The following is a 57671-nucleotide window of genomic DNA, read 5'->3' on the forward strand; positions in this document are numbered from 1 at the left end:
AAGCGGATGAGCCTTTCTAAAGGCAATGAGTTGCTTCAAAAATTCAATGTCTTCAGTGTAGTGAAGTGAGCGCAGCCAGTCTAGCTTGTTGATATCATCAGGTAGGTTGTAGGTGTTGTCAATCAGATTCTTGGTCCGATAAAATTCCTGCCCACTGTGGAGGAAAGGCACTCCTTGCGCTAATAGAACGATATGCATTGCTAGACGAGAGTTTGCTAAGCGCTGACGGAGGCTGATATTTGGATTTTGAATATCAAAATAATCAAACACCGTTGCGTTGTCATGGCATTCTACATAATTGATCGCCTGATGAGGCGCTAGGAAATGTGGCTCTCCTGTCAGGCCGACATTGGCTGTTAGAACATTTTCTAGCCAGCTAGTCGCATGCTCTTTGTTCAGTCGGCTGCCTTGGGCGATGGTTTGCTTGATGGTATCACGGAAATGATCGCTGAAGAAGCCATATTCAGCTAGTTGCTCAGCGTTGAATTGGTGAGCCAGAAGGTCGCTATCAAGTCCAGTCGGCATTTGCCAGCCCTCACCGTAAAGATAGATGTTTGGATAGATAGTTTTTAGTTCCTGAGCGATTTGCTTCATGGTGGCTATGTCGAGGATGCCCATCAAGTCAAAGCGGAAGCCATCAAATCCGTAGAGGCTAACCCATTGCTGGACGGATTGTTGGATATAATGCCGTACCATAGCTTTTTCACTGGCCACGTCATTTCCGCAGAAGGTACCGTTTGTCCGTATGCCTCGCTCGTCTAGACGATAGAAGTAGCCCGGCACAATCTTTTCAAAAGCATAGTTATCTGCTTCATAGACGTGATTATAGACAACATCCATGATGACGCTCATATCGGCCTTGTGATAAGCCGCAATCGCGTCTTGCAGTTCAAAGATACGGCTATAAGAGTTGTGTGGGTCGCTTGACAAGCTGCCTTCAGGAACATTATACTGGACGGGATCATAGCCCCAATTATAAACGAGTTCAGGATGTTTTTCGTCAACGCTACCAAAGTCATAGACAGGCATAAGCTGAACGTGTGTAATGCCCAAATCCTGCAAGTATTTGAGACCAAAGGTCTGGCCGTGTACGCTTGGAGATTCGGACAGAGAAGCAAATTTACCAGGCTGTGAAAAACCAGCTTCCTTTTGCATAGAGAAATCTCGCACGCTCATTTCATAGATAACGGCTTCTGTTGGTTTTACTTGGCTGGCAGCCCGATGAATAGGTCTGCTAATCTTTTTGCGGTCAATGACATAACTATGACCAGAGTTGGCATCTGAAGAGAGGGCATAGGGGTCATGTACCTCTACCCATTTTCCGTTCACCTTGTGGATATAGTAGTAGGCCTTGCCTTCTAAGTCCCCAAGGATCTGCGTATGCCAGACGCCTCTATCTTGCCTTTGGAGAGGAATAATCTGCTCTTCCAGATGCAGCAAGACTTTTTCTGAAATAGGAGCCCAAAGTTTGAAATCTGTTGCCTGAGGGCTATAGCTAGCTCCCAAATCTCTTTCCTGGTAGCTAAATAATTCATCAAAAATTGGCTTCTGGACAATGTGGCGATATTGGAGAATGGTGTGATTGCGATCCTGATCATAGACTGTGTAGGATTCAGTCAAATCAATCGGATCATTGGCTGAAAGAGTGTAGATAATCTGATGTTCTTGATTCTCAATTTTTTTGATGGTCAAAGGACTGGAGCTATGCTTGTCCTCTAGAGTGAAGTGGATAGAATAAGCGTCAAAGGACTTTTCCAATTCGATAGTGATGCTATTTTCATCATCTAAGTAGGCTTGGAAAATACGATAAACCATGAAATTTCTCCTTAACTAACGAGTAAGAATGCTGTGGGGGATAACTTGGCGATAGCAAGTATGTTTGTCATCCTTATTATCTTTAATGATTTGGAGCAAGGTACGGAAAGATTCCCTCCCCAACTCGAGGGTGTTGATATTAATGTAGGCATCCACGTCGATGCGTGGCTTGATAGAGTCAAAAGTGATAATAGGGAAACGGTAGTCAATGTCTTTGAGATAGTGGAGAGCCCCTTCGGCAACCATACTATCTGATGTCACAAAGGCTTCAATTTCCTGAATAGGCATCTTTTCCATAATCTTATAGCTGCTATCTTCCAAGAGGAAACCGAAAGAAAACTTGACGATATTTTCATCAAGAGGGATGCCTGCTTCTTCCAAGGCTTGTTTGTAGCCGGCAAAGCGGTCTTGGGATACGACAAGCTCTTTATTCCCAGCCAGAAAGGCAATTTTTTTATAACCTTGATCTAGGAAATATTTGGTTGCATCGTAGCCAGCCTTGATATTATCATTATCGACCAAAGAAACAAATGGTGACACTGCTTTCCCTAAAATCAAGAAAGGAAATTGGTTTTTAATCGCAAAGTCAACCAGCGGATCGTTTGGCTTAGAATAGAGAAAAATCAAACCATCGACGCGTTTTCCGAAAATCATTTGTTTGATATTTTCTAAGCGGTGCTCTTCGTCCTGTCCGGTGCTAATCTGAATGGCATAGTCATGTTCAGACGCGATGCGCGAAATCCCCCGCAAGACAGTTGGAAAGAATGGGTTTTGGTAAAAAACATCTGAATCATCGGGCAGCACCAGACCGATGACTTGGGTAGACTGACTGACCAGACTTCTAGCATTGAGATTTGGATGATAGTCCAGCTCCTTCATGGCAGCACGGACCCGTTTTTTTGTTTCATCACTGATGGTTGACTTGTTTTGTACGACGCGTGTCACCGTTGAGGGAGACACACCCGCTAATTTCGCTACTTCTTTAATCGTAACGCGCATAATAACCTCCTAATTTCTAAAATCCTCATCACGAAAATGTGTTTTGTAGAAAATAATCACCAAATAAAGAACAAACAAGATATTTTGGACGGTGATAATCGTAGGCAGACTTTGCCCAAATAAGCCGCAGATAAGACCGATAATCGTTGGTAATCCTAGGCAGTTGAGGATAAAGTGATAGCATTCTTTAAAGGTTTTAAAAGAAAATAGCCGTGATTTCTTGGTCAGGTAGAGCAAGAAGGAAGCACCGAGTGCTAGAAAGGCAAAGTTGATGCTAAAGAGGAAGCCTGCGGAGAGGACTAGGAAGAGGCTGATCACCAAGCGGTTTTGCTGGAACCAGTCTTTAGAAATGGCTTTGGTCAGGGCTTCTTTACTTTTTAGAGCCTTCTGGTCTATGGCTTGGTAGCGGATATTGGCCAGTTCTTTTCCTTCTTTAGTGATTTTGAGATTTTCTTTGTCGAAGTAAAGGGTCAGCTCCTTGCCTAATTTAAGCTCCTCGTGATGGCCGATAATGACAGTCCCAGCGGCATTGCGATGAATTCCTTCAGGATTTTCAGTGATCAGCACATGGTCTTTCATCTGGGCATGATGGTCAAAGTCAATCATCACGTCTTCATCCAGAGTGTCAAAAGCCTTATCAACAAAGGTATCCAGAGCATAGCTCGTCAAAGACGCTGTCTGAATGGCCACAGGAATCAAAGACAGAGAAATCAAAAAGACACTGGTAAAGATGAGCTGGAACCAGCTGAGCATGCGACGATTGGCGAAGGTTTTTCTAAAACCAATCAAGCTCGAAAAATAATTAAAAGGATAAGGTAACATAGCTGCCTCTTTCTAAAATTATAATCAGGTGGTGGCCAATAAAGAACTTATTGGCTGCCATATAACTATAATCGCGTTTTAATCAAAAACAGGGTGGGACAAGATTATCCCTTGTCTCCACCACTTGTTAAACCAGATACAAAATTCTTTTGCAGGAAGAAGAAGAGAATACAGATTGGAAGGGCAGTGAGAATCGCACCGGCAGCAAAGAAGGCAATTTTTTGATTCTTGACATCGCTGACGAAGGTACGAAGACCAACTGCAACCGTATAAAATTCTTTTTCACGAAGAAGGAAGCTGGAGAGGATGTAGTCTCCGAAAGGTCCCATGAAGGCCCAGAGAGCTTGCACGGCAATCATTGGACGAACGAGGGGCAGGACAATCTGCCAGAAACGTCTGAAATGACCAGCGCCATCTAATTTAGCTGACTCGTCTAGAGACATAGGAACGGTATCGAAGTATCCTTTCATCAACCAAGCATTCATTGGGATACCACCACCTACATAAAGGAAGATAAGGAACCAGCTTTGGTTGAGGGCATTGAGCATCAGCGCCATAACGAAGAAGGCGGTCAGAGCGGCAATGGTTGGTACCATTTGAATAATCAAGAAGAAGACCAAACTTTGCTTTCTTGCGATGAAATTGTAACGGCTATAAGCATAGCCTGCAAGTACCACTATACTGGTTTGGACAATCATTGTCAAGACGGCAATGATAATGGTGTTAAAGTACCAAGTACCATATAGAGTCTCTGAGAAGAGACGAGAGAAGTTTTCCAGACTGAAGTTGATGTCTGTGTCTAGCTTGAAGGCCACGACATTCCCCGTCTTGAAAGCAGACATGATCGTGATCAAGAGCGGGTAGAGAATGATAATGGAAAGCACTACAAGGTAGAGATAGGTCAAACTATGGTTGATAAAACGTTTAAATTTAACAGAACTATTCATCTTATACATCCTCCATATCAAATGCGTGTAGTTTCTTGAAGGCAATCATAGAGATAGAGATGACGATGATGGAGATGATGAGGGTAACGGCCGCCGCCATTGAATATTGCGGTGCTGTACCTGTGGTCAAACGATAAATCCAAGAGATAAGGATATCAGTTGAACCGGCTCCTCCACCGACACTACCAGGACCACCTGCATTGAAGAGGTAGATGATTGAGAAGTTATTAAAGTTAAAGGTGTATTGACTGATCAAAGTTGGTGCCGCAACTGCCAAGATCATTGGGAAAGTGATGTTGCGGAATTTCTGCCAAGCATTGGCTCCGTCGATGTAGGCTGCTTCGTAAAGGTCATTTGGAATAGACTGCAAAATACCCAAGGTCAGGACGTAGATATAAGGGAATCCAAGCCAACCTTGCATCATGATAAGGGCAATCTTAGTCCAAGTCGGATCAGTCTTCCACGGAATCAGATGTCCATCTAGGAACGGAAGAACCTTACCGAGAAGTGGGATAACCTGAGTATTGATAGCCCCGATACTATCGTTGAACATATTTGAGAAAGTCAGGATAGTGATAAAGGCTGGGACTGCCCAAGGAAGCAAGAAGATAACACCGAAGATGCGTTTTCCTTTGATGAATGGTTGGTTGGCAATAATAGCAGTGAAAATACCGATTACGATTTGTAAAGTAGAGGCTGCCAGTGCCCAGATGATAGTCCAAGTCAAGACAGAACCAAAGGCCGCACGGAAGGTGCTCAATTGCCAAATGTTAGCAAAGTTAGTAAAGCCAACCCAATCCAAGAGTTTATTTGGTGGCAAGTGTTTGAAATCATAGTTGGTAAAGGCAATCAAGAGTGTTACCAATACAGGGAAAATGATGGCAAAGGTCATCGCTAGATAAGAAGGAATAATCAGCAAGTAAGGGAAGCCATTTTCATAGATTCCGTTTGTCATTTCCTTCAAGGTAGTGTGAACAGGATAATCATTGTTCCACTGCTTGGCAACCGTACGGGCATCCTTCAAGTTAAATCCATAGAAAATTAGGAAAAATGCCACAAGGATGAGGTGGAAGGCGCCGCGGATCAGCATGAAGAGTGAGTTGTCCCCACGGACTTCACCAAGAGTGATGAGATTTTCAATTTCTGGTAGGGCAATAGCTACGAAATAAGCTAAAAATGCAACTGTAACCCCAAGAAAGATGTATCCTTTGGCCTTTTGATCATTATAGATTTGCCCCAACCCTGGAATGAGGGAGCGCAACATGGCTTGTTTGGGATCTTTTTTTGTCATTGTAGTCTCCTTAGATACGAGAAAGATTGAGGAATTGCAGTAAGTACAAGTCCTAATCCGAGCTTTTTCTTAATTAGAAGATAGAATAAATCCTCATTCTATCAAACAAGGGGTAGGGAAAATTCCCACCCCTTTATTTAAACTTGCTTATTTGTTGCCGAATTTTTGATCGATAGTTTCTTTGATCAATTTAACAGCATCTTCAGCTGCAGTTTTAGCATCTTTCTTGCCGCTTACAGCATCGAAGAGCATGTTCTTAGCTGGATCCCAAACAGTACTCATTTCAGAGATGTTTGGCATTGGTTCTGCAGATTTGAACTGTTTAACAACCGCATCTGTCAATTCATCTTTCTTGCTTACAGCGTATTCACGTGCTTCTGTGTTAGCAGGAACTTCGTTTGTTGCATCGTAAAGAGCTTTTTGTTGTGCAGTTGATGCAAGGAAGTTAACGAATTTTTGTGCGCCTTCAACGTTCTTAGAACCAGCAGGGATAACCCAAGCTTTACCACCACCAAAGGCTTTGTATTCTTTGCCGTTTGGAAGGGTAGGGATAGTTGCTACGCCGTAGTTCACTTTAGCTTCTTTAAGAGATGCAGCTTTCCAAGGTCCGTCGATGATTGCAGCAGTTTTTCCACCTTGGAATTGAGTTTGGATCAAGTTAGAAGCGCCTTCTGTATCTTGCATACCTTTAGGCCATTTTTCATACCAAGTTTTAGCGTATTCAATTCCTTTGATAGAACCTTCGTTAGCCAAACCGATATCTTTAGGATCTGTACCGTCTTTACCGAAGACATAAGCACCGTTGCCAGCAAGAAGACCGTAAGCGTAGTAGAAGTTTGTCCAGTCAGCGAGGAATGCAGATGTTTTGCCATCTTCTCCTTCGAAAGCGTACTTGCTATCTTTAGCCAACTCTTCAAGTTCAGCAAATGTTGTAGGAGCTTTTTGGATCAAGTCTTTGTTGTAGTACATTACCAAAGTCTCGATAACAGCAGGAGCACCGTAAGTAGTTCCATCGATTGTTACAAGAGATTTAGTAGTGTCATCAGCTTTTGCATCTTTGCCCAACTCAACTTCTGAAAGCTGTCCGTCAGCACCTAGGCTTCCTACGCGGTCGTATGGTGCCATCATAACATCTGGAGATTTACCAGATTGGTTGTCAAGTGAAAGGTTATCAAGACCTGTAAGAGCATCACCAGTTTTGATAGTAACTTTAGTGCCAGTTTCTTTTTCGTAAGCTTTGGCAACTTCTTCCATGTAGCTCTTGTAGCCTTCGTCTACATAGGCAGTCAATTCGTTGCTTGCAGCAGCATCTTTATTAGAAGATTTGCTTCCACAAGCTGTCAAGATGAAGCCTGCCAATGCAACAGTACCGAGAACAGCAACGCTCTTCAACATTTTGTTTTTCATGATTATTCCTCCTAAAGAATAAAAAATAATGCTATCTAAGAACACGCTTGCATAGCGCAAACGTTTTCTTGAACTAAAAATAATTTTAACACAAAAAGTAAACGCTTGCAAGTCTTTTTAGAAAAATTTTAAAAAAATTTTAAGGAAAGATTGTTAGATTTGAATATAATAAAGGAAAGAAATCAAAAAACTATGGTATAATAAATAAAAAAGTTTTTTAAAAAGCTTGCACTTGAAAAAAAAATAGGTTATAATTCAAGCGACGCAAACGTTTTCTCTAAATAAAGTAGGAAACAAGCATGAAAAAATTTTTGAGGTGTTACATATGAAAGCGAGACAAAGTGGTGTATTGATGCACATTTCCTCTTTGCCAGGCAAGTACGGGATTGGTTCTTTTGGTCAGTCTGCCTATGATTTTGTGGATTTCTTAGTTAGAACGAAGCAACGTTATTGGCAAATTTTGCCGTTGGGAACTACCAGTTATGGTGATTCTCCTTACCAATCTTTCTCAGCCTTTGCAGGAAATACTCACTTTATTGATTTGGATTTCTTGATCAAGGAAGGCCTGCTGGCAGAAGAAGATCTAAAAGATGTTGATTTTGGTGATGATCCAAAAGCTGTGGATTATGCAAAAGTATTTGAAGCACGTCGTCCTCTTTTGGAAAAAGCTGTTGCTCGTTTCCTTGAAGTAGGAGATCTTGACAATTTCCGTCATTTTGTTGCAGAAAATGCAGCTTGGTTGGAACTCTTTGCGGAATACATGGCTGTTAAAGAGCATTTTGACTTGAAAGCTTGGACAGAATGGCCAGATGAAGCGATTCGTCGTCGCCAACCAGAAAGCTTGGCTAGCTACCGTGAGCAATTGGCGGACAAATTGGAATACCACCGTGTAACGCAATATTTCTTCTTTAAACAATGGTTGCAACTTAAGAAATATGCCAACGATCATCATATCGAAATCGTTGGTGATATGCCAATCTATGTGGCTGCTGACAGTGCAGATGTCTGGGCTCAACCTCGTTTCTTCAAGACAGACGAGCAAGGCCGTCCAGTCAAGGTTGCTGGCTGCCCACCAGATGAATTCTCAGAAACTGGTCAGTTGTGGGGTAACCCAATTTATAATTGGGAAGCTATGGATCAAGATGGCTATGCTTGGTGGATTGAGCGCCTGCGCGAAAGCTTCAAGATTTACGACATCGTTCGGATTGACCACTTCCGTGGCTTTGAGTCTTATTGGGAAGTGCCAGCGGAGTCTGAAACAGCGGCTACTGGTCACTGGGTCAAAGGTCCAGATTATAAACTTTTCGCTGCAGTCAAAGAAGCTTTGGGTGATTTGAACATCATTGCAGAAGATCTTGGCTTCATGACAGATGAAGTAATTGAATTGCGTGAGCGGACCGGTTTCCCAGGTATGAAGATTCTTCAATTCGCTTTCAACCCAGATGATGAAAGCATTGATAGCCCACACTTGGCGCCACATAATTCTGTGATGTACACTGGTACTCACGACAATAACACCGTACTGGGCTGGTACAAGGATGAGATCGATGATCCAACTCGTGAATACATGGCTCAATACACCAACCGCAAAGAATACGAAACAGTGCCACACGCAATGCTTCGTACAGCCTTTGCTTCTGTTAGCTACATGGCTATCGCAACGATGCAGGACTTGCTGGAGTTGGATGGCTCTGCCCGTATGAACCTGCCATCTACGATTGGCGGCAACTGGGCATGGCGGATGACAGCTGAAGAGCTAAATCCTGCTGTGGAAGAGCAGCTTTATTACCTGACGAAAATCTATCGTCGTCTGAATACTGACTTACTTCCATAAGAAAATAAAAGAAATACTTTCTAATACTAGGAGAAATCATGTCAAACTTACAAACATATATCCAAAATACTTATCAAAAGCAAATTGCTGATTGTAGCAATGAAGAGCTTTACTTGGCTCTCTTGAACTACACAAAATTGGCTAGTGCTCAAAAACCAGTCAATACTGGTAAAAAGAAGCTCTACTACATCTCAGCTGAGTTTCTTATCGGAAAACTCTTGTCAAACAACTTGATTAACCTTGGTCTTTACGACGATGTGAAAAAAGAACTTGCCGCTGCCGGTAAAGACTTGATCGAAGTAGAAGAAGTGGAATTGGAACCATCTCTTGGTAACGGTGGTTTGGGCCGTTTGGCAGCCTGCTTCTTGGACTCTATCGCAACACTTGGATTGAACGGTGACGGTGTGGGTCTTAACTACCACTTCGGTCTTTTCCAACAAGTCCTTAAAAACAATGAACAAACAACTATTCCAAATTTCTGGTTGACTGAGCAAAACTGGTTGGTTCGCTCAAGTCGTAGCTACCAAGTACCATTTGCACACTTTACCTTGACATCAACTCTTTACGATATTGATGTTCCTGGTTACAAGACAGCTACTAAAAACCGTTTGCGCTTGTTTGACTTGGATTCAGTTGATTCTTCCATCATCAAAGAGGGAATCGAATTTGACAAGACAGATATCGCCCACAACTTGACTCTTTTCCTTTATCCAGATGATAGCGACAAGCAAGGTGAATTGCTCCGTATCTTCCAACAATACTTCATGGTTTCAAACGGTGCACAATTGATCATCGACGAAGCGATCGAAAAAGGAAGCAACTTGCATGACCTTGCAGACTACGCCGTTGTACAAATCAACGATACTCACCCATCACTGGTTATTCCTGAGTTGATCCGTCTCTTGACTGCGCGTGGTATCGAGCTTGATGAAGCGATCTCAATCGTTCGTAGCATGACTGCCTACACAAACCACACCATCCTTGCTGAAGCCCTTGAAAAATGGCCTCTTGAATTCTTGCAAGAAGTGGTTCCTCACTTGGTACCAATCATCGAAGAATTGGATCGTCGTGTCAAAGCAGAATACAAAGATCCAGCTGTTCAAATCATTGACGAGAGTGGCCGTGTTCACATGGCACACATGGATATCCACTATGGATACAGCGTCAACGGGGTTGCAGCACTCCACACTGAAATCTTGAAGAACTCTGAGTTGAAAGCTTTCTACGATATTTATCCAGAGAAATTCAACAACAAGACAAACGGTATCACATTCCGTCGTTGGCTCATGCACGCAAACCCACGTTTGTCCAGCTACTTAGATGAACTTCTTGGTCGCGACTGGCATCATGATGCTGCTAAGTTGGAAGGCCTACTTGACTTTGCTGGTAAGCAAGAAGTGAAAGAAAAGTTGGAAGGTATTAAGTCTCACAACAAGCGTAAATTAGCTCGTCACTTGAAGGAAGCCCAAGGTGTGGAAATCAATCCAGATTCTATCTTTGATATCCAAATCAAACGTCTGCACGAGTACAAACGTCAACAAATGAACGCTTTGTATGTCATCCACAAGTACTTGGACATCAAGGCTGGTAACATTCCTGCTCGTCCGATCACTGTCTTCTTTGGTGGTAAAGCAGCTCCTGCTTACACAATTGCTCAAGACATCATTCACTTGATCCTTTGCTTGTCAGAAGTCATCGCAAATGACCCAGCAGTAGCACCACACTTGCAAGTGGTTATGGTTGAAAACTACAATGTTACAGCATCAAGCTTCTTGATTGCAGCTGGTGATATTTCTGAGCAAATTTCACTTGCTTCTAAAGAAGCTTCAGGTACTGGTAACATGAAATTCATGCTCAACGGTGCTTTGACACTTGGTACTATGGACGGTGCTAACGTGGAAATCGCTGAGTTGGTTGGCAAAGACAACATCTACATCTTTGGTGAAGATTCAGAAACAGTTATCGACCTTTACGCAAAAGCAGCTTACAAATCAAGCGAATTTTATGCTCGTCCAGCTATCAAACCGTTGGTTGACTTTATCATCAGTGATGCTGTTCTTGCAGTAGGTAAGAAAGAACGCTTGGAACGTCTTTACAATGAATTGATCAACAAAGACTGGTTCATGACGCTTCTTGACTTGGAAGACTACATCAAAGTTAAAGAGCAAATGCTTGCTGACTACGAAGACCGCGATGCATGGTTGGATAAAGTGATCGTTAACATTGCAAAAGCTGGCTTCTTCTCAGCAGACCGTACGATCCAACAATACAATGATGAAGTATGGCATTTGGAGAACTAATTATTTTAAATAAGTGAAAAAGCCTAGACAGTCCTGTCTTGGCTTTTCTCTTGTTAGAAGACTAGAGTAAGTAGCCTTGGAGGATAAGCTTTTCTAGTAGATAGAGCTTTTAAAATCGTAGCAGACCTTGTCTCTTGTCAGTCTTTTCTTTTGGGTGTATAATAAGAAAAAGTATTTCTTTACAGGAGGTTGTTATGAAAAAGAAACCAATTTATCTCTATGTCTTACTGGGATTAGAAACAGTAGGCACTTTGTGGGAGCTTATTTCGAAGTTCTCCTCTTCTAATGATGCAGTGGAATCCTTGCTTAAGGGGATGGAAGAGCCAGTAAAATCTCAGTTTGCAACTTATTTTAGCAAGAGCGCTGAACTGTCAGGTTCGCTACTAAGTAATGTCTTCTTTTATGCTAGCCTGCTCCTTTTGATAGCAGCATGGTTCTTCGTCTTTAAGAAAGACATCTTTAAAGCAAATCTTATTTACATTGCTGGCATTCTCATTGGACTGATTGGGACAGCGTATAGTTATGTGGCAGCTAAAGGGATTGCAGCTTCTTCCTTCTCGGATCCAACTTTACTTTCAACTCAGATACTGGGGTTGAATATGAGTGTCGGCTTCTCTGTCGTTCTTAGTCTTATCTTCCTGTCTATTGTTGTCTTTAAGCTGATCAAGCAGCAAAAGGAAGCTGAAACTGTAGAAGTAGCTGAAGAAGAATAAGAATAAGATTTGGCAAATAACATTTACTGCTGATAAGCTAGATGAGCGGATAAATGTTATTTTTTGGAATGGAGCAAATAAACATGAAAGTTTCCTTAGTTTATATCAGCTTGAGTGGCAATACAGAGAGTTTTGTCCGTCGTTTGAGCGACTATTTATTAGAGCAGCATCCGAGTCTAGAGATTGAGAAAATCCATATCAAAGACTTAGTGAAAGAGGGACATCCGTTCTTTGAAATGGCCAATCCCTTCATCACTTTTCTACCGACCTATCTGGAAGGTGGCAATGGTCTGGATAATGGCGATGTCGAGATTCTTACGACAGATGTAGCCGATTTTATTGCCTATGGGCAAAATGCTAGCAAGTGTTTGGGAGTTATCGGAAGTGGCAACCGTAACTTTAATAACCAGTACTGCCTGACTGCTAAGCAATACAGCCAACGTTTTGGCTTCCCGGTTTTAGCTGATTTTGAAATGCGTGGTATGTTAGGCGATATTAAAAAAGTAGCTGGCATTATCGAGGAATTGTACGGAATAAAAGCATAAGAAAAAAGCCGTTCAGTCAACAGTTGTTGACCGAGCGGCTTTTGTTTGTATTATTGGTTTGCTTGCTCGCCGGTGATAGTTTCGACCAGCTCTTTTGAATATAAAATTCCTAAACGGTAGTTTTTGTTAACGTAAGCTATAAGGTCATTTTGGTTTTCACTAGTGGCCATTTTTTCTTGGAGTTCTTGTCGAAAATGATCACTTTTTAGGAGTTCCTGCTGCAGCAAAATCTGCAACTTTACCTTTTCTCTTTTGTTGTACAAAAAGAGAATGACCAAGCTAAGGACAACTAAAATATAAGCAGTTTCATTCATAAAATATCTCTTCCTAAGAAAACCTCCCAAAACTGGAAGGTTTGTGTAAGGTTACATTTTTTCTGGAGCTTCTACACCAAGCATGCGGAGAGCTTCCTTCAGTACAACAGCAGTGGTGTAGCTAAGAGCTAGACGGCTGTCGCGTTCAGGCGTTTCGTCCAAGATGCGAGTGTGAGCATAGTATTTATTAAAGGCTTGAGCTAGGCTGATCGCGTATTTGGCAATCAAAGATGGCTCAAAGTTATCAGCTGCACGTTTGACTACGCGAGCGAAGTCTTGGAGCAGTTTGATAATTTCCCAGCTTTCAGCATCGTTGAGGTTGTAGTTAGCATCAAGACTTGGCTTGAAGTCTGCTTTGCGCAGGATAGACTGGATACGCGCGTAGGCATATTGCACATAAGGCCCAGTTTCACCTTCAAAGGAAACCATCGCTTCCAAATCAAAGTCATAACCATTGCGGCGGTCAGTCTTAAGGTCGTAGAATTTAACGGCACCGACACCAACTGCATGGGCAACAGCTTCTTTGTTTTCCAGATTTGGATTTTTCTCTTCAATTTGAGCTTTTGCACGGCTGATTGCTTCTTGCAGAGTTGGTTCCAGAAGGATGATGTTTCCTTTACGTGTTGAAAGTTTTTGGCGATTCTTCGTAACCAGACCAAAGTCCACGTGGATCATGTCATCACTCCAGTCAAATCCCATCTTCTTAAGGACAGCTTTGAGCTGACGGAAGTGGTTTGATTGTTCTTGACCAACGACATAAACATTCTTGACGAAGTTGTAAGTGCGCGCACGGTACATAGCAGTGGCAATGTCACGGGTGATGTAAAGCGTAGCACCGTCTGATTTTTTAATCATAGCTGGTGGGAGGTTGACATCGTCCAAGTCCACAATGCTAGCGCCTTTTGATTCTTTCAGGAGACCTTTGTCTTCCAGAATTTTCACGGCCTCGTCCATCTTGTCATTGTAGAAGGCTTCTCCGTTTAAGCTATCGAACTCAACGCTGAGCAATTCATAGATGCGGTTAAATTCAACAAGACTTTCGTCACGGAACCATTGCCAGAGTTCTGTTGCTTCTGGATCGCCATCTTCCAGTTTCTTGAACCAGAGGCGGCCTTCGTCGTCCAAGGCTGGATCGTTTTCGATTTCAGCATTGATGCGGACGTAAAGTTGCAAGAGTTCATCGATTGGGTTGGCTTCAACAGCTTCCTTGTTGCCCCATTTCTTGTAAGCAACCATGAGGAGACCGAATTGCTTGCCCCAGTCACCTAAGTGATTGATCTTGATGGTATTGTAGCCCATCTTGCGGAAGATATTAGAAAGAGCATCCCCGATAACAGTCGAACGCAAGTGACCGACAGAGAAAGGTTTTGCAATGTTCGGACTGGAAAGGTCAATTGTGATATTTCCGCCATTACCTTCGTTCTGTTGACCATAGTCAGCGCCTTCTTTGATGACTTCTTTGATGACTTGATCAGAGATTTTAGCTTTGTTGAGGAAGAAGTTGACATAAGGTCCAGTTGCGACAACTTTTTCAAAATGACTTGTGTCAATCTTTTCAGCGATATCCGCAGCGATAGCTTGAGGAGCCTTGCGTTCTACTTTAGCAAGTGAGAAAGCTGGGAAGGCAATGTCTCCAAGATCGGAACTTTTCGGCTGTTCTAGTAGGTTAGAGATAGCTGTTTGGTCCAAGCCGTCAATAACTTTGGCCAATTCGCTAGCGATTAATTGTTTATTATCCATATTTGCTCCTTTGGGTCTTTTGTTACTATTCTATCACATTTTATGAGGAATCTTCAATTTTTTTGGTATAAGATAGATTTTTTGATATAATTGAGAGTATAAATATTCAGTCAATGAGGTCGAGTATGAGAAAGAGCGAGCGTCATCAACTTGTCAGAATGATGATCAAGGAAGAAAAGTTAGGAACACAAAAGGATATTCAAAAAAGATTGGAAGACGAGGGGATTTTTGTGACCCAGACAACCCTCTCGCGTGATCTAAGGGAGATTGGTTTGGCCAAGTTGAAAAAGGACGGTCAAGTCTATTATGTGCTGGCTCATGAAGCAGAGGAGCTGGATTTGGCTGGATTTTTGGCCAGTCATGTTCAGGCTGTTTCTCGAGCGGAGTTTACGCTTGTTTTCCGTACAGGACTGGGCGAAGCGACGGTCTTGGCAAATGTGGTAGATGGTTCTCTGGATAGTCGGATTTTAGGAACCGTTGCAGGGGCCAATACCTTGCTGGTGATTTGCCGGGATCAGGAAGCGGCTAGAGAAATCGAGACGAGTGTCAAAGAAGGCATGGAATAGCCAAAAAGCTTAGAATTGACGGAGAGGTTTGAGACAGAAGTCCTGACCTCGTTTGTTTTTAGAAAGGATAGAGATGGCAGTAGAAAAGTTATCGCCAGGCATGCAGCAGTATTTGGATATCAAAAAGGACTATCCAGATGCTTTCTTGCTCTTTCGGATGGGGGATTTCTATGAGTTGTTTTATGATGATGCGGTCAATGCCGCCCAGATTTTAGAAATTTCTCTCACCAGTCGCAATAAAAATGCTGAAAATCCCATTCCCATGGCCGGAGTTCCCTATCATTCGGCTCAGCAGTATATTGATGTTTTGGTCGAATCAGGCTATAAGGTAGCGATTGCGGAGCAGATGGAAGATCCCAAGGAAGCCAAGGGAGTTGTCAAGCGGGAGGTCGTTCAGGTTATCACACCGGGGACGGTAGTGGACTCCAGTAAGCCCGACTCTGCGAATAACTTTCTGGTGGCTCTGGATTACTCAGACGGCCTCTATGGCCTGGCTTATATGGACTTGGTGACCGGTGAGTTTCAGGTGACCAGTCTAGAGGACTTTAGCTTGGTCTGCGGGGAAATTCGCAATTTGAAAGCTAGGGAAGTGGTGCTGGGCTATGCCTTGCCAGAAGCTGAGGAACAGGTCTTGGCTGGACAGATGAACCTCTTACTGTCCTATGTACAGACGGCCTTGGACGATGTCCAGCTGCTGGGCGAGGAGCTGTCTCCTATGGAACATCAGGCGGCGGGGAAACTGCTGGAGTATGTGCGCCGGACCCAGATGAGGGAGCTCAGCCATTTGAAGAAGGCTCAGCATTATGAAATCAAGGACTTTCTGCAAATGGACTATGCCACAAAGGCGAGTCTGGATTTGACAGAAAATGCTCGTTCGGGCAAGAAGCACGGCAGTCTTTATTGGCTGATGGACGAGACGAAGACGGCCATGGGCGGCCGTATGCTGCGCTCTTGGATCCAGCGTCCGCTGATTGATGAAGCGCGAATTAGCCAGCGGCAGAATGTCGTCGAGGTTTTTCTGGATCATTTCTTTGAGCGGAGTGATTTGACGGAGAGCCTCAAGGGAGTCTATGATATTGAGCGGTTGGCCAGTCGAGTGTCTTTTGGCAAGACCAATCCTAAAGATCTGCTACAGCTGGCAGCTACATTGGGCAATGTGCCTCAGATTAAGGCTATCCTGCAAGGGATTGGCAGCCCGCATCTAGCTGGTCTGATTGAGGGATTGGATCCTATTCCAGAGTTGGCGGGCTTGATTAGCTCGGCTATTTCGCCGGATGCACCTCATGTCATCACCGAGGGCAATATCATTCGGACCGGTTTTGATGAGACCTTGGATCAGTATCGACTTGTGCTGAGGGAGGGGACTGGCTGGATTGCAGAGCTGGAAGTCAAAGAACGTGCCAACAGCGGCATCAGCAATCTGAAGATTGATTACAACAAAAAAGATGGTTACTATTTCCACGTGACCAATTCCCAGCTGGCTCATGTGCCTAGCCATTTCTTCCGCAAGGCGACCCTGAAAAATTCTGAGCGTTTCGGAACGGAGGAGCTAGCCCGGATCGAGGGAGAGATGCTGGAGGCGCGTGAAAAATCTGCCAACTTGGAATACGAGATTTTCATGCGGATTCGCGAGGAAGTTGGCAAATATATCCAGCGCTTGCAGGCCTTGGCACAAACGCTGGCAGCTGTGGATGTCCTACAGAGTTTTGCTGCGGTGGCAGAACAGCAGCATTTGGTGTGCCCTGTCTTCACTGCGGAGCGCCGTCTGCAGATTGAAAAAGGCCGCCATCCTGTCGTAGAAAAGGTCATGGGAGCTCAAAGCTACATTCCAAATAGTATTCTGCTGGACCAGGAAACGAACATTCAGCTGATTACCGGGCCGAATATGAGCGGTAAATCGACTTATATGCGCCAGCTGGCTATCATCGTCATCATGGCACAGATGGGATCTTATGTGCCTGCTCAGTCTGCCAGTCTGCCACTATTCGACGCGATTTTCACTCGCATCGGCGCAGCGGATGATTTGGTGTCTGGCCAGTCCACCTTTATGGTGGAGATGATGGAGGCCAATCGGGCCATTCGACAGGCCAGCGAGCGTTCGCTCATTCTCTTTGATGAGCTAGGCCGTGGGACGGCGACTTACGATGGGATGGCGCTGGCTCAGGCTATTATCGAGCACATTCATCACTATACTGGGGCCAAAACCCTCTTTGCCACCCACTATCATGAGCTGACAGCCTTAGAGGATAGCTTGGAGCATTTGGAAAATGTCCATGTGGCAACCTTGGAAAAGGACGGACAGGTGACTTTCCTGCATAAGATTGAGCCGGGTCCGGCTGACAAGTCCTACGGAATACATGTGGCGAAGATTGCCGGACTTCCTGAGAAATTACTAGAGCGGGCGGATAACATTTTGAGTCATTTGGAGAGTCAGGACACTGGACTAGGCTCAGAGCTTCCTGCTGCATCCAGACCGAAGCAGTCACAAGTGGCTGAGCAGATGTCTCTTTTCGCAGAAGGACCGGAAAATCCAGTCCTTAATGAACTACGAGACTTAGACATCTATAACATGACTCCCTTAGAAGTCATGGCAGCAGTGGCTGAGCTCAAGAAGAAGTTGTAAAAACAAAGAACAGACTTGTTAATGCCTCAAGTCTGCTCTTTTTATTTCTCACGATTTGCTAGACAAGCCGCTATTGATTTTTTGAATGTTCTGGTAGGTGTGGTAGTAGATGGTGCCTGAAATGATTAGATAGATAAGGGTGAATTCTCCCATGGCAGTCAGTGTCAGGCTGAGTATTTTTTCTCTTGGGAAAAATCCAGCTAGATTAGCCAACAGTGCAAAGGTCAGAATCATCACACCATAGTGGCTGACGACGGAGCGCAGGATGCTCCAATCTCTTTGGAAGAAGCTTCCACTCCATCTGAAAACCGCTCCCATAATAAACCAGGTAAGCAGGCAGTAGAGCATGATGAGGGAAACATGGACGTGCTGGCTCAAAAAGAAGTGGCCGATAGGCGAGTCAGGGTGAAGCGGTAGATAAGCTGGATTGTAAAAATAAGAAACAATCATGGAGAAGAAGAGACCGATAAAAATCCCTCCAATTCCTCCGAAAAAGAGTTCTTTAAGACGAGTTTTCATAATTGCAACCTTTCTTTGATAGATTTGAGATAACGGCGGGACGAGTAGGTCTGGTCACCGTTTTTCAGAAATATTTGAATCAGACCATTTGGAGTCAGCTTGAGATGGCTGATTTGCCGGCTATTGATAATCTCCGATTGAGAAATCTGCAGGAAATAGTCCGGCAGGACCTGCAGCAATTGATAAAGAGCTTGTTGAGCTCGATAGCTGCCTTTTGCTGTTCGGACCCGAACCTGACGATTTTCTGTGTAGATTCGGTGGATTTCCTTAGCGTCCAGCAGATAGATTTCATCTTCTTTCTTGACATGAATCTTGTCCACTTTGCCTAGATCTTGAGCAAAGTGGACCAATTCCTGAATGCTTTCTGTCATGAGGCGAGCCTCAATGCTGACGGAGTCTTCGGTGACTTGAGAATCGATTCTTAGCTTAACTTTCATAAATTCCTCCTTTCACCCTTATTAAACCGCAACTTGGCAGCGAAAACAAGACCTTTTGTCTATGTGGCAGCTATTTGTGTCTATATGGTTTGGCTGGCGGACAGAATGGTCAAGACAAGGTTGCCCTCTGCTAGAAAGAGCCCAATGTGTTATAATAGATAGCAGAACAAATACGGAGAAAAAGATGTCAAAAATTATCGAACTTCCAGAAATTCTGGCCAATCAGATTGCGGCCGGTGAAGTCATTGAGCGGCCCAGCAGCGTGGTCAAGGAGCTAGTGGAAAATTCAATTGATGCGGGTGCAAGTCAGATTACCGTCGAAATCGAGGAAGCCGGACTCAAGAGTATTCAGGTGACGGATAATGGCGAGGGCATTGACCACCAAGATGTCCCTCTGGCCCTTCGACGCCATGCGACCAGTAAAATCAAGAAGCAGGCGGATCTCTTTCGGATTCGGACGCTGGGTTTTCGTGGTGAAGCCATTCCTTCCATTGCTTCTGTCTCACGTTTTACCATTGAAACAGCGACCGAATCTGGCCAGCACGGGACTCTGCTAGTTGCCCAAGGCGGTGAGATTAAAGAGCATGAGCCTACCAGCAGTCCAGTGGGAACGAAAATCAAGATAGAAGATCTTTTCTTTAACACCCCAGCTCGGCTCAAGTATATGAAGAGCCAGCAGGCTGAGCTGTCCCATATCCTTGATGTGATTAATCGGCTCAGTCTGGCCCATCCGGAAGTGGCTTTCACCCTTATCAGCGATGGCCGCGAAATGACACGGACTGCCGGCAGTGGCAATTTGCGTCAGGCTATTGCGGGCATCTATGGTCTGGCAACAGCTAAGAAAATGGTGGAAATCTCTGCTTCGGATTTGGATTTTGAGGTGAGTGGCTATGTTAGTCTGCCTGAGCTGACTCGTGCGAATCGTAACTATATTACGATCCTCATCAACGGCCGTTATATCAAGAATTTCCTGCTCAATCGTGCTATTTTGGACGGCTACGGCAGCAAGCTTATGGTAGGACGCTTTCCATTAGCGGTCATCAATATTCAGATTGACCCCTATCTGGCTGATGTCAATGTCCATCCGACCAAGCAAGAGGTGCGGATTTCTAAAGAGCGGGAACTCATGGCCTTGATTTCGCAAGCCATTGCCGCAAGTCTCAAGGAGCAGGACCTGATCCCAGACGCCCTGGAAAATCTAGCCAAATCAACTATTAAGCGTGCGACTAAGCCCGAACAGACTAGTCTTCCGCTGAAAGAAAATCGCCTCTACTACGATAAGGAGCAGAATGACTTCTTCCTCAAGCCACAGGTGGCCGAACAACAGATATCCTTTGAAGAATCAGCGGAGCCTGTTCATGAAGCGACAGATGAAAAAGCAGAACCGCAACCGACTTCGGTCAAATTCGCAGAGAGAAAGCTGGTCAGCTATGACCAACTAGACCATCCAGAGCTAGACCAGGCTAGTCTGGAGCGGGTTGTGGATAAGTTGGAACAGGAAGAGAAGTCAAGCTTCCCAGAGTTAGAATATTTCGGCCAGATGCATGGTACCTATCTCTTTGCTCAGGGCAAGGGCGGTCTTTACATTATTGACCAGCATGCTGCTCAAGAGCGGGTCAAGTATGAGTATTATCGGGAGAAGATTGGGGATGTGGACAATAGCCAGCAGCAGCTCTTAGTGCCCTATATCTTTGAATTTCCAGCGGACGATATGTTGCGAATCAAGCAGCGGATGGAGTTGTTAGAAGATGCTGGCATCTTTTTAGAAGAGTACGGAGCCAACCAATTTATTCTCCGCGAGCATCCCATTTGGTTCAAGGAAGAGGAGATTGAAGCCGGCATCTATGAAATGTGTGATATGCTTCTCCTGACCAAGGAAGTTTCCATCAAGAAATATCGAGCAGAGCTGGCCATTATGATGAGCTGCAAACGCTCCATCAAGGCCAACCACAGTCTGGATGACTACTCTGCGCGTGACTTGCTCTTTCAGCTGTCTCAGTGTGACAATCCCTATAACTGCCCACACGGTCGGCCGGTCTTGGTCAACTTTACCAAGTCGGATATGGAAAAAATGTTCCGCCGCATTCAGGAAAATCACACTAGCCTGAGGGAGTTGGGGAAATACTAAACTTTATAGAAGACCAAACAGCCCTAGTCATCGAACTAGAGCTGTTTTTAATGTTTGAGCTGAACTTGTGTTCCAGTAAGCAAATCAGCTGGATGGCGTTTGTCCTTGCGGAGCAGTCCCATCAGCAGAAAGGTCAAGAAGAAAATCCCTGCTTAAGTTGACAAGAAGATTGACAGCCCATCTGCCTGATAAGCACTGCGGATAGCTCCCATATGTCCCAGCTGCCAAGGGAAAAGCTTAATAGCAGAGCGCAAAATGCTGTGAGCAAAGCTCCTATGTTTGTAAATCAGCTGTAAACCTGCCCAACGCTTGCTCTGGGATTCAGTGAATGTAGGAATGCCCCCTAGAACCAGATTGTAAAAGCCCATAGCTAGTAAAAAAAGAGCAATGAGGTAGCCTGAGATGAAGAGCCAGTCGTCAAAGAGTTCTTTCAGACGCGTTTTGACAGGTAAGGAATTATCAGTTTTTAGTTTCATCTTTAGCACCTTCTTTCTTAGAATCCTCATCAAAGCCGATAACCTTGTCCAGATACTTTTCCTTAATCTTTAGCGCCTTGTTAATAGCCATTGCTGATGCGACTAGGAGGAAAAAAGTTAGCCAGACTAGGGCAGTGAATTTTGCTGGAAAGATAGAACCTGCGGAAAAGAGATAAATAGCCAAGGCTGATACAAGAATATACAAAATATGCCAGAAGCCATAAGATTTTACTTGCTTATAGTAGCGGTCTTTTTCGTCTTCTGAGAGGATGGGTTTTATTTCCGGCTTGTCGCTGTCTTCTAAAAGCAGATAATCTGTCGTCACCTGGAAAATCTTGCTCAGTTCTACAATTTTTTCCAGCTCTGGCAGCGCTTGGCCAGATTCCCACTTGGAAATGCTCTGGCGAGAGACATTGATTTGTTCAGCCAGTTTTTCTTGTGACCAGCCTTTTTCTTTTCTTAGTTCAAATAATTTATCAGCGAGTTTCATCGTGACGGCCTCCTTTTCTTTGCTAACTCTATCCTAACAGCTTTTAGTCATCTTGAGAATACAGCTTCCTGTACATTTTGTCAACTACCGGTTGCACTTCTATTTGCAGTTTCCAGACAGAAAATATGATATACTAGATAGGCAAAATGATACAAAAAGAAGGAAGATTATGTACGAATATTTTAAAGGAATTATCAGTAAAATCACAGCCAAGTACATCGTATTGGAAGTCAACTCTATCGGCTATATTCTTCATGTGGCCAACCCCTATGCTTACTCAGGACATCTCCATCAGGAAGCAAAGGTCTATGTTCACCAGGTGGTGAGAGAAGACGCGGAGCTCCTGTACGGTTTTGCGACTGAGGAGGAGAAGCAGCTCTTTCTCAACTTGATTTCAGTCTCAGGTATTGGCCCAGTGTCTGCCCTGGCTATCATTGCCGCAGATGATAATGCTGGCTTAGTGCAAGCCATTGAGCAGAAAAACATCACCTACTTGACCAAGTTTCCTAAGATTGGCAAGAAAACAGCCCAGCAGATGGTGCTGGACTTAGAGGGCAAAGTAGTGGCGGCAGGCGGTTCGGCAGAGAGCAAGGCGCCTGTTCAGACTGTGGATAATCAGGAGCTGGAAGAAGCAATGGAAGCTATGCTGGCTTTAGGCTACAAAGCTGCGGAACTTAAGAAAATCAAGAAATTCTTTGAAGGAACGACGGATACAGCAGAAAACTATATCAAGTCTGCCCTTAAGATGTTGGTGAAATAGGAGTAAGATATGACCAAACGCTGTGGCTGGGTAAAGATGAATAACCCCTTGTATGTAGCTTATCATGATGAGGAGTGGGGCAAGCCCCTCCATGATGATCAGAAATTATTTGAATTGCTCTGCATGGAGACCTATCAGGCTGGACTTTCTTGGGAGACCATTCTCAATAAACGCCAAGCTTTTCGGGAAGCTTTTCATTTCTATGATGCCCAGAAAATTGCTCAGATGACGGATGCAGACTTGGATGCTCTTTTGGACAATCCCGACATTATCCGTAACAAGATGAAAATTTATGCAACCAGGGCTAATGCCCAAGCTTTTTTGGCTGTTCAAAAGCAGTTTGGCTCTTTTAATGACTATATCTGGACCTTTGTCGATTTCAAAACGATTGACAATCAAATTACGAACTACAAGGAAGCACCTACTAAGACAGAGCTGTCAGAAACTATGTCCAAGGCGCTGAAGAAGCAAGGCTTCAAATTTGTCGGTCCAGTTTGTGTCTATTCATTCCTAGAAGCAGCTGGCCTTATCAATGACCATGAAAATAATTGTGATTGGAAGTAGAACAATGAAAACAAGAAAATTTCTCCTCATTTTTATCACCCTCTATACGATCTTCTTTTTAGGTAGAGGCTTGGAACTGCTTGGGATAAATTGGTTGATTTACCCAGTTTATTTCCTTTTATTTATTTTGGGAATCTTAGCTTATCGTGAAGAATTAAAGGAGCAGCTAGCCTTGATTCTGACTAAAAAGAAGGAATTTCTAAAAACGATTTCCTTGTATATGGTCTTTGTTTTCCTCCTGTCCATTGCCTGCAACTTTCTTTCAGCCTTCATCAAGTATAGTCTGGACTTGCCATTGCAGGGGCAGAATGAAGCCAATATTCAAGGTGCCTTGTTGAAAAATCCCTTTCTAATCTTGCTTATCGGCTGCTTTATTGGGCCAATCGTTGAAGAGTTTTTCTTCCGTCGCTTTTTCCTAGGCACCTTCTTGGAAAAATTCCCTAACTGGCTTGGTATTGTGTTAACGACTGTTCTATTTGCTACCCTTCATATGCACAGCTGGGTCTTGTCAGAGTGGGTGACAGCCATTTCCTACATTTCCGGGGGTCTTCTTCTATCCCTTCTGTATCTGAGAAAGGACAAAAATATCTGGTATCCAATTGCTCTTCATTGTTGTAATAATATCATTGCTTTTGTGATTACAATTTTTTCAATAAGCCAGTAGACTGCTAAGTCAATAAAAAGAAGATATTGTGATTTAGTCATTTTTAAGATTATTCAGAAAGGAAATGAAGGATGGATAATAAAGCCTTAGTATATTTAGCGGAGAATCGTATCTTGGAGACGGAGCGTCTCCTCCTACGCCCTATGACTATGGATGATTTGTTGGATTATCATGAATATACTTCAGATGGAGAATTATTAAAATATGATTATCCAGAGCACCAAAGCATAGAAGAGAGCCGAGAGAGTCTTGTTTTATATAATTTAAGCGCTCCTTTGGGTCGCTATGGTATTGAGTTAAAATCTGAAGGCAAATTAATTGGTAATATCTCTCTTCGAATAGATACGGAACAAGAAACGGCGGAAATAGGCTATACTGTCAATGCTAACTATCACAGAAAAGGCTACGCAACTGAAGCAGCCTTAGCTTTGAAAGAATTGGCTCAGAACATGCCTGAGATAAAGACATTCCTTGCCCACACTACTAAGCCTAATCTTGCTAGTCAAGGAGTTTTGGAAAAAATCGGGATGACCCTGATGTGGGAAAAGGAAGGATTGAGCCTTCGAGGAGAGCCAACCATCCGTCTCCGCTATGAAAGTAAGTTAAAGAATGACGAGAAAGAAACCTAGACAAATATCTTGTCTAGGCTTTTTCTATACCCTGTGAATATTCTTACTCCTCTTTCTGCAACCAAATCTTTTCCTTGATAAAGATGCGTAGCTCGTAGAAGAGCATGAAGAGAGTAGAGACGAGGAAGCCCGCCATAAAGATATGGTGCAAGTAAGCAAAGATGGCGATTTCAACCAAAACGGAGAAGAGGTAGAAAATGACTAAATAGTGCCATTTCTTGGCCTTGCTGTCTTCGATGACCTTTTTCTCCAAGCGCCCATCCTCCTTGATGAGCTGGTCCAAGCTGAGATCAAACTCGCGGCTAATGGCGATGAGATTGCCAATATCAGGGATTCCTTTTCCACTTTCCCAGCGGGCAATAGCGGAGCGGGAAACCTTGAGCCTTTCTGCCAAAGCTTCCTGAGTGAGCTGATGTTGTTGACGAATATCTTTGAGAACTTGCGAGATTTTCATGATGATTCCCTTTCTAATAACATAAATAATTTTTCTTTCCATCCTTTTCATTTTTATTATAAAAAGAAAATTCTCCTTTGCCAATAGCATCTGCCTAACAAGCCAGTTATTCTCCATAACAAACAGATTTTCAAAAGTTATCCACAGGATGTTGACAACTTTGTCAATCAAGTTGACAGCTCTTTTTATTTCCTGAAAAGAAAATCAACTTTTTTACTCTTTTTTGTGATAAAATAAAGCCAATTCCGAATAGTAAGGTAGGAGGTTCTATGAAAGCAGAAATTATTGCTGTGGGCACCGAGATTCTGACAGGTCAGATTGTCAATACCAATGCCCAATTTTTATCTGAAAAGCTAGCGAGTTTGGGGATTGATGTCTATTTTCAGACGGCAGTAGGGGACAATGAAAATCGCCTCCTCTCTGTCCTAGAAATTGCCAAAGAGCGCAGTGATTTAATTATCCTGACAGGGGGTCTGGGGCCAACAGAGGATGATTTGACCAAGCAGACCTTGGCTAAGTTTGTAGGTCGAGGTTTGAGCTTCGACCCCGAGGCTGTGGAAAAGTTGGACCGTTTTTTTGCCAGTCGACCAGATTATGCTCGAACGCCCAACAATGAGCGTCAGGCCCAGCTGGTTACAGGCTCGACTCCGCTACCAAATGCGACAGGCCTGGCCGTTGGCGGCTTACTAGAAGTTGATGGAGCGACCTATGTGGTCCTGCCAGGCCCGCCTAGTGAGCTCAAGCCCATGGTCAATAACGAGCTGGTTCCCCTCTTATCCACAGGCCAGAAATTATATTCACGGGTGCTGCGCTTCTTCGGTATTGGCGAGAGTCAGTTGGTGACTATTTTGGCTCAGATGATTGATCAACAAAGTGATCCGACCATTGCACCTTATGCAAAGACGGGCGAAGTGACCTTGCGATTGTCCACTAAGGCTTTGAGTCAGGCAGAAGCGGATGCTAAGTTTGAGGCTGTGGAAAAGTCTATTTTGGCCTATCAGACGTTTGAGGGACAGCCTTTGTCTAAGATTTTCTATGGTTATGGGGACGACAATTCGCTTGCTCAAGTGGCCTTTGACTTGCTCAAGAGTCAAGCTAAGACAATTTCAGCGGCGGAGAGTCTGACAGCTGGTCTCTTTCAAGCGACCTTGGCGGATTTTGCTGGAGCCTCTTCCATTTTTTCAGGTGGCTTTGTCACCTACAGCATGGAGGAAAAGAGCCGGATGCTGGATATTCCACTGGGAGAGCTGGAGAAGCATGGTGTCGTTTCAGCTTTTACGGCTGGGAAAATGGCAGAGCAGGCTAGAAAGTTGACTCAGAGTGACTTGGCTGTCAGTCTGACAGGTGTGGCTGGACCAGATTCACTGGAAGGCCATCCAGCTGGGACAGTTTTTATCGGCTTAGCGAGTGAATCAGGAACGGAAATTATTGAGGCCAATATTGCTGGTCGCAGCCGACGTGATGTACGGAAGATTGCCGTCATGCACGCCTTCAACCTCGTACGAAAAACTTTATTAAAGAACTAATTTTTGGTATAATAAACAGATAGCCAAAAGACATTTTAGAAAAAAACAGGAGAAATAAATGGTAAAAAAACAGAAAAATTTGGATGAAATTACAAAGAAATTTGGAGATGAACGCCAAAAAGCTTTGGACAATGCCCTAAAAAACATTGAAAAAGACTTTGGTAAGGGAGCTATTATGCGTCTGGGTGAGCGAGCTGAGCAGAAAGTTCAAGTCATGAGTTCAGGCTCTCTAGCTTTGGATATCGCCCTTGGTGCGGGTGGCTATCCTAAGGGACGGATTATTGAGATTTATGGTCCAGAGTCTTCTGGTAAGACAACCGTTGCTCTTCACGCAGTGGCCCAAGCGCAAAAAGAAGGCGGTATTGCAGCCTTTATCGATGCGGAGCACGCTTTGGATCCGTCCTACGCTGCAGCTTTGGGTGTAAACATTGATGAATTGCTGCTGTCTCAACCTGACTCTGGGGAGCAAGGTCTTGAAATTGCTGGTAAATTGATTGACTCTGGTGCAGTTGATTTGGTCGTTATCGACTCGGTTGCGGCCCTAGTACCGCGTGCGGAAATCGATGGGGATATCGGTGACAGTCATGTCGGTTTGCAGGCTCGGATGATGAGCCAAGCTATGCGCAAACTGTCTGCTTCTATCAACAAAACTAAGACGATTGCCATCTTTATCAACCAGTTGCGTGAAAAAGTTGGTGTCATGTTTGGAAATCCTGAAACAACACCAGGTGGACGTGCCCTCAAGTTCTACGCATCTGTCCGTCTGGATGTCCGTGGCAATACCCAAATCAAGGGTACTGGCGATGCCAAGGATACCAATGTTGGTAAGGAAACTAAAATCAAGGTCGTTAAAAACAAGGTAGCTCCGCCATTCAAGGAAGCCTTCGTGGAAATCATGTACGGAGAAGGTATTTCTAAGACGGGCGAGCTGATTAAGATTGCAACTGACTTAGATATCATCAAAAAAGCGGGTGCTTGGTACTCCTACAATGATGAAAAAATCGGTCAAGGATCTGAAAATGCTAAGAAATACTTGGCTGATCATCCAGAAGTCTTTGACGAAATCGACCGTCAAGTCCGTGTACGATACGGTTTGATTGAAGATGATGAGGCGGCAGAAACTGCGAAGGGTAAGGCTGAGGCTCCTGTTGAAAAGTTGGAAGAAGTCACTCTTGACCTAGATGATGCTTTTGACATTGAGGAATAATTTTTCAAAATAGGTCGCAAGACCGATGGTTTTTGTGGTATAATATACTACGATAGTAGTATCGTGTAGCGAAAGGAGTACTTGCATGATCACAATTTATACGGTTTCAAGTTGTACTAGCTGCAAAAAAGCAAAGACCTGGCTAAACGCCCATCAATTGACTTACAAGGAGCAAAACCTCGGTAAGGAAGGAATTACCAAAGAAGAAATTCTTGATATTTTAGCAAAAACTGAAAATGGCATTGCCAGCATTGTATCTTCAAAAAACCGTTATGCAAAAGGACTCGGTGTTGATATTGAAGATTTGAGTGTAAACGAAGTCATTGACATCATCATGGAAACACCACGGATTCTAAAAAGTCCGATTTTGGTGGATGATAAGCGTCTCCAAGTTGGTTACAAGGAAGACGATATCCGTGCCTTCTTGCCTCGTGCAGTGCGCAATGTTGAAAATGCAGAAGCTCGCTTACGAGCAGCTCTATAATTTAGATAAAGAAAGGCGCCTTTTAGGCTGCCTTTTTCTGTCTCATTACCTAAAAATGATTGACAAGCAGTTAAACTATGATACAATATCTCTGAGGAGGACGGAACGTGAAGAAATTTTTACTAATTTTTGGCTTAGCAGCTGTGATATTGACTGGCTGCACTCATAAGAAAGCAGACAAGCCAAAGGGGAAAAAAGAGGAAATTACAACTAATCTTCCCATTATCAGTCAGGCTGAAAAGCAGGAAGTCATTACCAAGAAACTAGTTTTCCCCAAAGATGAGCAAGGAATTCAATCTAGTCAAATTATCACTTATCAAGGGAAACGTTTTATCAAGGTGATTATGGAGAGAATTACTCCAACGGATGATAGTATCAAAAATGCGATTAAAGAAGTGGGGCTGGAGGAGACTCAGCGGCTCTTGGATGAATCAATGCAAAAGGATACGGATTATACTCAGGCAAAAACTGTTGCTGGTTTCACCGGAACCGTTCAGATTCTTAATGAAAATGAAATGAAAATCATGTCAACTTACGATTTTGACAATTTGGATATTGAAAAGGCACTCACTTTAAATTATTTTAAAAATAGCAATCTAAAAGAAATGACAAAGATGCCACCTGAAGAATATATCAATAATTTATTGATGAACGGGGCTGAGGAGCAACAGTAAGGAAGCTTCTTGTCAATCATAGAAAACCAAAAAGGAGAAAGAAATGAAAAAATCAGTAGTACTTTTAATGGCTAGTTTGGCGGTGTTGACAGCTTGTGGACAACAGTCACATAGTGGAAAAGCTGGTAGCAATCAGTCTGTTCAAAGCAAGGTAAAAGATAAATCGGTTACCAAGTCTTATCAGTTAAATCAAAAGGTACAAGGCCTTGATCAAACGATGACCTTGACAGTTACCTACGCGGGCAAGAAGTATGAAAAAGTTAATATTGCTATTTCACAAAATTTGCCAGAAGAAGCTAAGTCTGCCTTAGCTGGTCAAGACTTGTCCTCTCTGCAAGAAGAGGTGAGCAAGAGCTTCAAGCAAAGTTCAGGAGTGGATAAACTTGAACAAGTAAAAGGTATTCAAGTGAATGTTAAAGTAACCGAAAAAGGCACTGTTGATATTGATTTTATTATTGATCCGACAAATCTTGATTATGATGCGGCTTCTAAAGTACCGACCTATGGGCCAATCTTTAGCCAAATGAAGTCTCAGACTCCAGAAGAATTTATCAAGTCCTTCCAAGATGAAGGGGGCAAGGAAATTAGCAATCCGTCCTAATATTTTTGATTAAAACTAGTCTTTGAAAAAGGGCTAGTTTTTTGATGGGAAGGAGCGGTAAATAGTTGAAAAAATGTCGAAAAAGTAGAAAATTTACATGGATTAAGTTTGTGAAACTGCTGTAATTATGCTATAATGATGGTATTCTTAAAGAAAGAGGGTGTAATTGTGGGATTTACAGACGAAACTGTACGTTTTAATCTTGATGATTCAAACAAAAAAGAAATTAGCGAGACTTTGACCGACGTCTACAAGTCACTCAATGATAAGGGCTATAATCCAATCAATCAAATCGTAGGTTACGTGCTGAGTGGAGATCCTGCTTATGTGCCTCGTTATAATAATGCTCGAAATCAGATTCGTAAATATGAACGCGATGAAATCGTAGAGGAACTGGTGCGTTATTATCTGAAAGGGCAAGGCATTGACCTCTGATGAGAATTATGGGACTAGATGTCGGATCGAAAACAGTGGGCGTTGCAATTAGCGATCCACTTGGCTTCACCGCTCAGGGACTTGAAATCATTCAGATTGATGAAGAGAAAGAGCAGTTCGGTTTTGAGCGCTTGACGGAGCTTGTCGAGCAATATAAGGTGGACAAGTTTGTGCTTGGCCTTCCTAAAAATATGAACAATACCAGCGGTCCACGAGTGGAAGCGAGTAAGGCTTATGGTGAAAAAATTGCAGAGCTTTTTCAAATCCCGGTAGACTATCAGGATGAGCGTCTGACGACGGTAGCGGCGGAGCGCATGCTGATTGAGCAGGCAGATATTAGCCGCAGCAAGCGAAAAAAAGTGATTGATAAGTTGGCTGCTCAGCTGATTTTACAGAATTATTTGGATCGAAACTTTTAGAAAGAATTGAGGAAACAATTATGGCACACGATCATAATCATGACCACGAACAGACACAGCCTGAATTGATTACATTGGTAGATGAGCAAGGTAACGAGAATTTATTTGAAATTCTTTTGACGATTGATGGCAAAGAAGAGTTTGGAAAAAATTACGTACTCTTGGTACCGGTCAATGCTGAAGAAGATGAGAACGGCGAAGTTGAAATCCAAGCTTACTCATTTACAGAAAATGAAGACGGAACAGAAGGCGAATTGGAACCAATCCCAGAAGACTCTGATGCAGAGTGGGATATGATTGAAGAAGTCTTCAACAGCTTTATGGAGGAGTAAAAAGGTCCGGGGGACCTTTTTAGCCCGAGCTTAAAAATTAGAAAGCGAGGAAGGTCCGGGGGACCTTTTTAGCCTGAGTATAGCAACTAGAAACTAGAAAATCAGCCGGCTTGAAAACTTATCTCAGCTTGGCCACAGCTGGTTTCTTTACAAAGAATAGAAAAGAGAGAAGCGAGTGGCGATTCACATTTGAAGTCTGCTTCGCTTCTCTTTTTATGTAGGAAAAGTGATGAATGAAATTGAAAAATGGTTGAATGGTCGTATTGGTCTAAACTTTCGTTCAGGTCTGGAACGGATGCAGAGAGCGGTGGATTTGCTGGGGAATCCTGAACGGGCTTACCCCGTCATTCATGTGACGGGAACGAACGGCAAGGGCTCTACTATTGCTTTTATGCGGAATCTATTTGCCGATCAAGGGAAAAAGGTAGCCAGCTTTACATCTCCGCATATGATCAGCGTTCATGACCGTGTTTGTATCAATGGACTTCCGATTTCGGATGCTGATTTTGTTCGCTTTGGGTGGCAGATTCAGGAGATGGAGAGAGAATTGGTCAAGACGCACGACCAGCTATCCTATTTTGAAATCTTGACCTTGCTAGCCTTTCTTTATTTCAGAGAGGAGCAGGTTGATCTGGCTCTCATCGAAGTGGGAATTGGTGGACTCTTGGACACGACCAATGTCTTGGATGGACAAGTTGCAGTGGTGACATCGGTGGGCTTGGATCATCAGGAAACGCTGGGGCAGACCCTCACAGCGATTGCAGAGCAGAAGGCTGGTATTTTCAAAAAAGGTTGTTCCGTAATCATCGGTCCCTTGCCGGAGGAGGCGCGTCAGGTCTGTGAACAGCGGGCAGCAAGCTTGAATTTGGATTTGTATGAATACGGACGCGATTTTTCGTTTTCTGATGGTTCTTTTAAGAATAAAGACCGGTTTTTATCGCATTTGGTCTTGGGATTACAAGGTGCTTACCAAGAAGAAAATGCAGCGCTGGCCTTGCAGGCTTTTCTGCTTTTTATGAAGCAAATGGGCTGGGAAATTGATTTTTCTATGCTTCCTTCATCTTTGCGGAAGACCCATTGGGCGGGGCGGCTAGAGGAAATTCGTCCGAATATCTATCTGGACGGTGCCCATAATTTACCAGCTTTGGCGCGTTTGGTCGAGTTTATCAAGAGCCAGAAGGGCAAGACATGCAGCCTGCTGTTTGGAGCTTTGAAGCGCAAGGATTATAGCGGTATGCTGGACTATTTGCAGGAGAACTTGCCAGAGGTTCAGGTAACGGTGACCAGCTTTGACTACGGGGAATCTGTGGGTCAGGCAGAAGCTACGGACTTTGATTATGTGGCGGATTATAGAGCCTTTATTGAGAATTTCAAACAAGAGCAGACGGCTGACCAAGTTCTTTTTGTAACGGGCTCACTCTATTTCATTGCAGAGATTCGAGCCTACCTCCAGAGTGTATAAGTTGACCATAGAAAGCCCTGTTTGGTAAAATAGAAGTGGAACAAAGAAAGGAGAAACGATATGAAGGTTTCAAAAAAATTAGTTTTTTCAGCCCTTACGGCTATGACCGCTTTTGTATTGGTAGCTTGTGGCAATTCCGGTCAAAATCCATCCAATCAGGCTGCTCAATCTCAAGCGAGTTCCTCTGTTTCTCAGTCATCTGAGACAGTGTCATCAAATAGCAAGGCAAGTAGCAATACAAACAGTAGCGTAAATACTAGTAGTTCAGAGGCTTCTACTTCCAGTCAAACGGCTGCTAGTGACTTATATGGGACTTATAAGGCGACTCATGAAGGTGATGCTTTAACTCTAGAAGTTTCTGGAAATAAAGGAACCCTGACCAAGGTCGAGCGCGACGGTGAGCAGGAAATTGAACAGGTGCAGGTTGATCCAACCAATCAAACCATGATTGTTGGAGATGACGTTAAGCGTTATCGAATAGAGGGAAAACAACTAACTTTGGAAGATTTATCGCAGGAAAACGATGATGACGACACAATCGTCTTCACCAAGCAATAAATTTCAAAAAGGAATATCCTACAAAAGGCTGGACAGATGCTCCAGCTTTTTGTGTGTTTGGATAATGGAGTGCTAGGGCTTTCTTTAATCTTGGACTAGAGATTGTTTTCTTTTAAAAAATTTTGAAATTGCTGCTAATTATTGTTATACTAGATGAAATATGAGACGAGGGAGGGTTAGGATGAATCTAGGCAAGTTTCGTTTGCTGATGTCCAAGTATGGTTTCAGCATCATTATTATGTTACTAGAATTATTTCTTGTTTTTGCGGCCTTTTTCTATTTTAATCAGTTGGTGCCTAATTGGTTGTCAGCCCTTGTCATTGCTTCTTTATACATTGGGACTATTTTGACCATTGTCAATCGGAATATGCCTCCCGAAAGCAAGGTGACTTGGATCTTATTTGCAGTTGTGCCCGTTTTTGGCTTCTTGCTCTATCTGATGATTGGAGAGCGGCGCCTTTCCAAAAAAGAAATTCAGCAGCTGGAAAAAATGGACTCAATGAAGTTTCGAGAGGACAACAGCTATGACCTGCGAGTCGAACTCAAGCAGGAGAATAAATCAGCCTTTGGCATTGTCAAGTCCTTGCTGAGTATGGATCACAATGCAGATGTCTACGATGGCACGGCTTCGCAATATTTCCCTCTTGGTGAAGAGATGTTTGAGGCCATGCTGGATGATTTGCGCTCAGCCAAGAAATTCATTTTTCTGGAATTTTATATCATTGATCCAGGTGTGATGTGGAACCGTGTCCTTGAGATTTTGGTAGATAAGGTCCAGCAGGGAGTTGAAGTCAAGCTGCTCTACGATGACATTGGCTGTATGGCGACCCTTTCAGGAGATTATACGAAAAGGCTGCGCAAGATGGGAATTGATGCCCATAAGTTTAATAAGGTGATTCCGCGGATGACGGTGGCCTATAATAATCGTGATCACCGCAAGATTTTGGTGGTAGATGGGCAAGTCGGCTATACAGGCGGAATCAATCTGGCAGACGAGTACATCAACCATATCGTGCGCTTCGGGCATTGGAAAGATGGCGGTGTCCGTCTGGAAGGGCGAGCAGTAAAGGCCTTGACACGTCTTTTCTTGATGAATTGGTACATCAATCGCGGGGAAATCACAGACTTTGACCGTTATCATTTTGATAGCCAGCGAGTGGAAGGCAAAGGGCTTTATATCCCGTATGGTAGTGGTCCCAAGCCGATTTATAAGGAACAGGTGGGCAAGGCTGTTTACCAGAATATCATCAATCAAGCCATCGATTATGTCTATATCACGACCCCTTATTTGATTATTGACTATGATTTGACAGAGGATATCAAAAACGCAGCCATGAGAGGGGTGGATGTTCGCATTGTGACGCCATTTATTCCTGATAAAAAGCTGATTCAGATAGTCACTCGTGGTGCTTATCCAGACTTGCTGGAGGCTGGTGTTAAGATTTATGAGTATACTCCTGGTTTTATCCACAGTAAAAACGTTATTTCGGACGATGAGTTAGCCGTGGTCGGAACCATTAATTTTGACTACCGTAGTCTGGTGCATCATTATGAAAATGCCGTCCTCATGTATCAAACAGAATCGATTGCGGATATTAAGCAGGATTTTGAGGGCTTGTTTGATGTTTCCAAAGAAATTTCTCTTGAAACCCTCCAGAATAGCTGGTACCAGCGTTTACTGAAGGAAATCATGCAATTATTTGCTCCGCTACTTTAAAGAGAGTGGGATAGAAATCGGTAATTCGTTAGAATTCGATTTCGTCGTCCCACCTCCGCACAGTTGAGTAGGGCTGTAAAAGCTGATGAAATCAGCGCAGTAGAGCCCACTCAACCCCTGCGTCTTGCTTGACAATCCAAAGACAATTGAGAGGCTAGGACTTTTGTCCCAGCCCCTTTTTTCTGTTTTTTGCTGAGCAGATTTGCTGGAGAAGCTATAAATGACACTTTCTTGCGACGCTCGCCTTTATTTTACGAATAGTAAGTAGGGGACAGAGAATCAAAGGAGGATTATAGATGGAAATAGCAAAAATAATTTATCGGCTTTCTTGTCCAGAAGAGCGGCTAGTTTACCTAAGATTCCGCGATTTGGAGCGCTTGGCAAAGAAGAAACAGGAGAAGAAAGGGAGTCAAAATAAGGCTGACAGAAAGAGTGCTTTTTGATATACTATAGAGTATGGAAATCAAGGAGAACTTTTATGAATGATAGAAACCGACAGGAAAATGTGGAAATTTCAGTATCTTTGTCCGCAGAGACCTGGCAAAATACAAATGAGAAACGGCGGATAGAAAAAGTAATCGAGCCGGTTCCCGCCTTTCAATTATTTTTGTGGAGTATCTTGGTCAGTTTGACCAGCGTGATCAATCCTCTACTGACTAACTTAGCTACCAACCTGCAGTCGCAGAATCTCTACGCTGGCTGGGCGCTGGCACAGGGAGAGGTTGCCTATGCAAATATTTATGGAACCAGCGGTCTCCTCTACTATTTGCTGAGCTGGTTGGGGAATTTGTTCCTTGGTCCGGTAGTGTTTCTACTCTTTCAAGTAGTGGCTCTGACCTTGGCAGGAATATATCTCTTTCAGACAATTTCACAAATAACGCTTAGAAGTGGTCTAGCTCGCCAGATTACAATTCTGTTCTATTTGTTTGTACTAACACTGGGATTTGGCGGAACTTATTCTATTATTTTTGCTTTTCCATTTATCTTTCGGAGTTTGTACCATCTTGTGAAATACTTACAAGGGCGTGTCCGCGATGAGTCTTTTATTCGTTTTGGGATGGTTGGAGCCTTGGCTTTTCTAATCGAGCCAGCTTTTAGTATGCTCTTTTACTCATTGACGACGCTGTTTTTGCTTCTGTACAATATCGCTATCGCTGACAAGCGAAAAGCGCGTGGCTTTTATCAGTTGCTGGCAGGTCTATTAGGTTTTTCTTTAGTCTTTTATCCACTGGGCTACTATACAGTTTTGAATGGTTCTTTTGGTATAGCGATTAGCCAAGCTACTTATGTTCTAGAGGCTTTTCGTCTTAATGGCAACTATATATTAGATCATTTGCTCTATTATGGTTTGCTTTTTCTAGGATTAGGTTTTGCGACAGCGTTGATGACGGCTTTTGCTTTCAAAGAAGAACCAACTGCTGCGCGGGGTATGCGCTTTATTGGTTTGCTAGGTCTTCCTATCAGCTTTGTTGGTGTTCTAGGCTTGCCAGAGAAGGGTGCTTATCAATTGTTGACAACTCTGCCTTTTGCCTTGCTGTTACTGGCCTTGTGGCTAGATACAGGTGGAGACAGGGATGGACATGAAAGACGCCACCGTAAGCCTGCCCAGACTTCTAGCTGGAATCGTTATTTGGGCAAGCAACTTTTTTTGCCTTTGCTTGTGATGCTTTATCTCGTAGCTTATCCATTTGTAAATGAGTATATTTTATCCAATGGAGTTTCAGCAGAGAGAAATCTGGCTGCCCAACATATTCGTGAAAACAGCACTAGTAAGGATAGTATTTATGCTTGGGACAATACAGCTAGCCTCTATAAAAAAGCGCAGCGTTTATCAGCCGTTTCTCTATTGAGTCCGTCACTTTATACAGGAACGGAGGAAAATCGTATTTTCTTGCGTAATGCTTTAAATGAAGCGAGTCCAAAGTTTATCTTAGTCAATAAAGATGTGAAACTCTTTTCGGATGTGAAAAAGAAAATTTCTCAAGATTATGAAGAAGTGAACCTAAAACTCAATCACTTCAAGCTTTATCAAATCAAGTAATCGAATCAATATGTTGTGTGTAAAACAAAAAAATAACATTTTTACCACAACATATTGATTTTTTATTTTGGAGTGATATAATGTTTGGTAGATGATTAATTGAGAAGAGGAAGTGTTTGTGATGATTTTAAGAGAAGCAAAATTTGATACAGCGCCCACCATCTACGTTGAGAAGCGAGACGGTCGGAGAGTAGCTTTTGATGTGACTAAGATTTATAAGGCTATGGTGCGGGCTGCTCAGGACCTTGGTCCTATGACGCCCATGCTGGAGGCTAAGATCGAAACCATCACAGACCGTGTTGTGGCAGAAATCAGCAGTCGCTTCGCCAAGTATGTCAAAATCTATGAGATTCAGAACATCGTTGAGCATGAGCTTTTAAATGCCAAGGAATATGCCATTGCGGAGAACTACATCACTTACCGCACCCAAAGGGATTTTGAGCGCTCAAAAGCGACGGATATCAACTTTACCATTGACAAACTCCTCAACAAAGATCGCACGGTGGTCAATGAGAATGCCAATAAGGACAGTGATGTTTTCAATACCCAACGGGATTTGACGGCTGGGATTGTTGGCAAATCCATCGGCCTTAAGATGCTGCCACCCCACGTGGCCAATGCCCACCAGAAGGGGGACATTCACTACCATGATTTGGACTACAGCCCTTATACGCCTATGACGAATTGCTGTCTGATTGACTTTGACGGCATGCTGAAAAATGGCTTCAAGATTGGCAATGCAGAAGTAGAGAGTCCCAAGTCTATCCAGACTGCGACAGCGCAAATCTCGCAAATCATTGCTAATGTGGCTTCCAGCCAGTACGGCGGCTGTTCAGCCGATCGGATTGACGAAGTCTTGGCGCCCTATGCTGAGCTTAATTATCAAAAGCATCTCAAGGATGCAGAGCAATGGGTTTTGCCGGATAAGCAGGAAGAGTACGCCTGGGCGAAGACCAAGAAGGATATCTACGATGCCATGCAGTCGCTAGAGTATGAGATCAATACCCTCTTTACCTCTAATGGTCAGACTCCTTTTACCTCGCTGGGCTTTGGTCTGGGGACCAATCGTTTTGAGCGGGAAATTCAAAAGGCCATTCTCAATATCCGTATCAAGGGACTGGGAAGCGAGCACCGCACAGCAATTTTCCCTAAGCTGATTTTCACCCTTAAGCGTGGGCTTAATCTTGAGCCAGGAACGCCTAACTATGACATTAAAGAACTGGCTTTGGAGTGTGCCACTAAGCGTATGTATCCAGATGTCCTTTCCTATGACAAGATTATCGACTTAACTGGATCCTTCAAGGTGCCGATGGGCTGCCGTTCGTTCCTACAAGGCTGGAAGGATGAAAATGGGCAGGAAGTTAACTCCGGCCGTATGAATCTAGGTGTCGTTACTGTCAATCTGCCGCGGATTGCGCTTGAATCTGAGGGGGATTTGGATAAATTCTGGGAACTCTTTAACGAGCGGATGAATATCGCTGAGGATGCTCTGGTTTACCGAGTGGAGCGGACCAAAGAAGCCAGTCCGGCCAATGCACCGATTCTTTATCAGTATGGGGCTTTTGGCCAACGCTTGGGCAAGTACGATCAGGTAGACCAGCTCTTCACTCACCGTCGGGCAACGGTTTCCCTAGGCTATATCGGTCTGTATGAAGTGGCAGCAGTCTTTTACGGCGGCGACTGGGAGACCAATCCAGAAGCCAAGGACTTTACGATTGCCATTGTCAAAGATATGAAGCGTCGGGTAGAAGAGTGGTCAGATCAGTATGACTATCATTTCTCTGTTTACTCGACACCATCTGAAAGTCTAACTGACCGTTTCTGCCGTTTGGATACAGAGAAGTTTGGCGTTGTTCCGGATATTACTGACAAGGAATATTATACCAACTCCTTCCACTACGATGTGCGTAAGAATCCAACGCCTTTTGAAAAGCTGGACTTTGAGAAGATCTATCCTGAAGTGGGGGCTTCAGGTGGCTTTATCCACTACTGTGAATATCCTGTGCTGCAGCAAAATCCAAAAGCGCTGGAAGCAGTCTGGGACTATGCCTATGATCGGGTCGGCTATTTGGGAACCAATACACCGATTGACCGCTGTTACAAGTGTAACTTTGAGGGAGATTTCACGCCGACCGAGCGGGGCTTCACCTGTCCAAATTGTGGCAACAGCGATCCCAAGACGGTTGACGTGGTCAAGCGGACCTGCGGTTACTTAGGAAATCCGCAAGCACGTCCGATGGTTAATGGCCGCCACAAGGAAATATCAGCTCGGGTTAAGCACATGAATGGCTCGACTATTAAGTATGAGGGAGATTAAGATGGGAAAGTATCAATTGGACGACAAAGGAAAGGCTCAGGTGCAGCGTTTCCATGAAAAACATTCGCGGGGAGGCAGCGGTAAAAAAGAACGATTAGCCAAACTACGTCAGCAATTTTTAGAAAAAAACAAGAAATAATAGAAGTCAGAGTGGGGCGCAAGGCGGTCTCACTCTCTTCGTATCAGGAGAATCTATGGAGCTGAGACGACCAGAATTAGGAGACAAGGAAAAGATTTTAGAGATGCTGGCTGACTTTGAAGCAGCTGGTAGCCGACAGGATGGCTTCTTTGGCGGAGCAGATTTTGTCTATGAGGATTGGCTGGAGACTATTCAGCTAGCTGAGGCAGGTCTAGGCTTGCCAGAAGGGTTTGTGCCTTACATCCAACTAATCACTTTTGCTGCGGATGGTCAGGCTGTGGGTTTTCTCAATCTGCGCTTGCGGCTAAATGACCATTTGCTCCAAGAAGGCGGGCATATCGGTTATAGTATCCGTCCCTCTGCGCGTGGGCAAGGATTGGCCAAAGAGCAGCTGCGACAAGGCTTGCAAGTAGCCAAAAGTAAAAATATAAAACGAGCCCTAGTGACTTGTGATAGTGACAATGCTGCCAGTCGAGCAGTGATTCTGGCTAATGGCGGAACTTTGGAGGATATTCGAGGCGGGAAAGAGCGCTATTGGATTGATTTAGATTGAGGATAGTTGAGGATAGTTTATGAAGTTACGACGACCAACTTTGGAAGATAAAGATGCGATTTTAGAGATGATTGCGGAGTTCGATGCTGCAAAATCCTATATGCACGGTGGCATGGGCTCCACTTGGAAGCAAGCAAAGGATTATGAGGATTGGCTACAAATGGTGAGATGGCAGGAGGATGTGGCAAACTTGCCAGCAGGTTGGGTTCCTGCCATCCAATTTTTATCCTTTGATGAGACTGGCTTGCCTCTGGGCTTTTTAGCCCTGCGCCTATCCTTGAATGACAAATTATTTGTAGAGGGTGGTCATATTGGATACTCCATTCGTCCCAGCCAACGCAAAAAGGGCTTGGCCAAGTTGCAGCTAAAGCTAGGACTAGCAGAGGCTCGAAAGCAAGGATTGGAACGAGTGCTGATTACCTGCGATGAAGACAACGAAGCCAGCCGACGCACGATTCTCTCTGCTGGCGGTGTTTACGAAAATACAATCGATAGAAGTCAGCGCTACTGGATAGATTTGGAGGATGACGATGAACAATCCCAAACCTCAAGAATGGAAAAGTGAGGAGCTGAGCAAGGGCCGCATCATTGACTATAAGGCCTTTAACTTTGTGGATGGTGAAGGTGTCCGCAACTCCCTCTATGTCAGTGGCTGTATGTTTCACTGTGAAGGCTGCTATAATGCAGCAACTTGGTCTTTCAACGCTGGCATTCCTTATACCCAAGAGCTAGAGGAGCAGATTATGAAAGACTTGGCGGAACCCTATGTGCAGGGGCTGACCCTCCTAGGCGGCGAGCCTTTTCTCAATACAGGCATTCTCCTGCCCTTGGTCAAGCGGATTCGGAGAGAGCTGCCGGACAAGGATATCTGGTCTTGGACGGGCTACACCTGGGAGGAGATGATGCTGGAAACGGAGGATAAGTTGGAGCTGCTGAGTCTGATTGACATCCTAGTGGACGGTCGTTTTGATATCACAAAGAAGAATCTCATGTTGCAGTTCCGCGGTTCTTCTAATCAGCGCATCATTGATGTGCAGAAGTCCCTTCAGTCAGGTCAGGTAGTCATCTGGGATAAGCTCAATGATGGCTTGCAGGCCTATGAGCAAGTTGATCGAGATGGCTTGCTGTAATCCTCTAGATTGAAGCAAAATTTTTAGTATAAAAATAGGACATTTAGTTCAAGTTTGTCCATAATTTTTAAATATGCTTACGATAATGCAAGTGGCTCTCAGAGTTCATGAGCCAAGCTCTATTTTCCTTATCAGAAAAAGGTGGTGTCAATGCCTTGGTATCGCTTTGTTTTTCTGTGTTTTATCTTGAATTCGATTTCAAAGTTGAAGTCGTTGACAAAAAAATAGGATTTTTTTACAATTATGTAATATTCTTAAGAATTTCTTAAAAAAGCTATGTTTTTATGCTATAATAGACTAGAGTAATTTCGCACAGAAAGTAGTAAGGTGAATGTATCAGAGAGCAAAAAAGTCTAAAAAGAAAAACGATCGATTAAAAATAGTTAATAGCACCCTCTTGGGTGTTTATACTTTGTTAGCGGCCTTCTTGATTTTCACGATTTTCCGCTATCATTTTCTAGCTTTTCGCTATGTGAATATCTTGGTGACAGCCCTTATCCTTGCAGTAGCGGTTCTATCAGGATTCCTGATTTTCAAGGGTAAGGCAGGCAAGACCACTAGTGCTATCCTAATAGTAGCCCTGCTTGTGGGGTCTGTGTCTATGTATGCTGTAAAGGGTTTAGTCGACTTGTCGGCTGGCGTCAACTCCACTTCCAACTACTCTGAGTATGAGATGAGTATCGTGGTGCCAGCAGATAGTGATGTCACGGACCTCAAGCAGCTGACAAATGTCTTGGCGCCATCAGGCAATGACCAAGACAATGTCCAAGCACTGATGAAAAATATCAGTCAGACACAGGGACATGAGCTGGCAGTGGATACAGCTTCTTCTTATCTCGCTGCCTATAAGTCGCTGACTTCTGGTGAAGCCAAGGCTATGGTCTTGAATAGCGTCTTTGAAGATACCATTCGTGGTGAAGATCCCGACTATGCTTCCAAGATAAAAAAAATCTACACTCACAAGATAAGCAAGAAGATTGATACAGCTATTGGCAAGCAAGATCCAAATGCAGAAGTCTTCAATATCTATGTCAGTGGTATTGACACTTATGGACCAATTTCTTCTGTGTCACGCTCGGATGTTAACATTATCATGACAGTCAACCGTAAGACCAAGAAAGTCTTGCTGACGACGACACCACGGGATGCCTATGTTCCAATTGCAGACGGTGGTCTCAATCAGCCAGATAAGCTGACCCACGCAGGTATTTACGGCGTAGACGCTTCCGTTCACACCTTGGAAAACCTCTACGGTATTGATTTGAATTATTATGTCCGGCTAAATTTCACTTCCTTCCTCAAGTTGATTGACTTGCTGGGTGGGATTGATATTGAGAACGACCAAGAGTTTACTGTAGGAAATACTCATTATCCTATTGGTAATATTTCATTAAATTCTGAACAAGCGTTGACTTTCGTCCGTGAACGTTATTCTCTAAATGGCGGAGATAATGATCGTGGTAAGAACCAAGAAAAGGTCATTGCAGCAGTCATTAAAAAGCTGACGTCAACAGATGCACTGAGGAATTACAATGCCATTCTTTCAGGGCTACAGGATTCTGTCCAGACCGATATGAGCTTGGAAACGATGATGAATCTGATCAATACTCAGCTGGAGTCAGGTGGAAGTTATAATGTGACTTCTCAGGCCTTGACCGGAACTGGAAATACAGGTCTGCCTTCCCATGCGATGCCAGAAGCCAATCTCTACATGATGGAAATTGATCAAAATAGCTTGGCAGCGGCCAAAGCGGCGATCCAAGAAGTGATGGAAGGGAAGTAAAGCATGATTGATATTCACTCGCATATCATTTTTGATGTGGATGACGGTCCTAAGACGTTAGAGGATAGCCGACGTCTGCTAGAAGAGAGCTATCGTCAGGGCGTTCGTACCATTATTTCTACTTCTCATCGCCGAAAGGGCATGTTTGAAACACCTGAAGAAAAGATTGCAGCAAACTTCAAGCAAGTGCAGGACTTAGCCAAGCAAGTTGCTGGCGACTTGACCGTGCTATATGGAGCTGAGATTTACTATACTAGTGATATCTTGCAAAAGCTGGAAGAGGGGACATTTCCCAGTCTAGGTGACACCAAGTATGTCTTGATCGAGTTTAGTATGAATACACCCTATAAGGATATTCACTCAGCCTTGGGCAATGTTATCCGCCTCGGAATGACTCCGGTGGTGGCCCATATCGAGCGCTATCACTGTCTGGAAAATGATGAAGATAGGGTCAGCGAATTGATCAATATGGGCTGCTATATGCAGGTCAACAGTTCAAATGTTTTGAAACCCAAGCTCTTTGGTGATCGTTACAAATTTATGAAAAAGCGTGTTCAGTTCTTTCTAGAACGGGACTTGGTTCATTTCGTTGCCAGCGATATGCACAATTTCGATGACAGACCGCCTTATATGCAAAAGGCCTATCAGATTGTTGCGAAAAAATACGGCGCTGAGCGTGCGGAAGAACTCTTTAAGACAAACCAAGAAATCTTATTAAGTAACGAGTTTATTTAATCAATCAAACTCTGGAGAAAGTAAATACATGAATCAAGAAAATCAAATGATCGAAATCGATGTATTGTCTTTGCTGAAGACAATTTGGAAACGGAAATTTTTAATTATCTTAACTGCCTTATTGACAGGTATTTTAGCCCTAGGTTATAGCGTTTTTATTGCTAAGCCTGCTTATAAGAGCACGACGCGTATCTACGTTGTCAATCGTCAGCAGGGCGAAAATCCTACCTTGACAAACCAAGACTTGCAGGCTGGTTCTTATCTGGTAAAGGACTACAAGGAAATTATCCTGTCTCAAGATGTCTTGGCATCCGTCATTTCAGAATTGAAATTGTCAGGCTCGCCATCTGATTTGGCATCAAAGGTAACTGTGACTGTACCAACAGATACTCGGATTGTGTCTATTACGGTTACGCATGCGGATCCAGCAGAAGCAAGCCGTATTGCCAATACTTTGCGCGAAGTTGCTGCTGAGAAAATCATCGCTGTTACCAAGGTATCCGACGTTACAACGCTGGAAGAAGCAGAAACGCCAAAAACACCGTCTTCTCCAAATATCCGTCGCAATACCATTATTGGAGTGCTTGTGGGTGGTATCTTGATGGTCTTTGTAGTAGTGATTGTTGAGATTCTTGATGACCGTGTCAAGAAGCCAGAAGATATCGAAGAAACCCTAGGAATGACCCTGCTTGGTGTCATCCCAGATATGAGTAAGGTAGGTTAGGAGATACAATGCCAATACTAGAGTTAGCAAAAAAGAAAAAACTTTCTATTTCACGGGTAGAGGAGTATTACAATGCCCTTCGGACCAATATCCAACTTAGCGGTGAAGATATCAAGGTGATTGCTGTTAGTTCTACCTTCCCAGGTGAGGGAAAGACGACAACTTCAACCAATCTTGCCCTGACCTTTGCCAAGGCGGGTCATAAGACACTTTTGATTGATGCAGATATCCGAAATTCAAAAATGCTAGGTGGAGTCTTTAAGAGCGGTGAGAAGGTTTCTGGCTTGACAGAGTATCTTGCGAGAAATACAGACCTATCTCAAGGACTGTGCGAAACGGATGAGGAAAATCTCTTCGTCATCACCTCAGGACAAGCGTCACCTAATCCAACGGCTCTTCTCCAGAGTGAACGATTTACCACTATGATGAGCGTTTTGCGCCGTCACTACGACTATATTATCGTAGATACACCGCCGATTGGAATGGTAGTAGACGCAACCTTGATTGCCAAAGTTTGCGATGCCAGTCTTTTGGTTGTAGCGACAAATGAAGTCAAACGTAAAATGGTTCAAAAATCTAAAACGCAGTTGGAACAATCATCCACACCATTCCTTGGCGTGGTCTTAAATAAATACAATGTCCAAGCAGACAAATATGGTTTCTATGGTTCCTATGGACACTATGGGGATAATTTGAGTAAAGAATAGAAAAAAATAAAGGGATATTATGGAATTAACACGATCACAAAAAAGAATTATTCTGATGATAGCAGATGCTGTTTTAATATATTTTAGTGGTTTTGTGGCATACTTCTTTTTATCTGAATATGTTTTGCTGTCAGATTTGAGTTTTATACAAACCTTAACAATGACAGTAGTGCTCTATTTTTTAATTGGAATCAAAACGAAACTTTTTTCGATTATCAATCGTTACACGGACTATAAAACTCTCAGCACGATCAGTCTAACCTTGGTAGGTGCTTACTTTATTGTTTTCTTAGTAGAACTTGCGCTATCCTTGCATACAAGTTATCGTTTTCTGTTGCTTAGTTGCATGTTTTCTATTTTGTTTACTATATCTATGCGACTTGGCTGGAGAATGTGGTACAGTTTTAAGAATGGGACTACCTATACAGAAGTTGAAGAAAGTAAGGTTAGCAGAACCTTGGTCGTCGGAGCAGGAGATGGTGGAAGCTTATTTATCACAACCGCTCTAAAAGACTCACCAGAATTAAAAATTGTTGCAGTTGTGGATCGTGATGTAAGTAAGCAGGGTTCGCTCCTGCATGGTATTAAGGTTGTAGGCACAGACGAACAAATTCCAGAAATTGTAGCAAATTATGAGATAAGTCAAATAGTAGTGGCTATTCCGTCGCTTAAACCAGATGAGTATGAGCGCATTCTCTCTCTTTGTAAAAAGACAGGCGCTAAAGTCAGTGCTATGCCAAAGTATGAAGAAGTTGTTACAGGGAAGTTAAAAGTACACAAATTAAGAGAAATTGATATTGCTGATTTATTGGGGAGAAAAGAAGTTAAACTTGACCAAACAAGTTTACAGTCCAATATTGAAGGTAAGACAGTCTTGGTTACGGGAGCTGGAGGGTCAATTGGTTCAGAACTCTGTCGCCAGATAGTTCGTTTTTCTCCTGCAAGGTTATTACTATTAGGTCATGGAGAAAATTCTATCTATTTAATTCATAAAGAATTACTTGCTCAGTATGGAGATAAAGTCGAAATTGTGCCTCTTATCGCGGATATACAAGATCGAGAACGGATATTCCATATTATGCATGAGTATCAACCTGATCGTGTTTACCATGCGGCAGCTCATAAGCATGTCCCACTGATGGAATACAATCCAACTGAAGCAGTAAAAAACAATATTTATGGAACTAAAAATGTGGCTGAAGCTGCGAAAGCGGCTGGAGTTGCTAAATTTGTAATGGTTTCTACGGATAAGGCTGTGAATCCTCCAAATGTCATGGGAGCTACAAAACGTGTGGCTGAAATGATTGTTACGAGTTTGAATGAGGAAGGGAAGACCTTGTTTGCGGCGGTTCGTTTTGGGAATGTTTTAGGCAGTCGAGGCAGTGTAGTGCCTTTGTTCAAGGAGCAAATTGCGAACGGTGGCCCAATTACCATCACAGATCTCCGAATGACACGGTATTTCATGACGATTCCTGAAGCAAGTCGTCTTGTTATTCAAGCGGGAGCGCTAATGCATGGTGGAGAAGTTTTCGTGTTAGATATGGGTGAGCCAGTTAAAATTTTAGATTTAGCTAAAAAAATGATTACCTTGAGCGGTCATACGGAAGAGGAAATCCAAATTGTAGAAGCTGGAATTCGCCCAGGCGAGAAACTATATGAGGAATTGCTCTCTGCTGAAGAGCGAGTTGACGAACAAATCTATGAAAAAATATTTGTAGGAAATGTTCAAGCTTTACCTAATTCAGAAGTAACAGCTTTCATTGATTCTATTTCCAAATTAGATGGAGTAGAATTGAAAGCTAAATTAATAAAATTTGCGCAACAGTAGGAGTATAAATGATAAAGTTCGAAGATTTGCCAGCTCAGCTTAGAAATGAAGATGTGGAACGTTATTATAAATTGTTGAATAATAAACGAACATCATTGTTTTGTAAATTATTAATGGACCGTTTACTAGCTTTGGTACTTCTCATCCTATTTTCTCCTGTGATCTTGATAATTGGGATTTGGATAAAAATAGATAGTTCAGGCCCAGCTATTTATAAACAAGTCCGAATTACACAATATGGCAGAGAATTTAAAATTTGGAAATTTCGAACTATGGTAGTGGGAGCTGATAAAAAAGGATCTCTTGTAACTTCTCACAATGATAATCGCATTACTAAAATTGGGAAATTTATTCGAAAATATCGAATAGATGAACTGCCACAATTGGTTAATGTATTATTAGGAGATATGAGTTTTGTTGGTACCAGACCGGAAGTTCCTAAATATACCGATCAGTATACAGATGAAATGAAAGCAACTTTATTATTGCCAGCTGGGATAACCTCTCCAGCAAGCATTTCGTTCAAAGATGAAGATATTATAATCAATAGATGTGTCGAACGTGGCTTAACGGTTGATGATGCATATGTGAAAGAGGTTTTGCCCGCAAAAATGCACTATAATTTAGAGTATTTAAGAAAGTTTAGTTTTATTAATGATCTAAAAATCATGATTCAGACAGTAGTGGAAGTAGTTAAATAGGAGAGTGATCTATCATGACAGAATATAATATCCCTTTTTCCCCCCCAGATATTACAGAGGAAGAAATCGCTGAAGTTGCAGACACCTTGCGTTCAGGTTGGATTACAACCGGACCTAAAACAAAAGAATTAGAAAGACGTTTATCAGAGTATACCCATACTAATCGTACGGTGTGTTTAAACTCGGCTACAGCAGCTTTGGAGCTTATTCTGCGAGTTTTAGAGATTGGTGAAGGAGATGAAGTTATTGTTCCAGCGATGACTTATACAGCTTCCTGCAGTGTTATCAGTCATGTAGGTGCGACTCCTGTTATGGTTGATATTCAAGAAAATTCTTTTGAAATGAATTATGATTTGCTTGAAGAAGCCATTACATCCAATACAAAAGCGATTATCCCTGTAGAATTAGCAGGAATTATATGTGATTATGATAGAATTTTCGATATTGTTTTTGCAAAACAGCATCTATTTAAAGCGACTGGTAAGTTACAAGATGTCTTTAATCGGATTGTAGTTATTTCTGATAGTGCTCATGCCTTAGGCGCAACGTACAAAAATGTTCCCGCTGGTAATATTGCTGATTTTTCATCATTTTCTTTTCATGCTGTAAAAAACTTTACAACAGCAGAAGGAGGCAGTGTCACATGGAAAGCACATCCTGGTATTGATGATGATGAATTGTATAAAGAATTTCAGATTTTATCACTTCATGGTCAGACCAAAGACGCATTAGCGAAAACTCAATTAGGAGCCTGGGAATATGACATTGTAAAACCGGCCTATAAGTGTAATATGACAGATATCATGGCTTCAATTGGGTTAGTACAATTAAAAAGATATCCTCAATTAATGGAACGAAGAAAAGCGATTGTTGCTCAATATGATAAGGCATTTGAAGGTACGCCTATTTCACCCCTGAAACATGATGGGCCTCACTATCAGTCATCTAGACACTTGTATGTTACACATGTTGAAGGAATCAGTTTAGAAGAACGTAACTTGATTATTCAAAAGATGGCAGAAAAGGGTATTGCATGTAATGTGCACTATAAGCCGCTTCCAATGTTAACAGCCTATAAGGATTTAGGCTTTGATATCAAAGATTATCCAAATGCATATCGCTATTTTGAAAATGAAATTACATTACCATTACATACAAGATTAAGTGATGAAGAAGTGGAATATATTATAGAAAAATATAAAGGTATAATATCAGAAGTTTTAAGATAAGGGGGTTGATATGAGAGATGGCTTAGTATCAATTATTACTCCTACCTTTAACTCTGCTAATTTTATAGAAGAAACTATAAAATCGGTTTTGTCACAAACCTATCCTAATTGGGAAATGATAATTGTTGATGATTGTTCTTGTGACAACACAGAAGAGGTAGTGAGTCAGTATGTCCGAGAAGATAAAAGAATTAAGTATATAAGGTTAGAAAAAAATTCTGGTGCAGCTGTTGCTAGGAATAAAGCAATGAGAGAAGCCGAAGGGGAATATATGGCTTTTCTAGATTCAGATGATATGTGGACTGCTGAAAAATTAAGTGAACAACTGTCCTTTATGCAGGAGAATAGTATCTCTTTCTCCTGTACTAATTATGAACAGATTAGTGAATCAGGGGAAAAAACAGGTAGAATTATTAAAACGCTTTCCAAAGCAAACTATAATAGAATTTTACTGGATTGTCCTGTTGGTAATTCTACAGTCATGTACAGTGTAAAGGAACTAGGAAAGTTTGAAGTGCCCAATATAAGAAAAAGGAACGATGATGCACTTTGGCTGCAAATTCTGAAAAAAACAGAGTATATTTATGGCTTGAATCAAGTACTTATGCAGTATAGAATTCGAAACAATTCGATATCAAGTAACAAAATATCACTGATAAAGTATCATTGGGAATTATATAGAGATATTGAAAAGTTAAGTATTCTTAGAAGTAGTTTTCATATTTTATATTGGATTTTTATAAAGTTAGTGAAAATTAAGTAAATGGAGGGGGAATAATGGATAGAGATAGTTTGTTGTATAAAATAAGGAGAAAATTGCAGACTATATTATTTAATATAGTTCCACATGATACTCTTTCTAAATTATATTATCGTATATATTTAAAAGAGTCGTTGGATTTGAATAATCCTAAAAAATTGAATGAGAAATTACAGTGGTATAAATTGTATTATTGCCCAAACAATCCGACAGTGATCAAATGTAGTGATAAATATCAGGTTAGGGAGTATATTGAGGATAAAGGGTATTCTAAATATCTGACAAATTTAATTGGTGTATGGGATAATGCCAATGATATTGATTGGGACGCCCTCCCTGATAAATTTGTTTTAAAGTGTACTCATGGATGTGCATATAATATTTTATGTCACAATAAAAAAGAATTCGATAAAAAAGCAGCAACTTCTCAGTTAAATAGATGGCTAAAAGAAGATTTTTCAAAATTTAATGTCGAACTACATTATGGAAAAATTAAAGAAAGACGAATTATTTGCGAAGAATACTTAGGTGATGTTATAACTGATTATAAATTTTTCTGTTTTAATGGGAATCCGGCATTCTTTTATGTTTCTTCAGATTTAATACATGATAGGCAAGCAGAGATAGGTTTCTATCAATTAGATGGTCAAAAAATGCCATTGATTCGTAATGATTATAAAGATTTTGGTGAGTTGACTATTCCATCTTTTTTAGATGAAATGATTGATGTTGCTAAAAAATTATCCTCAGAATTTCCATTTGTAAGAGTTGATTTTTTTATTACAGAAAACTCCTTTAAGTTTGCAGAATTGACTTTTACCCCTGCTGCCGGTATGATGCCAATAAATCCTAAGAAATATGATGTCGAATGGGGAGAATTATTCTCTTTACCCAAATTATGATTGCTATAAAGAATTGAGGGTTTGATGAACAAAATTGCGATTATTGGACATTTTGGAGGGAATCAAAAATTCACAGATGGGCAAACAGTAAAAACAATTAATTTATATAATGAATTAAAAAAAGCAACTTCTGAGGATATTCAAATTATTGATACCTACTATAAAAATAAGCGTCCTGTTAGACTTTTTTTAAAAACATTGAAAACTATAATTAGTACAGAAAATATTTTTGTACTTGTATCAGGAAATGGAATGAATATATTTTTTCCATTACTTTATGTTGCAGCGAAAATGTTTAATGTTAAAGTAATTCATGATGTGATTGGTGGAAGATTAGGTGAATTCATAGATGAAAAACCGTTGTTTAAGAAATATTTAAAAAGCTTTACTATGAATCTTGTAGAGACTAAGCAACTTGCTGAGCAACTTGTAGAACGTGGAATTTCGAATGTGGAAGTTATTCCAAATTTTAGAGATATAAAAATAGTTGATGTTTGTGATAAAAGTTGCCGTTCTGATATTCCTTATCGTTTTTGTACATTTTCTAGAGTTACAAAGAAAAAAGGAATTTCAGAGGCGATTAAAGCAGTTCAGCATATAAACCAAACTCATGAAAAAATAGTTTGTAGCTTAGATATTTATGGTCCGGTTGATTTAGAGTATAAATCTGAACTAGAATCTCTTTTAAGACAGACACCTGATTTTATTCATTATATGGGAGAGGTTTCTTTTTCTGAATCTACAGACGTGTTACAAAATTACTACGGATTACTTTTCCCAACGTATTGGGAAGGTGAGGGTGCTGCGGGCACTATCATTGAAAGTTTTTTTGCAGGACTTCCTGTTATAGCAACAGACTGGAACTGTAATAAAGAATCAGTTATTACTGGATATAATGGTATTATTTATCCAAGTCAGTTAGCTTTAAATTTGGAAGAGGGTATTGAATGGTTGATTCAACAACAAGATGGAATTATTGAGATTAGAAAAAATTGTTTGAAATCAGCAGAATACTACTTACCTGATAAACATATACAGAGGATACTCAATCTTATTGAATACTACGATTAAATATTTTTAGTTAGAATCTCATAGAGGGAAAATGAAAATAGAATTCTTCGGTCCACCCGGATGTGGAAAAACATATGTGAAAGAAAAAATAGTAGGCATTAGCAGGGAAGAAATTAGTCAGAAGGCAAACAATCGAGTGCTAGCTAAGGTGAAAAAATTATCTAAATACTCTCCTATTTCTTTATATTATAGTAAGAAATTAAGAGCGATGCTATTTAATGAGGACTTATCTGCGGTTTTTCATGATTTAACAATATCGGATATGTTAGATAGTATTGTTCTAGTAGCAACATCGTATAAAATAGGTTTTAGTTCCCATAGCATATTAGACGAGGGGCTAGTTCATAGAATTATATCATTAGGAGTGAACTATAATCTATCTACTGAGAAAGTTATAGAAATAATTTCTTTTTTTCAGCCTATTTTAAAAAATGTAGATGTGATATTTATTTCAGCTTCAATAAATGAAATTTTAGAATCTATTCGTTTGAGGAACAGAAAAGAATCTAAAATGGATTATTTTGATGAATATAAACTTGAAAAATTTGTTAAGAAATATGATATGATTTGTCATGAAGTCGCTACTTACTTTGATTTTAGAGAAATTCGGCGACAAGAAATAGACGATTTTATTAGGGAGAAAAAGTTACTATGATTGCTTTTGTTATTTTACATTATCAAGCGTTAGATGAAACGATTGATTGTGTCAATACGATAAAAAAAATGGTGAAGGGTTCTAGACATATTGTTATCGTGGACAATGCTTCTCCTAATAAGTCTGGTGAAATACTAATTGCAAAATATCAGCAAGATGAAGAAATTACTGTTTTAGTATCAAAAGAAAATGTTGGATTTGCAAGAGGCAACAATCTAGGCTATGTAGAAGCTAAAAAGTACTCTCCGGAATATATCGTTGTAATGAACAACGATGTATTTATTACACAGACAGATTTTACTGAACGATTAGAAAAATCACACGAACTTCATCAATTTGATGTATTGGGACCGGATATTTTTTCAACTAAGACAAATATTCACCAAAATCCTCAAAGAGAGAATAATTATAGTTTACAAGACTTGAAATCAACTCAAAGGAAGTTGAAATTTAAAAATAAATTCAAATTTTTAATCCGGTTAAAGTATTTATTGCGTAGTACTCCTGATGAAAATATCAATCAAGTAGCGGGCTTTGAATCTGTTCAAATTAATAAACCTTTGCATGGTGCAATCTATATATTTTCGAAATCATTTATAGACACCCATGATGAATGTTTTTATTCTAAAACATTCATGTATTATGAATCTTATATTTTACACTATTTAGGTATGAGAGATAATTTAAAATTTGTATATGATCCGAGCATAAAGGTAATTCACCATGAGGACGTATCTACAAATCAAACTTACAAAGATTTGTATAAAAAAGTTATTTTTGTAAATAAATGTTTGTTAGAATCGTGCAATGCTTTTATTGGATTAATGGAATCGACAGAAGATTGAGGGGAAAATGAGCTTTCTATATGTTCTGTTATTGGGGATGTTGAGTTTATTCTTTTTATCTTATCTACTATCAGATCGAGACATTCTATCACCATCTACAATGATGACAATAATGTTTAGTATCAGTTCACTATTTGCAATACTTAATATTCGGAATTGGAACATTGATTATAATGTTAATGCTGGATTAATTACAATAACTGGTGTTTTTGTTTTTATTGTGAGTGAAATGATAATGAAAAATTTCTTTATAAGGTCACGAAAACAAATAATAGACCAAAAATTGAGTTATGAAACTAAATTTGTGGGCTATTCTGTTAGACACTGGAAATTATATTTACTAATTATTATTAATACTTTAATTATAATTTGGTATTTCTTGCAAATTAGATCCCTTGTTGGTGGTGGAAATATATCTGCAATGTTTCAAGAATACCGAAGAATAGGAGTCAATCAACTGGAAGGGAGAGATGTTGACTCCGTAGGTGGGATGATTACCCATTTACTCAAGATAGTAGAAGGTTCAGGATATGTTGCATCTTATCTATTAATAAGTAATGTTATTTATCGATATAAAAAACATCGTACTAATTTTTTGTTGCTGATACTAATTTTTCTATCAATTTTACCGAGTACATTTGGTGCTGGAAGGACGCAGGTTTTAAAATTACTTAGTGCGATGTTAATTGAATACTATATTCTTTGGCATCAAAAAAATGGTTGGTTTAGAAATTTGTCATGGAAAATGATACGATTGGGTGTGACTAGTTTATTGATAGGGATTCCTCTTTTCTATTATTCCTTGTCTCTTTTAGGGAGAAGTACTTCTAGAACACTATTTGACTATATTTCAGACTATATTGCAAGTGGCATAGTATTGTTTTCAAAATATATTGAATCTCCTGTTCCTGTAAAGGTCTGGGGAGAAGAGTCGCTGTTCAGTCTGTTAAAAATTTTTAACTACTTAGGCTTTGGTGAAAAGTCGACCTCTTACAATTTAGAATTTCGTCCACTAGGAATCGGATTAAGCAATATTTATACATTCTTTAGAAGACCTTTGCATGATTTTGGTTTATTGGGAATGTACATATTTGTAGCTTTAATAGCAATTCTTTTTGCCTATATTTATTACGGAAAAATAAAATATAGGGCTAAAAGTCTAAAGACAGCACGTTGGACTTTAGTCTATGGATATTTGTATTATTGGATTGTTTCATCATCTATTATTCAGTATAGTAGTGCATATATATCCGCTGGTACTATTATTATACTTTTTGTAATTATATTTCTATATAGTTTTTTATCGGGCGAAGGTACGAGAATACGGTTAAGATGGAAATAAATATAGGCTTTACGGAGAGAAAATGAAAGAACAATCTTTAACTAAAAATGCTATCTTAAATATTATACGTCAAGCGATGACAATTGTTTTTCCCTTGGTGACTTTTCCCTATGTTTCAAGGGTTTTAGGTAAGGCAGAGTTTGGTAAGTATAATTTTGCGGTGTCTATTGTAAGCTATTTTGCTTTACTAGCAGCATTTGGATTAACGAATTATGCAGTGAGAGAAGGTGCAAGAATTAGAAAGGATCGAAAAGCTCTTTCTCACTTAACTTCTCAATTATTTTCTTTTAATTTGCTAACATCAGCAGTCGCTTATATATTATTATTTTTTATAACTTTTTATAGCAGTAAATTAAACATTTATTTTACGTTGATAGCAGTTCAAAGCTTATGTATTATACTAACAACAATTGGTTTGGATTGGGTTAATATAGTTTATGAAGATTTTTTATATATTACAGTACGATATATTATCATCCAATTTATCGCATTAATAGCTATTTTTCTTTTTGTAAGAAAGCCAGATGATACAGTTATTTATTGTTGGATAATGATAGGTGGGTCATATGGAGGGAATGTAGTCAATCTTTTTTATATAAGAAAATATGTTGATGTATTTTTCACTTTTTCCATTCCTTTTAGGAAATTTTTTGTGCCAATGGCGATACTTCTTCTGAATTCATTGGCTGTTATTATCTATGTGAATTCTGATATTACTATTTTAGGGATGTTTGAATCCGACTCAGTTGTGGGAGTATATAGTTTTTCATCTAAAATTTATAATATACTTAAGCAACTGGTAAATGCTGTTATAGTCGTTGCAGTGCCTCGGTTAGTCGTTACTTTAGTTTCAGATGTCCAGCGTTATCGAAAATATTTAGAGGATATTTTCAATTTACTAATCCTAATATTATTGCCTATATCCGCTGGATTGTTTATGTTGAGTAAGTCAATAATTTTGATTGTTGGAGGGCAGGAGTACCTTGTTGGGGAATCAGTTTTAAGATTGCTGAGCTTCTCTGTTATATTTGCCTTAATTTCTTCAATTTATACAAATTGTATGCTAATTATAGGTCGTGAGGAAAAGAAAATTTTAATTGGTACCTCTATCTCAGCTATATTTAATATTGTTGGTAATTTGATTCTGATTCCCTATATTGGGATGATTGGTGCAGCTCTTACAACAGTTTTAGCTGAATTTTTGAATATGCTGGTGCAGAGATATTATTCAAAAAAATATGTATTAAGCCATAACTTAGCTAATTGGAAAACATTTATTTGCTCTTTTTTAGGAGCAGTGATTGTTGTTCTTGGATGTTGGGGAATAAATCACATAATTATAGGCGATACAGTTATTATATCAGCTCTTCGAATTATAACAGCTATAGTAGTCTCAGTTCCTTCTTATTTGTTAATTTTAATAGCATTAAAGCATAAAACAATAGTTGCTATGCTAGGCAAATTTAAAAATCGTATATAGAAATTAATGAGGATGATAATAAATGAAAATAGCAGTAGCAGGTACAGGGTATGTTGGTTTGTCCATTGCAGTTTTGTTGTCTCAGCATCATCAAGTAATGGCTGTGGACATAATTCCTGAGAAGGTCGAGCTAATTAATCAAAGAAAGTCGCCTATTCAAGATGACTACATAGAGAAATATCTGGCAGAAAAGGATTTAAATTTAGTGGCTACATTGGATGCAAAAGAAGCATATCAAGATGCAAATTTTGTTGTTATTGCAGCTCCAACTAATTATGATCCGAAAAAGAATTTCTTCGATACGTCTGCTGTAGAGTCTGTCATTAAAACAGTGCTGAAATATAACCCTGAGGCAATCATGGTGATTAAAAGTACAGTTCCTGTGGGCTACACAGAGTCAGCGCGGAAGAAGTTTCAGACTGAAAATATCTTATTTAGCCCTGAGTTTTTACGTGAATCAAAAGCCCTTTATGATAATCTGTACCCGAGTCGAATTATTTTAGGGACAGATAAAAATAGTGAGCACTTGGTAGGCGCTGCTGAAACTTTTGCGGGATTGCTCCAAGAAGGAGCTTTAAAAGAAGATATTGATACATTGTATATGGGCTTTACAGAAGCTGAAGCAGTAAAGCTTTTTGCGAATACTTATCTTGCTCTGCGTGTTTCTTATTTTAATGAGTTGGATACTTATTCTGAGATGAAGGGGCTAGACACTCAAGCTATTATTGATGGAGTTTGTTTAGATCCACGGATCGGCTCTCACTATAACAATCCTTCCTTCGGCTATGGTGGCTATTGTCTTCCTAAAGATACCAAGCAACTTCTTGCAAATTATTCTGATGTTCCTCAGGATATGATGACAGCGATTGTACAAAGTAATCGGACAAGGAAAGATTATATTGCCGATCGGATTTTAGATCTTGCTGGCGCCTATGTTGGCAATGAGGATTATGAACCGTCTAAAGAGCGAGATATTACTGTAGGTGTCTATCGTTTGACAATGAAAAGTGATTCAGATAATTTCAGACAATCTTCTATTCAAGGTGTTATGAAACGTCTGAAAGCCAAGGGTGTCACCATTATTATTTACGAGCCAACGCTTGAGGATAATGTTACCTTCTTTGGTAGTAAAGTGGTCAATGATTTCAAAAAATTTAAGGAACTTAGTCAAGTGATCATTGCTAATCGTTTTGATGAAAGCTTAGAAGATGTAAAAGAAAAAGTCTACACTAGGGATATTTTTAAGAGAGATTAAGATTATTCACATTGCTTGAAATAATTCTCAACCCCCAAATGTCAAAAATATTCCTTGAAATGTCACTTTCTAGCGCCCTACCCTACCTTTTGGCTCTAAAATGAGACAGGATACGATTCTTGCTCCTAATCCTATTCTTTTTACGTTAAACTAGTATAAAAGCAAAAAGATTGGAGTTATAATGGAAATTCAAGAAATTTATAATCAATTCAGAGATTACTATGGGGAGCTTGAGGCTGAGTATGCTCATTGTCAAAAGGCTAGCATGGAGTGGGAAAGCCTGCATCTGCGCTATCTGATTTACTACCTGATGCGCTATGATATTGGGGAGATCAAGTTTTTCAATGCCTATCATTATCGGGCGGCTTACCGCTGGTATTTGCAGTCCTTGATGCTGAGCTCGGCTTGATATTTAGAGAGTGGGACAGAAATCGGTAATTCGTTAGAATTCGATTTCGTCGTCCCACCTCCGCACAGTTGAGTAGGGCTGTAAAAGCTGATGAAATCAGCATAGTAGAGCCCACTCAACCCCTGCGTCTTGCTCGACAATCCAAAGACAATTGAGAGGCTAGGACTTTTGTCCCAGCCTCTTTTTTATTCCCTTGGGAGGATAATTTATGATAAAATATAAGTAATACGGAGGTTGGCAAAATGGAGAAAAGATCTGAAATCAAGCGACAAGCAGCACCAAGTAACCGTACTTTTATCCTTGCCCTGCTGGGAGCGGTATTTGTATCAGCGGCAGCCATTTTATTCTTCCAAAGCATCATGGGGATGCCTAAGGGAAGTGGTAGGAATGCTGTTAAAGATGCTCCCAAGTCTTCCTTGGTGGCAGGAAAGAAGGCTGACTCGAAAACGGTTCGCATTATGGCTAATGGCGATCTTTTGTACCATGATGGACTTTATATGAGCGCTCAGAAGGCTGATGGTAGCTATGATTTTTCGGAAAATTTCACCTATATCAAGGACTGGCTTCATCAAGGGGACCTGGTCTTGGGGGATTTTGAAGGAACCATTCGCTC

At 41.4% G+C, this 57671-nt stretch carries 58 protein-coding genes and 1 pseudogene (2 of these 59 running past the window's edge); 46 read left to right on the plus strand and 13 right to left on the minus strand.

Features of this window, described 5'->3' with window-relative positions; all coding sequences use genetic code 11:
* From pulA to FXF62_RS03510, 6 genes are all read right to left on the minus strand, one after another.
* Nucleotides 1-1815, minus strand: partial view of a type I pullulanase gene (pulA, locus tag FXF62_RS03485; RefSeq protein ID WP_149517651.1) — the 5' portion only. The gene continues 261 nt to the left of window position 1, outside the view; only the first 1815 of its 2076 coding nucleotides appear in the window; it begins with the start codon at nt 1813-1815; its stop codon lies beyond the left edge, outside the window.
* Between the two features lie 15 nt (nt 1816-1830).
* Nucleotides 1831-2814 (minus strand): LacI family DNA-binding transcriptional regulator, encoded by a 984-nt coding sequence (locus FXF62_RS03490; RefSeq protein WP_149517652.1) that lies wholly within the window; start codon nt 2812-2814, stop codon nt 1831-1833.
* 9 nt (nt 2815-2823) lie between these two features.
* Entirely contained in the window at nt 2824-3636 is an 813-nt protein-coding gene (locus FXF62_RS03495; RefSeq protein ID WP_149517653.1) for a DUF1189 family protein, read from the minus strand.
* A 104-nt stretch (nt 3637-3740) separates the two neighbouring features.
* Nucleotides 3741-4583 carry a sugar ABC transporter permease gene (locus FXF62_RS03500; RefSeq protein ID WP_005592080.1) on the minus strand — a complete coding sequence of 281 codons (843 nt, stop codon included), beginning with the start codon at nt 4581-4583 and terminating at the stop codon, nt 3741-3743.
* A gap of 1 nt (nt 4584) precedes the next feature.
* On the minus strand, nt 4585-5874 hold the full coding sequence (locus FXF62_RS03505) for a carbohydrate ABC transporter permease (RefSeq protein WP_149517654.1): 1290 nt from the start codon (nt 5872-5874) through the stop codon (nt 4585-4587).
* Nucleotides 5875-6021: 147 nt separating this feature from the next.
* Complete coding sequence (locus FXF62_RS03510; protein WP_149517655.1) at nt 6022-7281, minus strand: extracellular solute-binding protein; 1260 nt, start codon at nt 7279-7281, stop codon at nt 6022-6024.
* Between the two features lie 316 nt (nt 7282-7597).
* On the opposite strand from FXF62_RS03510, the gene malQ reads away from it, so the two are divergent.
* The 4 genes from malQ to nrdI all read left to right on the plus strand — a co-directional run bounded on the left by malQ (nt 7598) and on the right by nrdI (nt 12673).
* Nucleotides 7598-9115 (plus strand): 4-alpha-glucanotransferase, encoded by a 1518-nt coding sequence (gene malQ / locus FXF62_RS03515; protein ID WP_262881579.1) that lies wholly within the window; start codon nt 7598-7600, stop codon nt 9113-9115.
* A gap of 38 nt (nt 9116-9153) precedes the next feature.
* The gene (gene glgP, locus FXF62_RS03520) at nt 9154-11415 is read left to right on the plus strand and encodes a glycogen/starch/alpha-glucan family phosphorylase (protein ID WP_149517657.1); all 2262 of its coding nucleotides are present in this window, start codon (nt 9154-9156) and stop codon (nt 11413-11415) included.
* A gap of 194 nt (nt 11416-11609) precedes the next feature.
* Nucleotides 11610-12128 (plus strand): ABC transporter permease, encoded by a 519-nt coding sequence (locus FXF62_RS03525; RefSeq protein ID WP_149517658.1) that lies wholly within the window; start codon nt 11610-11612, stop codon nt 12126-12128.
* A 68-nt stretch (nt 12129-12196) separates the two neighbouring features.
* Complete coding sequence (gene nrdI / locus FXF62_RS03530) at nt 12197-12673, plus strand: class Ib ribonucleoside-diphosphate reductase assembly flavoprotein NrdI (protein ID WP_394366088.1); 477 nt, start codon at nt 12197-12199, stop codon at nt 12671-12673.
* 50 nt (nt 12674-12723) lie between these two features.
* Here the strand turns inward: nrdI and FXF62_RS03535 are convergent, their stop codons facing one another.
* Nucleotides 12724-12987 carry a MarR family transcriptional regulator gene (locus FXF62_RS03535; protein ID WP_149517660.1) on the minus strand — a complete coding sequence of 88 codons (264 nt, stop codon included), beginning with the start codon at nt 12985-12987 and terminating at the stop codon, nt 12724-12726.
* 51 nt (nt 12988-13038) lie between these two features.
* Nucleotides 13039-14727: an arginine--tRNA ligase gene (gene argS, locus FXF62_RS03540; protein WP_149517661.1), complete on the minus strand. Its 1689-nt coding sequence runs from the start codon at nt 14725-14727 to the stop codon at nt 13039-13041.
* A 125-nt stretch (nt 14728-14852) separates the two neighbouring features.
* Here argS and argR point away from each other — a divergent pair, with 125 nt between their 5' ends.
* A complete protein-coding gene (gene argR, locus FXF62_RS03545; RefSeq protein WP_149517662.1) occupies nt 14853-15293 on the plus strand; it encodes an arginine repressor in 441 nt (146 codons plus the stop codon).
* Nucleotides 15294-15366: 73 nt separating this feature from the next.
* Entirely contained in the window at nt 15367-17916 is a 2550-nt protein-coding gene (gene mutS / locus FXF62_RS03550) for a DNA mismatch repair protein MutS (protein ID WP_149517663.1), read from the plus strand.
* A gap of 48 nt (nt 17917-17964) precedes the next feature.
* Here the strand turns inward: mutS and FXF62_RS03555 are convergent, their stop codons facing one another.
* Both FXF62_RS03555 and FXF62_RS03560 read right to left on the minus strand, forming a co-directional pair.
* Nucleotides 17965-18435 (minus strand): DUF3021 family protein, encoded by a 471-nt coding sequence (locus FXF62_RS03555; protein WP_149517664.1) that lies wholly within the window; start codon nt 18433-18435, stop codon nt 17965-17967.
* A complete protein-coding gene (locus FXF62_RS03560) occupies nt 18432-18872 on the minus strand; it encodes a LytTR family DNA-binding domain-containing protein (RefSeq protein ID WP_149517665.1) in 441 nt (146 codons plus the stop codon). Before FXF62_RS03560 ends, FXF62_RS03555 begins: the two co-directional genes overlap by 4 nt.
* Nucleotides 18873-19056: 184 nt before the next feature.
* Here FXF62_RS03560 and mutL point away from each other — a divergent pair, with 184 nt between their 5' ends.
* Entirely contained in the window at nt 19057-21000 is a 1944-nt protein-coding gene (gene mutL / locus FXF62_RS03565; RefSeq protein WP_149517666.1) for a DNA mismatch repair endonuclease MutL, read from the plus strand.
* A gap of 47 nt (nt 21001-21047) precedes the next feature.
* Here mutL and FXF62_RS03570 read toward each other — a convergent pair.
* Nucleotides 21048-21476 (minus strand): annotated as a pseudogene (locus FXF62_RS03570) (RDD family protein).
* Nucleotides 21460-21966, minus strand: coding sequence for a helix-turn-helix domain-containing protein (locus FXF62_RS03575; RefSeq protein ID WP_015605958.1), 507 nt, complete (start codon nt 21964-21966; stop codon nt 21460-21462). Before FXF62_RS03575 ends, FXF62_RS03570 begins: the two are co-directional and overlap by 17 nt.
* Before the next feature lie 169 nt (nt 21967-22135).
* Here FXF62_RS03575 and ruvA point away from each other — a divergent pair, with 169 nt between their 5' ends.
* The 4 genes from ruvA (at nt 22136) to FXF62_RS03595 (ending at nt 24583) form a co-directional block, all read left to right on the plus strand.
* The gene (ruvA, locus tag FXF62_RS03580) at nt 22136-22726 is read left to right on the plus strand and encodes a Holliday junction branch migration protein RuvA (protein ID WP_149517667.1); all 591 of its coding nucleotides are present in this window, start codon (nt 22136-22138) and stop codon (nt 22724-22726) included.
* Nucleotides 22727-22735: 9 nt separating this feature from the next.
* Complete coding sequence (locus tag FXF62_RS03585) at nt 22736-23290, plus strand: DNA-3-methyladenine glycosylase I (protein ID WP_149517668.1); 555 nt, start codon at nt 22736-22738, stop codon at nt 23288-23290.
* A gap of 4 nt (nt 23291-23294) precedes the next feature.
* Nucleotides 23295-23954 (plus strand): CPBP family glutamic-type intramembrane protease, encoded by a 660-nt coding sequence (locus FXF62_RS03590; protein ID WP_149517669.1) that lies wholly within the window; start codon nt 23295-23297, stop codon nt 23952-23954.
* 71 nt (nt 23955-24025) lie between these two features.
* Nucleotides 24026-24583 (plus strand): GNAT family N-acetyltransferase, encoded by a 558-nt coding sequence (locus tag FXF62_RS03595; protein WP_149517670.1) that lies wholly within the window; start codon nt 24026-24028, stop codon nt 24581-24583.
* 43 nt (nt 24584-24626) lie between these two features.
* Here FXF62_RS03595 and FXF62_RS03600 read toward each other — a convergent pair whose 3' ends face one another.
* Entirely contained in the window at nt 24627-25037 is a 411-nt protein-coding gene (locus tag FXF62_RS03600) for a helix-turn-helix domain-containing protein (protein ID WP_149517671.1), read from the minus strand.
* Between the two features lie 269 nt (nt 25038-25306).
* On the opposite strand from FXF62_RS03600, the gene FXF62_RS03610 reads away from it, so the two are divergent.
* From FXF62_RS03610 to FXF62_RS03780, 35 genes are all read left to right on the plus strand, one after another.
* Nucleotides 25307-26563: a competence/damage-inducible protein A gene (locus FXF62_RS03610; protein ID WP_187984220.1), complete on the plus strand. Its 1257-nt coding sequence runs from the start codon at nt 25307-25309 to the stop codon at nt 26561-26563.
* 58 nt (nt 26564-26621) lie between these two features.
* The gene (recA, locus tag FXF62_RS03615) at nt 26622-27770 is read left to right on the plus strand and encodes a recombinase RecA (protein ID WP_149517673.1); all 1149 of its coding nucleotides are present in this window, start codon (nt 26622-26624) and stop codon (nt 27768-27770) included.
* Nucleotides 27771-27855: 85 nt separating this feature from the next.
* A complete protein-coding gene (gene spx / locus FXF62_RS03620) occupies nt 27856-28254 on the plus strand; it encodes a transcriptional regulator Spx (RefSeq protein WP_015605950.1) in 399 nt (132 codons plus the stop codon).
* A 107-nt stretch (nt 28255-28361) separates the two neighbouring features.
* Nucleotides 28362-28928 carry an SP0191 family lipoprotein gene (locus FXF62_RS03625; RefSeq protein WP_149517674.1) on the plus strand — a complete coding sequence of 189 codons (567 nt, stop codon included), beginning with the start codon at nt 28362-28364 and terminating at the stop codon, nt 28926-28928.
* A 43-nt stretch (nt 28929-28971) separates the two neighbouring features.
* The gene (locus FXF62_RS03630) at nt 28972-29529 is read left to right on the plus strand and encodes an SP0191 family lipoprotein (RefSeq protein WP_125387185.1); all 558 of its coding nucleotides are present in this window, start codon (nt 28972-28974) and stop codon (nt 29527-29529) included.
* A gap of 168 nt (nt 29530-29697) precedes the next feature.
* Complete coding sequence (locus FXF62_RS03635; RefSeq protein WP_005592119.1) at nt 29698-29964, plus strand: IreB family regulatory phosphoprotein; 267 nt, start codon at nt 29698-29700, stop codon at nt 29962-29964.
* Nucleotides 29964-30383, plus strand: coding sequence for a Holliday junction resolvase RuvX (ruvX, locus tag FXF62_RS03640; protein ID WP_149517675.1), 420 nt, complete (start codon nt 29964-29966; stop codon nt 30381-30383). The genes FXF62_RS03635 and ruvX overlap by 1 nt, the downstream gene beginning before the upstream one ends.
* Before the next feature lie 20 nt (nt 30384-30403).
* Complete coding sequence (locus FXF62_RS03645) at nt 30404-30715, plus strand: DUF1292 domain-containing protein (RefSeq protein WP_149517676.1); 312 nt, start codon at nt 30404-30406, stop codon at nt 30713-30715.
* Between the two features lie 229 nt (nt 30716-30944).
* Entirely contained in the window at nt 30945-32177 is a 1233-nt protein-coding gene (locus FXF62_RS03650) for a bifunctional folylpolyglutamate synthase/dihydrofolate synthase (RefSeq protein WP_149517677.1), read from the plus strand.
* 60 nt (nt 32178-32237) lie between these two features.
* Complete coding sequence (locus FXF62_RS03655) at nt 32238-32735, plus strand: SP_0198 family lipoprotein (RefSeq protein WP_149517678.1); 498 nt, start codon at nt 32238-32240, stop codon at nt 32733-32735.
* Between the two features lie 181 nt (nt 32736-32916).
* The gene (gene cls / locus FXF62_RS03660; RefSeq protein WP_149517679.1) at nt 32917-34452 is read left to right on the plus strand and encodes a cardiolipin synthase; all 1536 of its coding nucleotides are present in this window, start codon (nt 32917-32919) and stop codon (nt 34450-34452) included.
* 296 nt (nt 34453-34748) lie between these two features.
* On the plus strand, nt 34749-34895 hold the full coding sequence (locus FXF62_RS10720; RefSeq protein ID WP_187984221.1) for a hypothetical protein: 147 nt from the start codon (nt 34749-34751) through the stop codon (nt 34893-34895).
* A gap of 35 nt (nt 34896-34930) precedes the next feature.
* A complete protein-coding gene (locus FXF62_RS03665) occupies nt 34931-36493 on the plus strand; it encodes a glycosyltransferase family protein (protein ID WP_149517680.1) in 1563 nt (520 codons plus the stop codon).
* A 121-nt stretch (nt 36494-36614) separates the two neighbouring features.
* Nucleotides 36615-38810: an anaerobic ribonucleoside-triphosphate reductase gene (nrdD, locus tag FXF62_RS03670; protein WP_149517720.1), complete on the plus strand. Its 2196-nt coding sequence runs from the start codon at nt 36615-36617 to the stop codon at nt 38808-38810.
* A 1-nt stretch (nt 38811) separates the two neighbouring features.
* The gene (locus FXF62_RS03675) at nt 38812-38949 is read left to right on the plus strand and encodes a hypothetical protein (RefSeq protein ID WP_187984222.1); all 138 of its coding nucleotides are present in this window, start codon (nt 38812-38814) and stop codon (nt 38947-38949) included.
* Nucleotides 38950-39004: 55 nt separating this feature from the next.
* Nucleotides 39005-39502: a GNAT family N-acetyltransferase gene (locus FXF62_RS03680; RefSeq protein ID WP_149517682.1), complete on the plus strand. Its 498-nt coding sequence runs from the start codon at nt 39005-39007 to the stop codon at nt 39500-39502.
* A 19-nt stretch (nt 39503-39521) separates the two neighbouring features.
* On the plus strand, nt 39522-40067 hold the full coding sequence (locus tag FXF62_RS03685) for a GNAT family N-acetyltransferase (protein ID WP_149517683.1): 546 nt from the start codon (nt 39522-39524) through the stop codon (nt 40065-40067).
* The gene (gene nrdG, locus FXF62_RS03690; protein WP_015605938.1) at nt 40033-40632 is read left to right on the plus strand and encodes an anaerobic ribonucleoside-triphosphate reductase activating protein; all 600 of its coding nucleotides are present in this window, start codon (nt 40033-40035) and stop codon (nt 40630-40632) included. The genes FXF62_RS03685 and nrdG overlap by 35 nt, the downstream gene beginning before the upstream one ends.
* 331 nt (nt 40633-40963) lie before the next feature.
* Nucleotides 40964-42415 carry an LCP family glycopolymer transferase CpsA gene (gene cpsA / locus FXF62_RS03695; RefSeq protein ID WP_149517684.1) on the plus strand — a complete coding sequence of 484 codons (1452 nt, stop codon included), beginning with the start codon at nt 40964-40966 and terminating at the stop codon, nt 42413-42415.
* 3 nt (nt 42416-42418) lie between these two features.
* Nucleotides 42419-43150 (plus strand): capsular polysaccharide biosynthesis protein Cps4B, encoded by a 732-nt coding sequence (gene cps4B / locus FXF62_RS03700; RefSeq protein ID WP_149517685.1) that lies wholly within the window; start codon nt 42419-42421, stop codon nt 43148-43150.
* 28 nt (nt 43151-43178) lie between these two features.
* Nucleotides 43179-43874, plus strand: coding sequence for a CspC family polysaccharide chain length determinant protein (locus tag FXF62_RS03705; RefSeq protein WP_149517686.1), 696 nt, complete (start codon nt 43179-43181; stop codon nt 43872-43874).
* Between the two features lie 8 nt (nt 43875-43882).
* Nucleotides 43883-44581: a tyrosine-protein kinase gene (locus FXF62_RS03710; RefSeq protein WP_149517687.1), complete on the plus strand. Its 699-nt coding sequence runs from the start codon at nt 43883-43885 to the stop codon at nt 44579-44581.
* 19 nt (nt 44582-44600) lie between these two features.
* Nucleotides 44601-46409 (plus strand): polysaccharide biosynthesis protein, encoded by a 1809-nt coding sequence (locus FXF62_RS03715; protein ID WP_149517688.1) that lies wholly within the window; start codon nt 44601-44603, stop codon nt 46407-46409.
* 8 nt (nt 46410-46417) lie between these two features.
* On the plus strand, nt 46418-47110 hold the full coding sequence (locus tag FXF62_RS03720) for a sugar transferase (RefSeq protein WP_149517689.1): 693 nt from the start codon (nt 46418-46420) through the stop codon (nt 47108-47110).
* A gap of 14 nt (nt 47111-47124) precedes the next feature.
* Nucleotides 47125-48339, plus strand: a complete 1215-nt coding sequence (locus tag FXF62_RS03725) for a DegT/DnrJ/EryC1/StrS family aminotransferase (protein ID WP_149517690.1) — start codon at nt 47125-47127, stop codon at nt 48337-48339.
* Between the two features lie 10 nt (nt 48340-48349).
* Nucleotides 48350-49102 carry a glycosyltransferase family 2 protein gene (locus tag FXF62_RS03730; protein ID WP_149517691.1) on the plus strand — a complete coding sequence of 251 codons (753 nt, stop codon included), beginning with the start codon at nt 48350-48352 and terminating at the stop codon, nt 49100-49102.
* A gap of 14 nt (nt 49103-49116) precedes the next feature.
* Nucleotides 49117-50001 (plus strand): ATP-grasp fold amidoligase family protein, encoded by an 885-nt coding sequence (locus FXF62_RS03735; protein WP_149517692.1) that lies wholly within the window; start codon nt 49117-49119, stop codon nt 49999-50001.
* Between the two features lie 24 nt (nt 50002-50025).
* Nucleotides 50026-51072: a glycosyltransferase family 4 protein gene (locus FXF62_RS03740; protein WP_149517693.1), complete on the plus strand. Its 1047-nt coding sequence runs from the start codon at nt 50026-50028 to the stop codon at nt 51070-51072.
* 31 nt (nt 51073-51103) lie between these two features.
* Nucleotides 51104-51727 carry a hypothetical protein gene (locus tag FXF62_RS03745; protein ID WP_149517694.1) on the plus strand — a complete coding sequence of 208 codons (624 nt, stop codon included), beginning with the start codon at nt 51104-51106 and terminating at the stop codon, nt 51725-51727.
* Nucleotides 51724-52572 carry a glycosyltransferase family 2 protein gene (locus FXF62_RS03750; protein ID WP_149517695.1) on the plus strand — a complete coding sequence of 283 codons (849 nt, stop codon included), beginning with the start codon at nt 51724-51726 and terminating at the stop codon, nt 52570-52572. The genes FXF62_RS03745 and FXF62_RS03750 overlap by 4 nt, the downstream gene beginning before the upstream one ends.
* A 37-nt stretch (nt 52573-52609) precedes the next feature.
* On the plus strand, nt 52610-53914 hold the full coding sequence (locus FXF62_RS03755) for an O-antigen polymerase (RefSeq protein ID WP_262881582.1): 1305 nt from the start codon (nt 52610-52612) through the stop codon (nt 53912-53914).
* Between the two features lie 22 nt (nt 53915-53936).
* Nucleotides 53937-55394 (plus strand): flippase, encoded by a 1458-nt coding sequence (locus tag FXF62_RS03760; protein ID WP_149517697.1) that lies wholly within the window; start codon nt 53937-53939, stop codon nt 55392-55394.
* A 22-nt stretch (nt 55395-55416) separates the two neighbouring features.
* Nucleotides 55417-56649, plus strand: coding sequence for a nucleotide sugar dehydrogenase (locus tag FXF62_RS03765; RefSeq protein ID WP_149517698.1), 1233 nt, complete (start codon nt 55417-55419; stop codon nt 56647-56649).
* Between the two features lie 181 nt (nt 56650-56830).
* Nucleotides 56831-57058 (plus strand): sigma(X)-activator ComW, encoded by a 228-nt coding sequence (gene comW / locus FXF62_RS03770; RefSeq protein ID WP_149517699.1) that lies wholly within the window; start codon nt 56831-56833, stop codon nt 57056-57058.
* A gap of 242 nt (nt 57059-57300) precedes the next feature.
* Nucleotides 57301-57671, plus strand: partial view of a CapA family protein gene (locus tag FXF62_RS03780; protein ID WP_149517700.1) — the beginning only. 898 nt of this gene lie beyond the right edge of the window; only the first 371 of its 1269 coding nucleotides appear in the window; its start codon is at nt 57301-57303; the stop codon falls past the right edge of the window.

Source organism: Streptococcus cristatus (assembly GCF_008369405.1).
Taxonomy (GTDB): domain Bacteria; phylum Bacillota; class Bacilli; order Lactobacillales; family Streptococcaceae; genus Streptococcus; species Streptococcus cristatus_G.

What these genes read in the sequence shown, in the direction of transcription:
- FXF62_RS03490 (WP_149517652.1), bottom strand. Translation starts at nt 2,814, where the DNA reads ATGCGCGTTACGATTAAAGAAGTAGCGAAATTAGCGGGTGTGTCTCCC.
- FXF62_RS03495 (WP_149517653.1), bottom strand. Translation starts at nt 3,636, where the DNA reads ATGTTACCTTATCCTTTTAATTATTTTTCGAGCTTGATTGGTTTTAGA.
- FXF62_RS03500 (WP_005592080.1), bottom strand. Translation starts at nt 4,583, where the DNA reads ATGAATAGTTCTGTTAAATTTAAACGTTTTATCAACCATAGTTTGACC.
- FXF62_RS03505 (WP_149517654.1), bottom strand. Translation starts at nt 5,874, where the DNA reads ATGACAAAAAAAGATCCCAAACAAGCCATGTTGCGCTCCCTCATTCCA.
- FXF62_RS03510 (WP_149517655.1), bottom strand. Translation starts at nt 7,281, where the DNA reads ATGAAAAACAAAATGTTGAAGAGCGTTGCTGTTCTCGGTACTGTTGCA.
- glgP (WP_149517657.1), top strand. Translation starts at nt 9,154, where the DNA reads ATGTCAAACTTACAAACATATATCCAAAATACTTATCAAAAGCAAATT.
- FXF62_RS03525 (WP_149517658.1), top strand. Translation starts at nt 11,610, where the DNA reads ATGAAAAAGAAACCAATTTATCTCTATGTCTTACTGGGATTAGAAACA.
- nrdI (WP_394366088.1), top strand. Translation starts at nt 12,197, where the DNA reads ATGGAGCAAATAAACATGAAAGTTTCCTTAGTTTATATCAGCTTGAGT.
- FXF62_RS03535 (WP_149517660.1), bottom strand. Translation starts at nt 12,987, where the DNA reads ATGAATGAAACTGCTTATATTTTAGTTGTCCTTAGCTTGGTCATTCTC.
- argS (WP_149517661.1), bottom strand. Translation starts at nt 14,727, where the DNA reads ATGGATAATAAACAATTAATCGCTAGCGAATTGGCCAAAGTTATTGAC.
- argR (WP_149517662.1), top strand. Translation starts at nt 14,853, where the DNA reads ATGAGAAAGAGCGAGCGTCATCAACTTGTCAGAATGATGATCAAGGAA.
- mutS (WP_149517663.1), top strand. Translation starts at nt 15,367, where the DNA reads ATGGCAGTAGAAAAGTTATCGCCAGGCATGCAGCAGTATTTGGATATC.
- FXF62_RS03555 (WP_149517664.1), bottom strand. Translation starts at nt 18,435, where the DNA reads ATGAAAACTCGTCTTAAAGAACTCTTTTTCGGAGGAATTGGAGGGATT.
- FXF62_RS03560 (WP_149517665.1), bottom strand. Translation starts at nt 18,872, where the DNA reads ATGAAAGTTAAGCTAAGAATCGATTCTCAAGTCACCGAAGACTCCGTC.
- mutL (WP_149517666.1), top strand. Translation starts at nt 19,057, where the DNA reads ATGTCAAAAATTATCGAACTTCCAGAAATTCTGGCCAATCAGATTGCG.
- FXF62_RS03575 (WP_015605958.1), bottom strand. Translation starts at nt 21,966, where the DNA reads ATGAAACTCGCTGATAAATTATTTGAACTAAGAAAAGAAAAAGGCTGG.
- ruvA (WP_149517667.1), top strand. Translation starts at nt 22,136, where the DNA reads ATGTACGAATATTTTAAAGGAATTATCAGTAAAATCACAGCCAAGTAC.
- FXF62_RS03585 (WP_149517668.1), top strand. Translation starts at nt 22,736, where the DNA reads ATGACCAAACGCTGTGGCTGGGTAAAGATGAATAACCCCTTGTATGTA.
- FXF62_RS03590 (WP_149517669.1), top strand. Translation starts at nt 23,295, where the DNA reads ATGAAAACAAGAAAATTTCTCCTCATTTTTATCACCCTCTATACGATC.
- FXF62_RS03595 (WP_149517670.1), top strand. Translation starts at nt 24,026, where the DNA reads ATGGATAATAAAGCCTTAGTATATTTAGCGGAGAATCGTATCTTGGAG.
- FXF62_RS03600 (WP_149517671.1), bottom strand. Translation starts at nt 25,037, where the DNA reads ATGAAAATCTCGCAAGTTCTCAAAGATATTCGTCAACAACATCAGCTC.
- FXF62_RS03610 (WP_187984220.1), top strand. Translation starts at nt 25,307, where the DNA reads ATGAAAGCAGAAATTATTGCTGTGGGCACCGAGATTCTGACAGGTCAG.
- recA (WP_149517673.1), top strand. Translation starts at nt 26,622, where the DNA reads ATGGTAAAAAAACAGAAAAATTTGGATGAAATTACAAAGAAATTTGGA.
- spx (WP_015605950.1), top strand. Translation starts at nt 27,856, where the DNA reads ATGATCACAATTTATACGGTTTCAAGTTGTACTAGCTGCAAAAAAGCA.
- FXF62_RS03630 (WP_125387185.1), top strand. Translation starts at nt 28,972, where the DNA reads ATGAAAAAATCAGTAGTACTTTTAATGGCTAGTTTGGCGGTGTTGACA.
- ruvX (WP_149517675.1), top strand. Translation starts at nt 29,964, where the DNA reads ATGAGAATTATGGGACTAGATGTCGGATCGAAAACAGTGGGCGTTGCA.
- FXF62_RS03645 (WP_149517676.1), top strand. Translation starts at nt 30,404, where the DNA reads ATGGCACACGATCATAATCATGACCACGAACAGACACAGCCTGAATTG.
- FXF62_RS03650 (WP_149517677.1), top strand. Translation starts at nt 30,945, where the DNA reads ATGAATGAAATTGAAAAATGGTTGAATGGTCGTATTGGTCTAAACTTT.
- FXF62_RS03655 (WP_149517678.1), top strand. Translation starts at nt 32,238, where the DNA reads ATGAAGGTTTCAAAAAAATTAGTTTTTTCAGCCCTTACGGCTATGACC.
- cls (WP_149517679.1), top strand. Translation starts at nt 32,917, where the DNA reads ATGAATCTAGGCAAGTTTCGTTTGCTGATGTCCAAGTATGGTTTCAGC.
- FXF62_RS10720 (WP_187984221.1), top strand. Translation starts at nt 34,749, where the DNA reads ATGGAAATAGCAAAAATAATTTATCGGCTTTCTTGTCCAGAAGAGCGG.
- FXF62_RS03665 (WP_149517680.1), top strand. Translation starts at nt 34,931, where the DNA reads ATGAATGATAGAAACCGACAGGAAAATGTGGAAATTTCAGTATCTTTG.
- nrdD (WP_149517720.1), top strand. Translation starts at nt 36,615, where the DNA reads ATGATTTTAAGAGAAGCAAAATTTGATACAGCGCCCACCATCTACGTT.
- FXF62_RS03675 (WP_187984222.1), top strand. Translation starts at nt 38,812, where the DNA reads ATGGGAAAGTATCAATTGGACGACAAAGGAAAGGCTCAGGTGCAGCGT.
- FXF62_RS03680 (WP_149517682.1), top strand. Translation starts at nt 39,005, where the DNA reads ATGGAGCTGAGACGACCAGAATTAGGAGACAAGGAAAAGATTTTAGAG.
- FXF62_RS03685 (WP_149517683.1), top strand. Translation starts at nt 39,522, where the DNA reads ATGAAGTTACGACGACCAACTTTGGAAGATAAAGATGCGATTTTAGAG.
- nrdG (WP_015605938.1), top strand. Translation starts at nt 40,033, where the DNA reads ATGAACAATCCCAAACCTCAAGAATGGAAAAGTGAGGAGCTGAGCAAG.
- cpsA (WP_149517684.1), top strand. Translation starts at nt 40,964, where the DNA reads ATGTATCAGAGAGCAAAAAAGTCTAAAAAGAAAAACGATCGATTAAAA.
- cps4B (WP_149517685.1), top strand. Translation starts at nt 42,419, where the DNA reads ATGATTGATATTCACTCGCATATCATTTTTGATGTGGATGACGGTCCT.
- FXF62_RS03705 (WP_149517686.1), top strand. Translation starts at nt 43,179, where the DNA reads ATGAATCAAGAAAATCAAATGATCGAAATCGATGTATTGTCTTTGCTG.
- FXF62_RS03710 (WP_149517687.1), top strand. Translation starts at nt 43,883, where the DNA reads ATGCCAATACTAGAGTTAGCAAAAAAGAAAAAACTTTCTATTTCACGG.
- FXF62_RS03715 (WP_149517688.1), top strand. Translation starts at nt 44,601, where the DNA reads ATGGAATTAACACGATCACAAAAAAGAATTATTCTGATGATAGCAGAT.
- FXF62_RS03720 (WP_149517689.1), top strand. Translation starts at nt 46,418, where the DNA reads ATGATAAAGTTCGAAGATTTGCCAGCTCAGCTTAGAAATGAAGATGTG.
- FXF62_RS03725 (WP_149517690.1), top strand. Translation starts at nt 47,125, where the DNA reads ATGACAGAATATAATATCCCTTTTTCCCCCCCAGATATTACAGAGGAA.
- FXF62_RS03730 (WP_149517691.1), top strand. Translation starts at nt 48,350, where the DNA reads ATGAGAGATGGCTTAGTATCAATTATTACTCCTACCTTTAACTCTGCT.
- FXF62_RS03735 (WP_149517692.1), top strand. Translation starts at nt 49,117, where the DNA reads ATGGATAGAGATAGTTTGTTGTATAAAATAAGGAGAAAATTGCAGACT.
- FXF62_RS03740 (WP_149517693.1), top strand. Translation starts at nt 50,026, where the DNA reads ATGAACAAAATTGCGATTATTGGACATTTTGGAGGGAATCAAAAATTC.
- FXF62_RS03745 (WP_149517694.1), top strand. Translation starts at nt 51,104, where the DNA reads ATGAAAATAGAATTCTTCGGTCCACCCGGATGTGGAAAAACATATGTG.
- FXF62_RS03750 (WP_149517695.1), top strand. Translation starts at nt 51,724, where the DNA reads ATGATTGCTTTTGTTATTTTACATTATCAAGCGTTAGATGAAACGATT.
- FXF62_RS03755 (WP_262881582.1), top strand. Translation starts at nt 52,610, where the DNA reads ATGTTGAGTTTATTCTTTTTATCTTATCTACTATCAGATCGAGACATT.
- FXF62_RS03760 (WP_149517697.1), top strand. Translation starts at nt 53,937, where the DNA reads ATGAAAGAACAATCTTTAACTAAAAATGCTATCTTAAATATTATACGT.
- FXF62_RS03765 (WP_149517698.1), top strand. Translation starts at nt 55,417, where the DNA reads ATGAAAATAGCAGTAGCAGGTACAGGGTATGTTGGTTTGTCCATTGCA.
- comW (WP_149517699.1), top strand. Translation starts at nt 56,831, where the DNA reads ATGGAAATTCAAGAAATTTATAATCAATTCAGAGATTACTATGGGGAG.